Source organism: Nitratireductor kimnyeongensis, from assembly GCF_019891395.1.
Lineage (GTDB): Bacteria > Pseudomonadota > Alphaproteobacteria > Rhizobiales > Rhizobiaceae > Nitratireductor > Nitratireductor kimnyeongensis.
The window spans coordinates 916,954-974,624 of record NZ_CP078143.1; the positions used below are offsets into that span (position 1 = coordinate 916,954).

A 57,671-nucleotide genomic window follows, 5' to 3' on the forward strand; every position below is an offset into this window, starting at 1 on the left:
CTGCTGCGCAAACTCGACCATCGCTTCCGGATTCCCTTCAAACCGCTTCATGACAGCGCGGCTGAGCGGGGTGTGCTCTCGCACCCCATCATGCGCAAGAAGCGCCTGCTGCAACAGGGCCCTGCCAATGACCGCCCCACTCGCCTGATCGCCGATCGCAAAACCCCAGCCACCGATGCTCCGCGACACGCCCCCGGCACGTGATAGATAAACGGAACCGGTGCCCAGGATCGCAATCACGCCGTCCTCGTCGCCCAGAGCGCCCTGCAGCGCAATGACGCCATCGTGAACGAACTTCGTATCCGCGAAGGGAAGAGCCTTGGCCAATTCGCGCTGGCGCTCACCGACATTGATGCCGGCCAGGCCCAGAAAGGCCGGGATCGACTTAAGCGGCAGACCTTCAAGGCCCGCATCGCAGACAGCTTCACGCGCGGCAGCGGCGATGTTCTCGCCGATCGTATCAGACGTGGTGAAGATATTGGCGGACCCGCGTTTGCCGCGTCCCAAAACCCGCCCCTCGGCGTCAGCCAGGGCCGCGCGGCAACTGGTTCCCCCACCATCGATCGCTATGACATGTCCACTCATATCCTCTCCTCGCGGACATAATACCAAAAAGATACCTCTAGGAAACAACAAAAATCCCGCGCCCTCGAAATCTTGATAAACCATTATAAATATGGAAAAAAACAGTTCTTTACTCAAATCAGCCGCTCAATCTTCCGATTTCACTCTGGACAAATGGTATCTTTTTGGCCTTTAATTTCTTCATTGGAGGATACAGAGGGGTCCGGGAGCAGCGCGTATAAGGGGCACAGAAGAAAAATCCCGTACACGCACAGACTTTCCGGAAGCGCTGACAAGGCTTTGTGGGGTCCGCGACCCCGCCGGGGTTACCTCCATCAGACGAGTTCAGCAGCGCCATGAGCGCGCTCCATGTTTGCACACCGAGCCATGGAGATGCCTCTTGAGCAAAACAGGGAGACTACAATGATGAAATCCACCAAACTGGCATTGCTTGCCGCAACCATGCTGGGTACGACCGGCACGGCCATGGCACAGGATGCCGAACTCACCATCGAAAGCTGGCGCAACGACGACCTGACAATCTGGCAGGAAAAACTGATCCCGGCCTTTGAGGCCAAGCATCCCGGCATCAAGGTGACCTTTGCTCCGAGCGCGCCGACCGAATACAATGCCGTTCTCAATTCCAAGCTTGACGCCGGAACGGCGGGCGACCTCGTCACATGCCGCCCGTTCGATGCCTCGCTCAGCCTTTATGAAAAAGGCCACCTGACAGATCTCAAGGACCTTGAGAACATGTCGAACTTCTCCGACGTGGCCAAGGCCGCATGGAGCACGGACGATGGCTCGGCCACCTTCTGCGTGCCAATGGCTTCCGTGATCCACGGCTTCATCTACAATGCCGACGCCTTTGAAGAGCTTGGCATCGAAGCGCCGAAAACCAACGAGGAATTCTACGCGGTTCTCGAGAAGATCAAGGAAGACGGCACCTATATTCCGATGGCCATGGGCGCCAAGGATCAATGGGAGGCCGCGACGATGGGCTACACCAATATTGGTCCGAACTACTGGAAGGGCGAGGAAGGCCGTCTCGCGCTGATCGCAGGTGAGCAGAAGCTCACCGATGAACAGTGGGTCACACCGCTCGCCGAGATCGCCAAATGGGCGCCATATCTCGGTGACGGCTATGAGGCGCAGGCCTATCCCGACAGCCAGAACCTCTTCACGCTTGGACGTGCGGCCATCTTTCCGGCCGGTTCCTGGGAAATCGCCATCTTCAACGAGCAGGCCGATTTCAAACTGGGCGCATTCCCGCCACCGGTGCAGAATGCAGGCGACGAGTGCTACATTTCCGACCACACGGATATCGGCATCGGCATGAATGCCAAGACCGCAAATACTGAAGCCGCGCGCACCTTCCTCAACTGGGTCGGCTCGGCTGAGTTCGCGTCGCTCTATGCCAACTCTCTGCCGGGCTTCTTCTCGCTCTCCAACGAAACCGTGGAGATGGAAGACCCGCTTGCCAAGGAATTCGTCTCCTGGCGTGAAAACTGCAAATCGACCATCCGCCCCGCACACCAGATCCTCTCGCGCGGCACGCCGAACCTTTGGAACGAGATGTGGAACGTCTCAGCCAATGTCCTGCGTGGCGCACAATCGCCAGAAGATGGTGCGAAGCAGCTGCAGGACGGCCTGGCCGGCTGGTACGAGCCTCAGCAGTAAATCCTGATCCCTGAACAGGAAGCCGGGTCCGCCACACGTGCGGGCCCGGCGCCTTAGAGAGACGTTCCATGGCCCAAGCGACCAAGAAGTCCCGACGCTGGCACATTGCCGTGTTTCTGGCCCCAGCCGTTTTGATCTACACGGCGATCATGATCATCCCGCTGTTCAGTACGCTTCAACTGGCCATGTACAGCGATGTGGAGAACAGTCAGGTCTTTGTCGGCCTTCAGAATTTCCGGGCGTTGTTCGGGGATCCGCAATGGTCGGACCAGTTCTGGAATGCGCTCAAGAACAACACCTGGTTTTTCATCGTTCATATGATCGTGCAGAACCCGATCGGCATTCTTCTGGCGGCCCTTTTGTCGAGTCCCCGGTTGAGAATGCGGTCTTTCTATCGCACGGCCATCTTCATTCCCACGATCCTTTCCTTCGTGATTGCGGGGTTTGCCTGGAAGCTCATCCTGAGCCCACTTTGGGGCGTCGCGCCGAACCTGCTGGATTTCGTTGGCTTGAAAAGCCTGTTCCAGCCATGGCTGGGCAAAGAAGCCTATGCGCTGACAACCCTGGCGCTGATCTCGGTCTGGCAGTTCGTCGGCATCCCGATGATGCTCATTTATGCCGCACTTCTTTCTATTCCCGACGAGCTTCTGGAAGCCGCCGAGTGCGACGGCATCACCGGCATGTCGCAATTCTGGAAGGTGAAGCTGCCACTGATATTGCCGGCAATCGGCATCATCTCGATCCTGACGTTTGTCGGCAACTTCAACGCGTTCGACCTGATCTACGCGACACAGGGCGCGCTGGCGGGGCCAGATTTCTCGACTGATATTCTTGGCACGTTCATGTTCCGCACCTTCTTCGGCTTCCAGCTTCAGCTTGGCGACCCGAATCTTGGCGCGGCGATTGCGACCGCCATGTTCGCCATCATTCTCATCGGCGTGTCGATCTATCTGTTCGGCATCCAGACGCGGCTGCGCCGCTACCAGTTCTGAGCGGGAGAGACCGATGAGCACAGCCAGACACTCCCCCGTCCGCTCCATCGCCGCCCATGCGGTGCTGGCGGCATACACGATCATCGCGCTCTTCCCGGTGTTCGTGATCGTCATCAACGCCTTCAAGTCGCGCAAGGCGATCTTCCGCACCCCCCTGGAACTGCCCAATGCGGAAACCTTCAGCCTGATCGGTTTCGAAACGGTTCTGAAACAGGGTGATTTCCTGCTCTATTTCCAGAACAGCTTCGTGGTCACCGTCGTGTCACTCTTCATGGTGCTCCTGTTCGGTGCGATGGCCGCTTTCGCGCTTGCCGAATACCGCTTCAAGGGCAATTCGTTGATGGGCCTTTATCTGGCGCTTGGCATCATGATCCCGATCCGGCTGGGCACCGTCGCGATCCTGCAGATGATGGCGGCGTCCGGCCTCGTCAATACGCTGACTTCGCTCATTCTGGTCTACACGGCGCAGGGCCTGCCTCTCGCCATCTTCATCCTGTCGGAGTTCATGCGGCAGGTTTCTGATGACCTGAAAAACGCCGGTCGGATCGACGGGCTCAGCGAGTACCGCATCTTCTTCCGCCTCGTCCTGCCGCTCGTGCGGCCCGCCATGGCGACGGTCGCGGTCTTCACCATGATCCCCATCTGGAACGATCTCTGGTTCCCGCTGATCCTGGCACCGGCCGAAGCAACGAAAACCATCACGCTCGGCGCGCAGGTCTTCATCGGCCAGTTCGTGACCAACTGGAACGCGGTTCTGGCGGCACTTTCGCTCGCCATCCTGCCGGTGCTGATCCTCTATCTGATCTTCTCGCGCCAGCTCATCCGCGGCATCACATCGGGAGCAGTCAAATGAGTGCGCAGACAAAGCCCGTGCGGGTGCTGGTCGCAGGACTTGGCAATATGGGCATGAGCCATGCGCTCGCCTATCATGCCAATCCCGGTTTCGAGGTTGTGGGGCTTGTGAGCCGCTCAAAACCGGACTTGCCGGATGCGCTGAAAGGCTACCCGCATTCGACGGACTTCGAGGAGGCGCTGGCCAAGACAAAACCGGACCTGGCCTCGATCAACACCTATTCGGACAGCCATGCCCCCTATGCCATCGCGGCGATGGAGGCTGGCGCACATGTCTTCGTTGAGAAGCCGCTGGCAACGAATGTCGCCGATGCGCGGCGCGTGGTGGAAGTGGCAAAGGCGCACAAGCGCAAGCTCGTGGTGGGCTATATTCTTCGCCATCACCCCTCTTGGGTAAAACTGATCGAAGAGGCGCGAGGGCTTGGCGGTCCTTACGTGTTCCGGCTCAACCTCAACCAGCAATCCTCCGGTCCGACCTGGATGACGCACAAACAGCTCATGCAAACGACACCACCCATCGTCGACTGCGGCGTGCACTATGTGGACGTGATGTGCCAGATCACCGATGCGAAGCCGGTCAAGGTGCGCGGGATGGGGGTTCGGCTTTCCGAAGAGATCGCCCCGGACATGTACAATTACGGACACTTCCAGGTGATGTTCGACGATGGCTCGGTGGGCTGGTACGAGGCCGGCTGGGGGCCGATGATGTCGGAAACCGCCTTCTTCGTGAAAGACATCGTATCCCCCAATGGCTGCGTCTCCATCGTCATGGACGAAGGCGCGAAGTCGGATGACATCGACGCGCACACACAGACATCGCGCATCCGCGTTCACAGGGCAGAGACCGACGCCAGCGGCCGTTTCGCCCGAGAAGATACGCTTCTGTCAATGGACGGCGAGCCGGGGCATCAGGAACTGTGCGACCGCGAGCAGGCCTTCATGCTGAAAGCCATCCGCGAAGACATCGACCTTTCACGGCACATGAACGACGCCGTGCAATCCCTCAACATCTGCCTCGCCGCCGACGAAAGCGTGCGAAGCGGCAAGGAAATCGAACTTTAGGACGGAACCGTGGGCTCACTCGCACTCAAGAACATCACCAAGTCGTTCGGCCAGGTCGACGTCATCAAGGGCGTGGACCTCGAAGTTCAGGACGGCGAATTCGTCATCTTTGTCGGCCCGTCCGGCTGTGGCAAATCCACCCTTCTACGCATCATCGCCGGGCTTGAAGATGCCAGTGGCGGGAGCGTGGAAATCGACGGTTCGGAGGTAAGCTCGACGCCACCATCGAAGCGCGGCATCGCCATGGTGTTCCAGACCTACGCGCTCTATCCGCACCTGACCGTGCGCGACAATATGAGCCTCGGCCTCAAACAGGCAAAGCATCCGGCCGCACACATTGCCGAACGTGTGGACTTTGCTTCGAAGATGCTGTCGCTCGAACCCTATCTCGACCGGCGCCCGGCGGAGCTTTCCGGCGGGCAGCGCCAGCGCGTCGCCATCGGCCGCGCCGTGGTTCGCAAGCCCAAGCTCTTCCTTTTCGACGAGCCGCTTTCCAATCTCGATGCAGCACTGCGCGTCAACACGCGGCTGGAAATCGCACGCCTTCACCGGGAACTGGGCGCCACGATGGTCTATGTGACTCATGATCAGACCGAGGCCATGACGCTGGCAGACCGCATCGTCGTTCTGAATGGCGGGAAGATCGAGCAGGTGGGCACGCCCATGGAGCTCTACAATGACCCGGCCAATCTTTTCGTCGCCGGTTTCATCGGTTCACCTCAGATGAATTTCATCGAGGCCAGCCACCTCTCCCGCGAAGATGCCAAGACGATCGGCATCCGCCCCGAGCACATTTCCATCGTGCCCTCAGGAGGAGACATTTCCGGCCGCGTCTCCCACATCGAGCATCTGGGAGCGGATACCAATGTCTATCTCGATTGCGGTACTGCAGGACTGGTCTGTGCGCGGCTCTTCGGCGAACAGAATTTTGACATCGACAGCACGGTGCATGCCAAGTTCGACGACAACCGCGTCTTCCGTTTCGACGACAAGGGTCAGGCCATTCGCTAAGAGCAGGAGCCCCATCCGTCAAGGTGTTGGCAGGCAATCGAGGCGCTTCTGGCGCAATTCAGGACACAAGGCTTGTGGCATAATTTCCTGCCCTTGAGGAGCAGGAGCACTGACGTGAGCCAGATTGATCGAGCACGCACCTTCCACGCCCTTCACGTGAAGGGCGATCCGCTCATCCTGTACAATATCTGGGACGCCGGTTCGGCTGCCGCCGTCGCTGAAGCGGGGGCGCGGTCCGTGGCTACGGGGAGCTGGTCGGTTGCCGCCGCCCATGGCTATGGCGATGGCGAGAAAATCCCCGTCGAGCTTCTGGCTAAGGTGACCAGACGCATCTCGGAGACGGTGGAGCTGCCGCTTTCCGTCGACTTCGAGGGAGCCTATGCCACCGATCCAACGGATGCGGCCGAAAATGTGTCCCACATTCTCGACGCAGGTGCAGTGGGCATCAATTTCGAGGATCAGATCGTCGGCGGCGATGGTCTTCACTCATTGGCCGATCAGGCAAAACGCATCGGTGCCATCCGCGCAATGGCGGAGACGCGTGGCGTGCCGCTCTTCATCAACGCGCGAACCGATCTCTTCCTTAAGGAAAGTGACCGCAACCGTCACGCCGCGCTCCTGGCCGAGGCGAAAGAGCGGGCCAAGGCTTTCGCGGATGCTGGCGCCAGCGGTTTCTTCGCTCCTGCGCTGGTCGATCAGGCGTTGATTGAAGAGCTTTGTGAGGCCTCCCCGCTGCCGGTCAACATCATGGCCATGAAGACGGCTCCGGATGCCACGACACTTGGCCGGCTGGGGGTCGCCCGTATAAGCCACGGGCCCGGCCCCTATCGCGCCGCGATGGCGTGGCTCAGGGAAGCCGCGACGGCAGTGTACAGATAGGCCTGTCGGTTCACTCCCCAGCGGGAGGCTTGTTCCAGTGAATATGCTCCAGTGCCTGGATGCGCTCGCGCGCCGTATCCCAATCCCGATGGGAGACACGGTCGATGATTGCCTCGACCAGCGCCATAAGAACGACACCGGAATCCCAGGTGCGTCCTGAATCGATTGCACAGGGAAGAACGACCTTCGCATAGCGCGAAATCGGCGACAGCCAACTGTCCGTGACCAACACGATGCGTGCCTTGCGCTCGCATAGAAGCTCACTCAGATGCACCAGATCACGCTGGTAGCGACGAATATCGAAGAGAACCACGACATCGCCCGCCTTCACATCCAGCAATTGATCATCCCAGGTGGAGGTCTGGTCCTGAAAGCGGCGCACATTGGGTCGAACAATGCGCAGATGCGATGCCATATACCGGGCAATGGCATCGCTGAAACGCCCACCGAGCGTGTAACAGGCTGCCTTCGGGTCAGATAGCAGGGCACAGGCTGCTTCAAATTCGCTCTCGGGAATTGCTTCAAGAGTGGCTTGAATATTGGCCGTGGCCCGCGAGAAATAGGAACCGAGAGCCGACCCATCGAGATTGCGCGCTGCGGAGCTGTCTCCCTTTTCAAGCGGAGACAGCAATTCCGCCTGAATTTCGGTCCGCAGGGCACGCTGAAATTCCGGATAGCCGGAAAAGCCGAGCCGCGACACGAAGCGCAGAACCGTCGGCGCACTGGTGCCGGCGAGACCCGCAAATTCAGCGACCGTGGAAAGGCCGCTGCTGGGATAGTGGGCAAGAAAGGCGTGAGCCACCTTGCGCTCGGCGTCGGTCATCTGACCGAGTGCCTCATGAACCTGTTCTTTCAAGCCCAAACGCGTCTCTCCAAAAGATGCTGGAATCTCTTCCGTAATAGAAATTACATAATTGACAAAATCCTCGCAATGCTAATCAATATTACAATGCGACCAAGAGAGCACAGGTGCCTGGAGGTTTGATGACCGGCGCGCTGCTTGCCCCATCGGAGGGTGAACCATTTCAGATCGAGCGCGCGGACGGGCGTTCGCCCGTCATACTCGTCTGCGAGCACGCCTCATGCACAATTCCCGCGTCGCTCTCGACGCTCGGCGTGAAGCCGGACACTCTGACAAGTCATGCCGCTTGGGACATCGGAGCGCTGGCGACGGCACGGAAGCTGTCAGCCCTGCTCGATGCCCCACTTATCCACCAGCGGTTCTCGCGGCTTGTCTATGATTGCAATCGCCCCCCGGACGCAGCCGACAGCATTCCTGAGCGAAGCGAGGTTCATGCAATTCCCGGCAACCGCGACCTTCCAGACGCGGCACGCCAACAACGCGTTGCCGAGATCTATGAACCGTTTCGTCAAGCGCTGGCCGATCTGATCGCGGCGCGAACGGCCCCCGCCAGGCAAACTGTGATCGTCACCATCCATTCATATACACGCGTATATTTCGGTGTGGAACGGCATCGCGCGATCGGATTGCTGCATGACCGCGACCGCCGTTTGGCAGACGCGATGCTGGCACTGGCCGAAGAAAACGGCATCTCCAACACAATGCGCAACTATCCCTATGGACCGGACGACGGCGTGACGCACACCTTGCGTCTGCATGCAGTCCAGCATGGCCTGCTCAACGTGATGATCGAATATTGCAGCGATCTGATCGACACCGACCAAGGGCAGGACGAATGGGCAAAGCGCACGGCAAGGCTGCTTGAGACAGCACTGCAGCGATTTCACATCGACCTTTACGAAGCCGGACCACAACAAGCCTGACAAGAACAGGCCGGCATCACAACAGAGCGGGAACAACAGGAGCAAAAATGGGAGACCGGAGCCGATGCCGAACGCCATAAGGCGCTATGTGCGCCTGATCGACCGGACGAACCACTATGTCGGTCTCGTGGTCATGTACATGATCTTCCTGATGATCGGCATTCTGCTTTATTCATCGATCATGAAGACAGTGGCCATACCGCCTTTGTGGACACTGGAAATGGCCCAGTTCGCCATGGTTGCCTACTACATGGTCGGCGGCGGCTGGGCGCTGCAGAATGACGCGCATGTGCGGATGGACCTGATCTATGCACGCTGGTCGCCGCGCACGAAGGCGATTGTCGATTCCATCACCGTCTTGTTTCTGATTTTCTATCTCTCCCTGCTTCTTTATGGCGGGTTCTCCTCCACTGCCTATGCGCTGAAATACGGTGAAACCAGCTATTCGGCCTGGTCGCCCTATATGGCGCCCATCAAGATCATCATGTGCATCGGCATCGCGCTGACGCTGCTTCAGGCCATGGCGCAACTCTTCAGGGATATTGCGCGGGTGCGCGGGGAGGAACTGTCATGAGCTATGAACTGACAGCGATCCTCATGTTCACCGGCATGATGGGTCTGCTTTTGACGGGGCAGCGCGTCTTTGGCGCCATTGGCTTCATTGCCGTTGCCTTCGCGCTGCTGCTATGGGGGACGGGTGGTTCCGAGATCGCGTTTTCCGCTGCCATGAAGCTGATGAAATGGTATGCGCTGCTGACGCTGCCGCTCTTCATCTATATGGGTTACATGCTGTCGGAATCGGGCATTGCCGACGATCTCTACAAGATGTTCCATGTCTGGTTCGGCCCGGTGCGCGGCGGGCTTGCCATCGGAACGATTGCGCTCATGGTGGTCATCTCGGCCATGAACGGCCTGTCGGTTGCCGGCATGGCCATCGGCGCAACCATCGCGCTGCCGGAACTGCTTAGACGCGGCTACGACAAGATCATGGTGACCGGCGTTATCCAGGCAGGCTCATCGCTCGGCATTCTCGTGCCGCCCAGCGTGGTGCTCGTGCTTTATGCAATGATCGCGCGCCAGCCGGTCGGCCAGCTCTGGCTGGCAGGCGTGTTTCCCGGCCTGCTCATGGCGGGGCTTTTCATTCTCTACATCGCGATCCGGTGCTGGCTGCAGCCCAATCTCGGGCCTGTGCTTCCTGCCGAAGAGCGCCGCATCCCAATGTCCGAAAAGCTCAAGCTCCTGTCTGCCGGCATTCTGCCCTTCATGATCTTCTTCCTGATGACCGGGCTTTTCGTCATGGGCGTCACCAGCCTTGTCGAGAGCTCCGCCATCGGTGCGGTCTCGGCAACCGCTGCCGCGGCGATCCGCGGGCGCCTCACTTTGAAGGTGATCCACGACACGGTGCGCAAGACGCTTTCGGTCTCGTGCATGTTCATGTGGATCATTCTTGCTGCTCTGTGCTTCGGAGCCGTCTTCGACGGACTGGGCGCGGTACGGGCTATCGAGGGGTTTTTCTTGGATCAGCTTGGTCTCTCGCCATGGGAGGTACTGATCCTGATGCAGCTTTCCTATCTCATAATGGGCATGTTTCTGGACGATACGGCGATGCTCGTCATCGTCGCGCCGCTCTATGTGCCCCTGGTCAAGCTGCTCGGCTTCGACCTCATCTGGTACGGCGTGCTCTACACGATCACCTGCCAGATCGCCTACATGACCCCGCCCTTCGGCTACAATCTCTTCCTCATGCGGGCCATGGCGCCGCCAGAGATCGGGCTTGGAGACATCTACCGATCCATTATCCCGTTCGTGGCGGTGATGGTGTTCGCGCTCATCATTGTCATGGTCTTTCCGCAGATCGCGCTCTGGCTTCCGGAGCATGTCTATGCGCGCTGAAACCGCACAACCAAGGAGGTGACGACCAGAACAAGCCTGCGGCAATGCCCGGCGATAACGACCGGGAAAACAACCAGAGGAGTGAACGAAGATGCAAAACAGACGCGACTTTCTGAAGAAAGCGGGCATGGCATCGGCGGCTGCAGCCGGCACGACGGCTCTTGCAACGCCCTATGTTCATGCGCAAAGCCCAATCCGCTGGCGGCTGCAGACCTATGCCGGCGCCGCCCTTGCCGAGCATGTCGTCAAACCGGCCATCGACGCCTTCAACAAGGCAGCCAATGGCGAGATGGAAATCGAGCTGTACTATGCCGACCAACTGGTGCCGACGGGCGAACTGTTCCGCGCCATGCAGAATGGCACGATCGACGCCGTGCAGTCGGATGACGATTCCATGGCAGCGCCGGTCGATGTATCGGTTTTCGGCGGCTATTTCCCCTTTGCCACGCGCTATTCGCTCGATGTGCAGGCGCTGTTCTACAAGCACGGCCTGGCCGAGATCTGGGAAGAGGCCTATGGCGAAGTGGAAGGCGTGACGTGGCTTTCGGCTGGCTCATGGGACCCGTGCCATTTCAACACCAAGGAGCCCATCAAGAGCCTCGAGGATCTGAAGGGCAAGCGTGTCTTTACCTTCCCGACAGCCGGCAAGTTCCTTTCCCGCTTCGGCGTCGTGCCCGTCACGCTTCCATGGGAAGACGTGGAGGTGGCCGTGCAGACGGGCGAGCTCGACGGCATCGCCTGGTCGGGCATCACCGAGGACTACACGGTGGGCTGGGCCGAAGTGACGCCCTATCTGCTCACCAACAATATCTGCGGTGCCTGGGTAGGCTCCTTCTTCGCCAATTCGGACCGCTGGAACGAGGTGCCGGATCATCTCAAGCAGCTCTTCCGGCTGGCGATGGATTCTTCCCACTATTACCGCCTGCACTGGTACTGGGCCGGCGAAGCGGATCTGCGCGTCAATGGCGGCAAGATGGAACTCACCACCATCCCCGACGCGGAATGGGCGACCGTGGAAGCCGAGGCAGAGAAATTCTGGGATGAGATCGCTGCCGAAGGCGGGCGCAAGGAGCGTGTGGTTCAGATCCTGCGCAACTATCGTACCCTCATGCAGAAGGCCGGTCCGCCCTATCGCTACGGCTGATCCGAAACAGACACATGGCCCCGGACACGCTGCCGGGGCCATTCCCATCACCACCGACAGGACGAATTGAATGGCGGGCAAACTGACTTTGGAAAGCCTCAAGGCCGCGGCGGAAGCCGGCGAAATCGACACGGTGCTCGTGGCGTTGGTCGACATGCAGGGACGCCTGATGGGCAAGCGGTTCCATGTGGATTTCTTCCTCGAAAGCGCGTTCGAGGAGACCCATAGCTGCAACTATCTGCTCGCCACCGACATGGAAATGTTCACTGTCGAAGGCTATCGCGCGACAAGCTGGTCGGCAGGTTATGGCGACTACACGATGAAGCCGGACCTCTCGACGATGCGCCGCATTCCCTGGCTGGAGGGCACGGCACTGGTCCTATGCGACGTGCTCGACCACCACACGCATGACGATGTGCCCCATTCGCCGCGCGCCATCCTAAAAAAGCAGGTCGCGCGGCTGGAAGCCATGGGCATGAAGGCGATGATGGCCTCGGAGCTGGAGTTCTTCCTGTTCCGCGACACCTTCGAGGAAGCAGCCGCGAAGGGCTATCGCGGGCTGGAGCGCATCAGCGCTTACAACGAGGATTACCACATCTTCCAGACCACCAAGGAGGAGGACGTGATGCGGGCGATCCGCAACGGCCTCAACGGCGCGGATGTGCCGGTGGAGAACTCCAAGGGCGAGGCCGATGCCGGACAGGAAGAAATCAACGTCCGCTACACCGATGCACTCACCATGGCCGACCGCCACGCCATCGTGAAAAACGGCTGCAAGGAAATCGCCTGGAAGGCCGGCCGCGCCATCAGCTTCATGGCCAAATGGGACGACAATGCCGCCGGCAATTCCTCGCATGTGCACCAGTCGCTCTGGACGTTGGATGGCAAGCCGCTCTTTTTCGACCCCTCGGGCGAGCACGGCATGTCGGACATGATGAAACATTATATGGCGGGCCTGCTCGCCCATGCCGGCGAGATCACCTGTTTCCTCGCGCCCTATATCAATTCCTACAAGCGCTTTGCCGCCGGCACATTCGCCCCCACCAAGGCGATCTGGTCGTTCGACAACCGCACGGCGGGCTATCGAGTCTGCGGTGAGGACACGAAGGCGGTGCGCGTGGAATGCCGGGTCGGCGGCGCCGACCTGAACCCCTATCTTGCCTTCGCGGCCCTTATCGCGGCAGGCATTGATGGCATCGAAAACAAGAGAGAGCTGGAGCCGGCCTTTGTCGGTGATGCGTATGAGGGCAAAGGGATCCGAGAGATCCCCAAAACCCTGCGCGATGCCGCCACCGCGCTCGATGGCTCAAAAATGCTGCGTGCAGCCTTTGGTGATGACGTTGTCGATCACTATGTCCATGCAGCCCGCTGGGAACAATCCGAATATGATCGCCGCGTCACCGACTGGGAGGTCAGGCGCGGTTTTGAGAGAGCATGACATGACGAAAACCCTTCAATGCATTTCCCCCATCGACGGTTCGGTCTATGCCGAACGCCCCGTCATGGATCCCGACAAGGCGGCCAAGCTTCTCGCCAGCGCGTGCCAGGCACAGAAGGCCTGGGCGGCGCGGCCGCTCGATGAGCGTATCAAGCTGGTGAATGCCGGCGTTGCCCGCCTCAACGAGATGAAAGACGAGGTGGTGCCGGAGCTTGCCCACATGATGGGCCGCCCGGTGCGCTATGGCGGCGAGTTCGGCGGCATGAACGAGCGCTCCGCCTATATGGCGGAGATTGCCGAGCGTGCCCTCGCACCCATCGTTCTGGAGGATTCGGAAAGCTTCGCACGCCGCATCGAACGCGTTCCCCACGGGTTGGTCGGCGTCATCGCGCCGTGGAATTACCCTTACATGACAGCGATGAACACCATCGTTCCGGCCCTGATCGCCGGCAATGCTGTCGCCGTCAAGCACGCCACGCAGACGCTGCTCGTGGGTGAGCGCATCGTGCGCGCCTTCCATGAAGCGGGCATACCCGAAGAGCTGTTCGTCAACCTTTTCCTCGACCATGCCGGCACGGAAAAGCTGATTGGGGAGCGCTCTTTCGACTTCATCAATTTCACCGGCTCCGTCGGCGGTGGACGCGCCATCGAGCGGGCGGCTGCCGGCACCTTCACCGGGCTCGGGCTGGAACTCGGCGGCAAGGACCCCGCCTATGTGATGGACGATGCGGATATCGACTGGGCCGTCGATGTGCTGATGGACGGCGCAATGTTCAATGCCGGCCAGTGCTGCTGCGGCATCGAACGCATCTATGTCGCGGAGAAGCATTTCGACAGTTTTGTCGAGAAATCCGTCGAGTGGGTGGGCAAGCTGAAACTCGGCAATCCGCTGGACGCCGAAACCACCATCGGCCCCATGGCCAACAAGCGGTTTGCGGCCGAAGTGCGCAGCCAGACCGAAGACGCGCTGGCGCAGGGCGCAAAGGCGCTGGTCGATCCGAAAGCCTTCCCCGAGGATGATGGCGGCACCTATCTCATGCCGCAGATCCTGATCGACGTGAACCACCAGATGCGCGTGATGCGCGAGGAAAGCTTTGGCCCTGTCGTGGGCATCATGCCGGTGAAGAACGATGCCGAGGCACTCGATCTCATGAACGATTGTGAGTTCGGCCTGACCGCCTCGCTGTGGACATCCGATCCCGAGCGCGCGGCGGCTATCGGTGCAGACATCGAAACGGGCACTGTGTTCATGAACCGTGCCGACTATCTCGACCCGGCCCTTTGCTGGACCGGCTGTAAGAACACCGGGCGCGGCGGCGCGCTTTCCGAAATCGGCTACCACAATCTGACCCGCCCGAAATCCTACCACATGAGAAAGAAACAGGCATGAAGCTCGAAGGAAACTGGTCCTATCCCACCGCTGTACGGTTTGGCGCGGGGCGCATCAGGGAACTCGCCGAGGCCTGCAAGGCAGCCGGCATTTCAAAGCCGCTTCTGGTGACCGACCGCGGCCTTGCCGGCATGGACATCACGAAGAATGCGCTCGACATTCTGGAGGCTGCGGGCCTTGGGCGCGCCATGTTCTCGGAAGTCGATCCCAACCCGAATGACAAGAACCTCGAAGCCGGTGTGAAGGTTTTCAAGGACGGCGGTCATGACGGCGTTGTTGCCTTTGGCGGTGGCTCCGGCCTCGATCTCGGCAAGCTGATCGCCTTCATGGCCGGTCAGACACGACCGGTCTGGGATTTCGAAGACATTGGCGACTGGTGGACCCGCGCGGATGCTTCGAAAATCGCACCGAACGTGGCCGTTCCCACGACAGCCGGCACCGGCTCGGAAGTGGGGCGCGCCGGCGTTGTCACGAACTCCAAAACCCATGTCAAAAAAATCATCTTCCATCCGAAGGTGCTCCCCTCTGTGGTGATATGCGATCCGGAACTGACCGTGGGCATGCCCAAGGCAATCACCGCGGGCACGGGGATGGACGCCTTTGCGCATTGTCTGGAGGCCTATTCCTCGGCCTTCTACCACCCGATGAGCCAGGGCATCGCACTTGAAGGGCTTCGGCTCGTGAAAGAGTACCTTCCCCGTGCCTACCATGATGGAGCAGACCTCGAGGCTCGCGCGCACATGATGAGCGCCGCCGCCATGGGCGCTGTGGCGTTCCAGAAAGGCCTGGGCGCGATTCACGCGCTCTCGCACCCGGTCGGAGCGCTCTATAACACCCATCATGGCACGACCAATGCGGTGGTGATGCCGGCTGTGCTTAAGCTGAACCGGCCGGAGATCGAGCCGCGCATCGCGTCCGCTGCAGCCTATCTTGGCATATCGGGCGGGTTCGATGGTTTCTTCGATTTCGTCATGAACCTGCGTGCGGAGCTTGGCATTCCCGACCGGCTCGGCGACATGGGCGTCGGATCAGACCGCATCGACGAGATGGTGGAGATGGCGCTTGTAGACCCGAGTGGTGGGGGCAATCCGGTCAAGCTGACCGCAGCCAACACAAAGGCATTGTTTGAGTCCTGCATCTGAGGTTTGTCGCAGGCCCCTTACCCCGCCCTCGCCCTTCGCCTCTCTGCAAGCTCAAGAAGCTCAGAATTGTCGATGGGCGAGGAAACGGGCGCACACTACGATCTCCGCAGCAACACGCTTAAAGCTCCAGGACCATCGTCATCACCCCCGCCTCGCCGCTGTCCTTTACGACGAAGCCGAAATCGCGGCACATGGCGAGCATTTTGGTGTTGTCGCTCAGAACGATGCCCTCAATGGCGCCAATGCCCTCTTCCCGGCCATAATCGATGAGCTGTTTCAAAAGCGCGAACCCAAGCCCGTGGCCCTGAAGATCGGTGCGCACAAGCAGGCCATACTCGGCAATCTCCTTGTCGGGATCAGCGGAAAGACGGCCAATGCCCGCCATCTCGCCATCCTCTTCGCGTAGCGCGATGAAGGCCATGTCGCGCTCGTAGTCGAGCTGGGTCAGCCGCTCCAGCATTTCATCAGGAAAGTGCTTTCGCGGGGCGAGGAAGCGGAACCGAATATCCTCCGACGAAACCCTCGCCAGAAAATCCGGAAACAGCGCCACATCCGCCGGCTTGATCGGGCGCAGGTGGTAGCGGTGCCCCTCGAGGTTCACATCCTTTTCCCACCCGGAGGGATAAGGCCGGATCGCCAGGTCCGGATTCGGACCCTTGCGCTCGATCTCCGAGGGCTCGATCTCGATGCGCGCATCGAGCGCCACCACACCGTCGGCATCGGCCAGCAGCGGGTTGATGTCCATTCCCTTGATGCAGGGGAAGTCGACGATCATCTGCGACACAGCGTTGAGGGCACCGGCAATCGCATCCCTGTCGGCGGGCGCCCGATCGCGGTATCCGGCCAGCAGTTTGCCTATGCGGGTCGACGCCATCAGGTCACCGGCCAGCACATCGTCGAGCGGCGGCAGCGCAATGGCCGTATCCTCCATCACCTCTACCGCCGTGCCGCCTGCTCCAAAAAGGACCACAGGACCGAAAATCGGATCCTGACTGACACCGAGGATAAGCTCATGGGCATGTTTGCGCACCACCATGGGCTGAACGGCAAAGCCTTCAAGCCCGTCGAGCATGCCCGCATCGTCCAGCCGCTTCATGATGTTCTCGGCGGCCTTCTGCGCCGCTTCCGGAGTCTTTAGGCCGAGCACCACGCCGCCCACATCCGACTTGTGCGTGATGGTTCTGGAAAGAAGTTTAACGACAACCTTTTCTGAACTTTCTAGCAAGCGTGCAGTGGCCTCACTCACCGCTTCTGGTGTCTCGACAATCACAGTTTCAGGCACGGGAAGCCCATAAGCGGCAATAGCGGCCTTGGCTTCTGGCTCCGTCAGCATGCGGCGCCCTTCGGCCGCGACCGTTTTCAGAATGGCGCGCAGGCCGTCACGATCGCCCTGCACATCCTCGCTGCGGCTGGAAGGTACACGGGTCAACGCCTTCTGAGCCCGCGACCATTCACCAAGATAGGAAAGGGCCGCAGTGGCGCTGGAAGGAGTGCTGAAATTGGCAATGCCCGCTTCCTGCAGGATGCGACGGCCTTCACGCGCGGTCTCCTCGCCCAGCCAGCAGGTGATGAGCGGTTTGCCGTTCACCTTGCCCTTGTCGGCATGGGCTGCAACCGCGCGGGCTGCATCGGAGGGAGAGGCAAGCCCGGTGGGGCAATTGAATACGAGAACCGCATCGGTGTCCGGGTCATCGGCCACCGCCAGAAGCGCCTCGCTGTAGCGCTCCGGCGGAGCATCGCCGATAATGTCGGCGGGATTTGAATGCGACCAGTTGGGCGGCAACGCCCGGTCCAGGCGTGCTATGGTTTTGGATGAAAACTCTGCCATCGTGCCGCCAAGATCGTTGAGTCGGTCAACCGCCAGAACACCGGCCCCACCTCCATTGCTGACGATGCCCACATGAGCACGCTCTAAGGGGCGGAAACGGGCTAGCACTTCGGCTGCGTCGAACAATTCGCCGAGATCGAGAACGCGCAAAATGCCGGCGCGGCGAAGCGCGGCCTCGACCACGCGGTCTGCGCCCGAAAGAGCCCCTGTGTGCGTCGCGGCCGCCTGTGCGGCCTGCGCGTGACGCCCTGCCTTGATGGCGATCACCGGCTTCAGCCGGGCGGCGGCCCGCGCAGCGGTCATAAATTTGCGCGGATTGGGGATCGTTTCGAGATACATGAGAATGCCGCGCGTCCGCCCGTCGCCAGCCAGCATCTCCAAATAGTCGCCCACATCCACGTCGGCCATATCGCCCAGCGAAACGATGTGCGAAAAGCCGACGCCCTCAGCCGCCGCCCAGTCCACGAGCGAAGTGGCAATCGCACCTGACTGCGAAAGCAGAGCAAGCCCGCCGGGCCTGGCCTGCATATGCGCGAAGCTGGCGTTGAAATTCATCGGCGGCACGATCAGTCCGACCGTGTTCGGGCCTATGATGCGGAAAAGATAGGGCTTTGCCGCGTCGAGCACGGCCTGGCGCAACCCGTTTTCCCGTGTCAGCCCGGCGGTAATGACGACAGCGGTGCGCGTTCCCTTCTCGCCAAGCTCGGAGATGATGCCCGGCACCGTTTTGGGAGGCGTGACGATGACGGCGATGTCGGGGATCCCCGGAATATCGGCGGCGCGCTTATAACAGCGCCGGCCCGCCACTTCCCTGTATTTCGGATTGACTGGCCAGATCTCGCCGTCAAACCCACCGTCCTGCAGATTCTGCATGACGATATGGCCAACGGCTCCCGGTCTGCTCGATGCACCAATGACGGCAACGGACCGTGGGCGGGCGGCGTATTCAAGATTGCGAATCGTCATGGGCGATGACTCCGGGTTCGCGCGGCTCTTGCGTCTCGTCGTCACTATAGCGGTATCGTGCAAAGACTGCGCAACCCGAGATGTGCGATTGCCTTCAACCTATGAAGGGAGGCGGAGCGCCAACCTCGGCACCGCTGCCACAAGCGCCCTGCCCGCCGACGATTGCGGGTTGTCGATGATCTGCGGCGTTGGTCCCGTCTCTACAATACGCCCACTCTCCATGATCGCAACCCGATGGGAGACAAGACGCACGACCGCGAGATCATGCGCGATGAAGAGATAGGTGAGGCCTTCGCTTTTCTGCAATTCGGTGATGAGTCTCAGTATCTCGCTACGTATCGACTGGTCGAGCGCGGAGACCGGCTCATCGAAAACAATCAGTGAAGGGCGAGCGGCAAGCGCACGGGCGATGGCGACACGCTGGCGTTCGCCACCCGACACTTCGTGAATGCTGCGCGCGGCGTAGCTTGCGGGAAGCCCGACCTGCTCCAGAAGTGCACCCACCTGCATGGGACGTGCCGCACGGTCCGCAAGCGCGTGGATGCGCAGCGGATCCGCCAACACACCGCCGATGGTCGCGCGCGGATTGAAGGCCGCGAGCGGATCCTGAAACACCATCTGGATCGCCCGGCGGCGGGTGCGCAACGCCCGCCCGCGAAGCTGAAACCAGTCCTCGCCCAGAAGCCGCACGGCTCCCGCATCGGCCGGCAAAAGCCTGAGCAACACCCGCGCGAGCGTCGACTTGCCGCTGCCGGACGCGCCCACCAGCCCCAGCGTCTCACCCGGAGCAAGCGTCAGGCTCACATCATCAAGCGCGGTCACCCTGCGCCCCCGGCTGGTGAAGGTCTTGCAGAGGTTCTGCGCAACGAGAAGCGGCTCAGGCATCGGCCACCCCGTCGATCAGGCGCGATGTCGAAAAATCGATCTGCGCGGCAAGAAGATGCTTCGTATAGGCATGCGCGGGCTTGGTCAGAACCGCCTGCGCCGCGCCTTTCTCCACCAGCTGCGCCCGCTGAAAAACGGCAATGTCGTCAGCCAATCCGGAGGCGAGCGCAATGTCGTGGGTGATGAACACCAGTGTCATGCCCGCCTCGCGCACCAGATCGTCGAGCAGCGCCACGATCTCGGCCTGCACCACCATGTCGAGAGCGCTTGTGGGCTCGTCGGCGATCAGCAGACCCGGCTTTGCCGCAATGGCTGCAGCGATGGCGATGCGCTGGCGCTGCCCGCCGGAAAACTGATGCGGAAAGGCGCGAAGTGCGGCCTGGGGATCTGGAATGCGCACCCGCTCAAGCAGGGCCAGCGCATGCGACCGCGCCGCGCGCCAATCGAGCCCCAGATGACGAACCGCGCCTTCCGCCACCTGTTCGCCAATGGTCAGAACGGGGTTGAGGCTGCCACCGGGATCCTGAAACACCATGCCGATGTCGCGCCCCGCCACGGGCGGATGCGCAAGGCCCAGCCAGCCGATTTTCCCCTCGATCCGCGCCTGCGGCGCGAGCAAGCCGGCGAGCGCCAGCGCCAGCGTGCTCTTGCCCGACCCGCTCTCGCCGATCACCGCCAGCCGGCGGCCTTTCGCAATGTCGAGATCGACGTGCTGAAGCGCAAAGTTTCGCGCATCGTCACGCCCATAAGAAACCGAGAGCCCCCGGATTTCGGCCAGCGGCGCGCTCATGCGCGCCCCTTGCGGCCCGCCATCGCGTCGGCCAGCCCCTCGCCCAGAAGATAGACGCCAAGCACCGTGGCCACCAGCCCCAGCCCCGGCACGATGGAAAGATGCGGCGCGGTGCGCAGCACATTGCGCCCCTCGGCGATCATCGAGCCCCAGGTCACCACATTGGGATCGCCAAGCCCGAGAAAAGACAGCGCCGCCTCCACCAGAACCGCCGTGGCGACAATCACCGCTGTCAGCGCCAGAACCGGCGGCAGCGCATTGGGCAGCACCTCACGCAACGCGATCTCGGCCGGGTGCATGCCGATCACCCGCGCCGCCGCCACATAGTCGCGCTCGCGGATCGACAGGACTTCCGCCCGCACCAGTCGCGCCGGCCCGGTCCACGCGCCAAGGGCAATGGCGAGAATGATCACCGGAAGCGATGCCCCGGTGACGCTGACAAAAGCCAGCGCCAGAAGAAAGCCCGGCACGATCTGAAACGCGTCGACCACACGCATCAGCGCCTCGTCCACCAGCCCTCCGGCAAGCCCGGCAACCGTGCCGACGAGCGCCCCGGCAGTGAGCGCGACCAGCGCCGTGGCGAGCCCGACCAGAAGCGATGTCTGCGCGCCGTGCATCAGGCCCGCAGCCACATCCCGGCCCAACCGGTCCGTGCCAAGCGGAAGCGCCGGATCGGTGAAGGGTGCGGTCATCGGTCGCCCGACAATCGCCAGCGGATCGCCCGGGAAGAGAAGCGGCGCTGCAAGCGCCATGGCAGCAAGCAGCACCAGAAGACAGAGCCCCGCCACCCCTTCCGGCGAGCGCAAGAGACGGCCCGCAACGCGGTTCACGACGACGCCTCCCCGCTGCCCACGCGCGGGTCGAGAGCCGCGTAGGCAATGTCCACCAGAAGATTGACGACGATCACGAGCACGGCGCTGACGATGATGATGCCGGTCAGAAGCGGCGCATCACGGCCGGAAACCGCTTCATGCGCAAGCCGCCCGAACCCCGGAATGGCGAACACGCTCTCCACCACCACACTGCCGCCCAGCATGGCCGCCGCCTGCAGGCCAAGCATGGTGACCAGCGGCAGAAGCGCATTGCGCGCCACATGGCTCAGCACGATGCGCCGCCGCGCCAGCCCCCTGGCGCGCGCAAAAAGCACGAAATCCTGCCGCCAGGCTTCCGCCATGCCGGTCCGCATCATGCGCAGGAAAAGAGCGAGGTAAATGAAGCCGAGCGCGGAAACCGGCAGCACCAGGTGCCAGGCAATGTCGGCCACGCGCGCCAGCCCGGTCTTGCCCGAAGCTATGGTTTCGATGCCGGCGGTGGGAAACCAGCGCAGATCGACCGCGAACACCAGAACCAGAACTAGGCCAAGCCAGAAGCTCGGAACCGCATAGAGCGCCAGCGATCCGATGGAAAGCGCCCGGTCCGTCAGGCTGCCGGGCCGTGCGCCCGCAACAATGCCCAGAAGCGAACCAAGCGAGAAGGCAAGCGCCGTCGCCGCCCCCATCAGCCAGAGCGTGTTGGGCAATCGCTCCGCGATCAGGTCGAGAACCGGCCGGTCGAACGCCACCGACCAGCCGAGATCGAACCGCAGCAGCGCGCCCACATAAAGCGTCAGCCGCTTCACAAGCGACTGGTCGAGCCCGTAGCTCTGGCGAAGCTCCGCCACGAGGCCCGCATCGCCGCCGCCCAGGGATAAGAGATAGGCGTCCACCGCATCGCCAGGCGCCGCTTCCAGAAGCAGAAACGTGCCCACAATGACGATCAGCAGCACCGGAATGCTGCTGACGACACGCCGCCGCGTCAAAGTCAGGGCCCGGTTCATGCCAGTGCGTGTCCTTCTGTTCTCAGGAAGCGAGTGCAGTATCAGCCCAGCTCGAAACGGGCCAGCGCGGATTGTTGCCCACATTGAGAACCGCGTCACTGGCAACCGTGGTAAAGCCCCACTCGGCCACATTGATCAGCGGCAAATCTTCCACCACGATGCGCTGGAAATCGTTGTAGAGCGCGGTGCGCGCTTCCGTATCGATGGTCTCGGCCGCCTGATCGATGATCGTGTCGAGTTCGGCATTGGCATAGCCGCCCTGATTGGAAAACGGCACCCCATCCGGGATGCCCGATTGTACGAGGATCGTGGTCGAGATGGCCGGATCACCGCGAAACACGGGCGAGCCGACTGCAAGGTCGAAATCATGATCTGTGTAGACCGCCTTCAAATGCGCCGGCGTGTCGTTGTTCACCAGCGTCACGTCGATGCCCACCTTGCCAAGCGCCTGCCGCAGATAATCGCCGAACTGGCGCGTTTCGCTGAAGAAGGGTGCCGGCAGAAGGCGCAGCGAGAAGCGTTTGCCATCCTCGCCGCGCGGATAGCCCGCCTCGTCGAGAAGCGCGTTGGCCCGCTCGATGTCGAAGGAATAGGGTTTCACATCGGGATTGTAGAATTGCGGCGCGTTCTGCGGCACCGGGCCGGTGGCCGCCTGCGCATGACCGAGAAACACCGTATCGACCACGAAATCCCGGTCTATCGCGTGCGAGATGGCTTGCCGTACACTCTGGTCGGCGAGGATCTCGTTGCGATGATTGATCTCCACCACAAGCTGATAGGTGAGCGCCTCATAGCCTTCCGTCACCACTTTCAGCCCCGGCACCTTGGCAATGCGCTCCAGATCGACCAGCGGCACCTGCGAGAAGGCCGCGACCTGGATTTCGCCTGCCTCCAGCGCGGACGCCGCCGCCGCCCGGTCGGGCAAAACGCGGAAGATGATCTCGTCCAGCTTCGGCAAGCCCTCGCCCCAATAGGCGTCATTACGGACAAGTCGGAAATATTCACCGGGCTTGTGCTCGGCGAATTTGAACGGTCCCGTTCCCATCGGCGCGTTGTTGGCCGGGTTTGCGGCGATGTCCGTGCCCTCGTAGAGATGCTTTGGCAAAACGCTCGTCACCACCGGAAGCGCATTGCGAATGAGCTGGATGGGCGTGGGCGCAGAAAAGCGGAAAATGGCGGTGTGCGCATCTGGTGTTTCGACAGTGTCCAGATTGGCAAACACGACGCGGCCGAGATTTTGCAGCGGCTTCCAGACCTCCATTGCGGAGAAGGCCACATCTTCCGAGGTGAACGGCGCACCATCGTGCCAGGTCACGCCCTCGCGCAGTTTGAAGGTGACGGAAAGCCCGTCTTCGGCCCCTTCCCAGCTTGTGGCCAGGCGTGGCGCAAGCCCACCCTCGCCATCCATCATGGCTTCAGCCAGCGGCTCGATCACCTTGCTGGCGATGAAAAACACGCCATTCGACGCGACAATTGCCGGGTTCAGCGTGCGCGGCTCGGAATCGGCGGCCACCACCAACCGCCCGCCGCGCGGCAAATCGTCGGCCCATGTCATGCGCATCAGCAGGCCGGAAGTCGCCAGCACACCGCCCGCGCCAAGAAGAAGATTGCGTCTCGAAATCAAAAGACCGGCCATCGGAAACCCTCGCTCTTAAAAGCCAACAGAATTCTAGGAACCGTTGTCGGCAGGAACAGGGCCATGAATGCGTTGCGTTGGTCCAGCCTGTTGAAGACGGGTCATCAAAGATAAGGCGGCGTGCAGGCGGAAACGACGATGGTGCGCCCGTCGGAGAGATTCTGGAAACGGTGCGGCTGCCGGCTGTCGAACAAATAGGCTTCACCGGCCTTCAGAATGCGCATTTCATCCCCCACGGTGAGCGCCAGTTCACCCTCCACCACATAGCCGCCCTCGCTTGAGGCATGTTGCAGCATGGTTTCTCCGGTGTCCGCACCCGGCTCATAGACCTCGTGCAGGATCTGCAGATTGTGCAGGCGTGCATCGCCGATCTGGCGCAGAACCAGAAGCCCGCTCTCGGGAGCATTCGTATTAATCGCTACGCGCGAGGTGAGATCGATCAAATCATCCCGGCCAAAAAAGGGACCGGGGTTCTGCTCCCGTTCAGGCTCGAAGAAATCCGCCATGCTGACCCCCATCCCACCAAGCACCTTGCGCAATGTCGAAATGGAGGGGCTGATCTTGTTTTTTTCGATATTGGAAATCTGCGCATGCGGAACACCGGCCTGTTCGGCAAGCTGTCGCTGCGAAAGATCGCCCGCCAAACGCATCGCCTTGAGGCGCGATCCGATGTCGAAATCGTCCATGATCCTGTGCCCACCCCCATTGCTTGTCTGGCTTCCGCGCATTCGTCCCTTGGAGGGAAATCCGCATCTGCTCAAAATATTATCATACCAAATCCGATAGCAATGGCATTTAGCGCCAAAATCCGATCTCAATATCAAAAAACTGGGCCTACACGCTCAAAATATTATCCACAAATTGCCTGGCCGCCGAAGGAATGCTACCAATCTCGAAAGAGAAACACACCCAGCAACTCTAAATTCACTCAGCCGCAGGATACATTGATGACTGACAAGCCAAATTCCCCAGAAGCGCGCGATATCGCCTATCACCTGCACCCCTACACGAATGCGAAGAAGCATCTTGAAGCCGGGCCGCTGATCATCGATCGCGGCGAAGGCGTCCATGTCTACGACAACAATGGCATGCAATATATCGAGGCGATGGCCGGCCTTTGGAGCGTCGGCGTCGGCTTTAACGAAAAGCGCCTCGTGAAGGCCGCAACGGAGCAGATGGAGAAGCTGCCCTACTACCACACCTTCACGCACAAATCGCACGGGCCGGTAATCGAGCTTTCCGAAAAGCTGATCGGCATGGCACCGGTGCCGATGAGCAAGGCGTTCTTCACCAATTCCGGCTCCGAAGCCATCGACACGGCGCTGAAGCTGATCTGGTATCGCTCCAACGCGCTTGGAAAGCCGGAAAAGAAGAAGATCATCGTCCGCAACCGCGCCTATCACGGCGTGACCATCGCCGGCGCTTGCCTCACCAGCCTGCCGGCAAACCACAAATCCTTCGACCTGATCGTGCCGAACGTGCTGCGCATGACCGCGCCGCACTATTGGCGCGAAGCGATGCCGGGCGAGAGCGAGGAAGAGTTCGCAACCCGCCTCGCCAAGGAACTGGAAGATACGATCCTGGCAGAAGGCCCGGAAACGATTGCCGCCTTCTTCGGCGAGCCGGTGCAGGGCGCCGGCGGTGTCATTGTTCCGCCTACGACCTATTGGGAAAAGGTGCAGGCCGTTCTGAACAAATACGATATTCTGCTGGTCGCCGACGAAGTGATCTGCGGCTTCGGCCGCACCGGCACCATGTTCGGCTCCACCACCTACGATATCAAGCCGGACATCATGGTCATGTCCAAGCAGCTTTCGTCGTCCTACCTGCCGGCCTCGGCCTTGATGATCAACGACCGGGTGTTCGAGCCGATCATGGAAGAAAGCGGCCGCATCGGCACCCTCGGTCATGGCTATACGGCAAGCGGCCATCCGGTTGTCGCAGCAGTCGCGCTTGAAAACCTCAAGATCATCGAGGAGCGCGATCTGGTGGGCAATGCCGCACGCATGGGCGAACGCCTGCGCGACGGGCTTGCCGAACTTACCGACCATCCGTTGGTTGGCGAAGTTCGTGGTGTCGGCCTGATCGCGGCCGTGGAACTCGTCACCGACAAGACGAACAAGACGGCGCTCGAGACGCCCGGCGCGCTTGGAGCGCTGGTCAATGCGCATCTCCAGGAGGCTGGCCTCATCAGCCGCGCCATGGTCGATGCGATGGCATTCTGCCCGCCGCTTGTTATCTCCGAAGCCGAAGTCGACGATCTTCTCGCCCGTTTCAAGGCGGGGCTCGACAGAGCCCTTGCGGAGGTGCCCAGGAAGGCGCTATCGGCGTAAGCGACGGATCTCTCTGGGAAACCCCCGGCCCGGCGCTCGCCGGGCGACACATAAAAGCATCGTATCGACCACCGGATACGATGCTTCTTAGCGTTCTCAAAATCAGTTATGTCATTTCGTTATAATTGAGTCTGATATTGCGATAGGACAGCGCTTTTCTTGCGTTATAGGGTCGCGAAAAGCGTTCCCTATTGAGGCTCCACAGTGACAGAACAAACTCAGGAGACGCGGGAGGGTACGGATGTATCGCTTTCCGCATCTCAAGGAAGTACTGAAAAATCAAGCTATATCAAATTCTTGATATGGGGCATCGTGGTGGCAATGATTGTTGCCGTCTTTTTGCCGGCTCCGTTCTTTGCCAACAATCTGTCATTCCTGTTTTATATGATGCTCTGGCTGACCATGGCGACGTCGTTTAACTTCGTCGCAGGCATGGCCGGATATATGCCTTTTGGTTATGTAGCATTCTATGGCGTTGGTGCCTACGCCACCGGCGTTCTCTACAAAACCTTCGGCCTGCCCATACCCGTAGCCCTTGCAGGTGCTGCCGTTGCCGGCATTGTCATCGGTCTTCTGGTCGCGCCAACACTGCGGCTCAAGGGTGTCTATTTCGGCATTGTCAGCCTTGCACTGGCGATGGCGATGAAACTTGTGATCTCGCTCATGCCAAGCGAGATTACAGGTGGCAGCCTCGGTCTCATTCTCTCCGCGGCAAACGATCCGGTGGCGGCCTACTATGCCATGTTCATCGTGTTGATGGGCGCGCTCGCAGCCGGCACCTGGCTCACCATGTCGCGCCTCGGCACGGCACTTCGCGCCATCCGCGATGATAGCGAGGCAGCGGAAGTGGTCGGCGTCAATGTGGTGGCGACCCGGCTGAAAGCCTGGATCATGGCCACCATGTTCCCTGCTCTCGTGGGCGGCGTGGAAGCCTGGTACACCAACGCCATCGACCTCGATTCCTCCTTCAACCTTCTCGTCACTGCCAAGAGCATCGTCTATGCGATGGCCGGCGGCCTCGGTTTTCTGGTCGGCCCGATCATCGGTGCTTCGGCGCTTTACGGCATCGATCAGCTGATCTGGCGCCATTTCCCAACCCTCAACTTGCTCATCCTCGGCGTGGTCATCATCGCCCTGATGCTGCTTCTGCCGCGCGGTATTGTTGGGGCCTTCGCGCAGCGCTTCTCGCGCTTCCGGCGCTTCATTCCGTAAGACGCACAGGATTGAAACAAAGATGAACGAACTTCTGCTTCAAGGCCTCGTCAACGGCATCGTCGTCGGGCTGATCTACGCGCTGATCGGCGTCAGCCTCAACGTGATCTTCGGCGTCCTGCGCGTCGTCAATTTCGCTCATGGCGAATTCATCGTACTGGGGGCCTATGGCGCCTATTTCGCGCAGGCCTGGCTTGGCCTTTCGCCCCTGCTCGCAATGCCGCTGATCTTCATCGTCTTCGGTCTGATGGGCTATGGCCTCTATTTCGTGCTGGTGAAGCGTCTTGCGCGTTCCAACGATCCCGAGCACGCCTCGCTTCTGGTCATGTTCGGCTTGTCGCTCGTGCTGGGAGCGCTGATGCTGCTCGCCTTTGAGGCGGATGCACGCTCGCTCAACTTCACGCTCGACCCGCCCTTCCTGATGTTCGGCAACATCATCCTGCCCACCACCAAGCTGCTTGGCCTTGCGGTTGCGGTCGTGGTCACCGGAGCGCTGGCGTTCTTCCTCTACCGCACGCTACCGGGCAAGGCGCTGCGCGCCATTATCATGAACCGCGATGCGATCCAAATCGTCGGCGTGGACTTGAACCACCTTTCAGCCCTGACCTTCGGTCTCGGCCTTGGCCTGGCGGGCATCACCGGCATCCTCGTGTCGATGATCTTCCCCTCCTTCTCCCCCTTCATCGGCCAGGATTACACGCTGATCGGCTTCATCGTGATCGTTCTGGGCGGTCTCGGCCATCCCATCGGCGCAGTCGCCGGCGGCATCCTGTTTGGCTTGGCCGAGCAGACCGCCATGGTGTTCTTCAGCGGAACCGTGGCGATGCTCCTCGGCTTCGTCCTGCTGATCGCCGTCATTCTCATTCGTCCCGCCGGTCTCTTCGGCGTGCAGAACTCCCGGTGACGCCATGTTGAAAGTCGAAAACCTCGTCAAGAAATTCGGTGGCGTCACGGCACTCGACGGCATCAGCCTCACCCTGCCCGACCGGTCGATCCTCGGCGTTCTGGGCATGAACGGCTCCGGCAAGACGACGATGCTCAACTGCATCAATGGGCTTTACGACGCGACGTCCGGCAAGATCACGCTCGACGGCGTCAACCTGATCGGCAAGGCCCCGCATGCGGTGTTCTCCGAAGGCGTGGGGCGCACCTTCCAGGTGCCGCGCATCTTCCCGCAGATGTCGCTCCTAGAAAACCTCTCGGTCGCGCTCCTCAACAAGGGGATGAGCAACGCCGAGATCGCCGAAGTCAGCGCCTACTGGCTCAAAAAGGTGGAGCTCTACCGGCTGCGCCACAATTATGCGGAAGAGCTTTCCGGGGGCCAGCAGAAGCTTCTGGAACTCGCCCGCATCATGGTGGCCAATCCGAAGCTGGTGCTGCTCGACGAACCCTTCGCCGGCGTCAATCCGAGCCTCGCGTTGCTCCTCATCAACATTATCCGCGAAATGCCGCAGGAGGTGGGCTGCTCGGTGCTGCTCGTCAGCCACGATCTCACCTCCGTCTACGAACTGTCTGACAACATTCTGGTCATGCACGAAGGCCATGTCCTAGCCGAGGGCAATGCCGAAGCGATCCAGAAGAACCCGGACGTCATTGAAGCCTATCTGGGAGCCTGACCATGCATGGCGTTGAACTGAGCATGGAGAACATCTCCGTCGCCTATAACGGAGACATCACGGTTCTCAAGGATGTGGCGCTGCGCGCCAAACCCGGCGAGGTGACGGGCATTATCGGACCGAACGGGGCCGGCAAGTCGACCGTGCTGAAGACGATTTTCGGTCTTTTGTCCACCAAATCCGGAACGATCAGCATGGGCAGCCGCGACATCACCAGTCTCAAGGCGTTCCAGCGTGCGCTGGAAGGCGTGTCCTTCGTACCGCAGAACCGCAGCGCCTTTGCCGGTCTGTCGGTCTACGACAACCTGCTTCTGGGCTGCTGGCCCTTCCGCAAGGACAAGGCCCGCATCGACCGCGCTATCGAGGGCATTTTCGAGCGTTTCCCCATCCTCAAGGAAAAGCGCTCCAGCCTGGCCGGCTCCATGAGCGGCGGCCAGCAACGCTTTCTGGAAATCGCGCGTGCGCTCGTCACCGAGCCCAAGGTGATCCTGCTCGATGAGCCCACCGCGATGATCGCGCCGAAGATCTCAAAGGATATCTACGCGCTGACCCGCGATCTCGCAGACCAGGGGGCAACCATCATTCTGGTCGATCAGAACGTGCGTCAGTGCGCCACCATTTCGGACAGGCTCTACATTCTGGAGCTTGGCCGAAACAAGGCGGAGGGGAGCCGGGAGGATTTTGCCACCGACGGACAGCTCAAGGAGATGGTCGCCGAGTGGATGAACTACAAGATCGACGTGTGAGGCGTCGTCTTTCCAATAGCAACAAAAGGGGAATGCCCATGTGGACTATGACCAAACGCACCTTCATGGCGGGCACACTGCTTGCCAGCCTTGCGCTGCCTGTGGCCGGCCAGGCGCAGGAAAAGATCAAGATCGGTATGACCATATCGTCATCCGGCAACTTCGCGCTCGCATCGCAATCGGGCGTGCGCGGCGTGGAAATCTGGGTCGATGAAGTCAACGCCAATGGCGGCCTGGACGTCAATGGCGAGAAGCGCCTCGTCGAACTCGTGAAGCGCGATGACCGCTCCGACAAGCAGATGGTTGCACGCGTCTATGAAGATCTGATTGCCAATGAGGATGTCGATCTTCTCATGGCGCCTTTCGGCTCCACCCTGACGGCAGCCGCGGCCACCGTGACCGAGCGTCTCGACAAGTTCATGGTCATCTGGTCCGCCGCCTCCGATGCGCTTTACAGCCAGGGATTCAAGAACATCGTCTCGGCAACGCAGATGCCGGTCTCGCGCATGCCGTCCGCCGGACTCGAGGCCGCCGCAGCGCTGGGTGGCAAGAAGGTTGCCATCGTCAATGTGGATGAGCCCTTTCCCGCCGGCCTTGCCGACGGTGCCGAAGCGATTGCCGAACAGCACGGGATGGAAGTCGTGCTGAAAGAGGATTATCCGAAGGGCACGAAGGACTTCAGCCTGCTTCTGCAGAAAGCGCGCGCCGCTGGAGCAGACGTGTTCTTCCCCACCAGCTATGAGGGCGACCTGATCTCCATGGTGCGGCAGATGCGCCAGATGAACGTGAACTTCCCGTTCTCGTTCATGGTCTATGCCTCGACACCGCAGTTCATCGAGATCGGCGATGACGCGCAATACATCTACAGCCACACCAACTTCCACCCCACCATCAACTGGGAAGTGGATGCAGGGCTCGATCGCGAAGGTTTCCTCGCCGCATACGAAAAGCTCTTCCCGGACGTTTCCTATGAGCCCGATTTCCAAACCGTTCTCGCCTATGGCGCCGGCGTGATTGCCGGAGAGATCATCGAGAATGCAGAAAGCCTGGACGCTGCCGACCTCAAGAAGGCGGCCATGGAACTCAGCGACAAATTGACGGTTCTCGCCGGTCCCTACGCGATCGACGAAACCGGAAAGCAGCTGAAAATGCCTTTCCCGGTGGTGCAGTTGCAGCCGGGCAAGGGGCTCGTAACCGTGTGGCCAAAAGAAGTCGCCGTCGCAGAGCCCATCTACCCGATCCCTGGTTGGGATCAACGCGACTAGATCGCCGTGCGTCCGTCCGGACGCAAAACGGACGATCTGGCTTAACTATGGAGCATCGGAATGCCCGAAAGCGGAATTCCACTTTTCGGTTCGATGCTCTAGCCACTTGGCGCCCGGCTTCCGAAACGTCTCCCTCGGGGTCGGGCGCATTTTCCAAGAAAAGAACATCATGGATCCGTCATTCGCGTCCCTTGTGGACCTCTCGAAAGCGCTGAGCGAAGGCTCGCTCACCTCCACCACCATCACCAGTCATTATCTGGAGCGCATAGCCCGGCATGACACGGCTCTCGGCGCCTTTGTCCATGTGGACGCAGAGAAAGCAATGGCCATGGCGGAGGGGCTCGACAGGCTGCGCGCGTCTGGTGTGGTCTACGGCCCCCTTCATGGCATACCCATCGCCGTGAAAGATCTCATCGACTGGCAGGATGAAATCTGTACGGTAGGCAGCAAGGCCTGGAAAGACCGGCGCTCCACCGGCGACGCCATCGTCATGCGCAGGCTGCTTGCCGCCGGCATGATCCCCATCGGGCGCACGGCCATGGTGGAATTCGCCTTCGGCGGCTGGGGCACCAATCCGCTTTGCGGCACGCCACGCAACCCGTGGGACATGAAGACACACCGTATTCCCGGCGGTTCCTCCAGCGGCTCCGGTGTGGCGGTGGCGGCCGGTCTCGCGCCCGCCGCCCTTGGCAGCGATACGGGCGGGTCCGTGCGCATTCCCTCTGCCCTCAATGGCCTTGTCGGCCTGAAGCCGACCTTTGGGCGCATCAGCCTCAGGGGTTGTTTCCCGCTATCCGCTACGCTGGATTCCGTCGGACCGATGACGCGCACAGTCGAGGATGCGGCTCTCCTGTTCGAAGCACTTTCCGGGGCCGAACCCGAGGATCCCGCTACCCGGCTTGCACCACCGCTCACCTCCGGTGCATGGCAGGAAATGCGCGCTCAAGGCATGCAGGTTGCCGTCATGCGCGAGGAGGATTTTCCGCTTGCGCTCGATGCCGAAAGCCAGGCCGCCTATGACCGCGCAAAGGAAGCGCTCGCCGGGCTCAGCGTCAAGCTCGTGCCGGCGGATCTGCCCTTCTCCTTCAATGACATGACCGAACGCAACGGGCGCATTATCGCGGCGGAATCCTATGCGGTTCACCGCGAATATATCCATGACGAAAACATCCCCATCGGACCTTATGTCCGACAGCGTGTGCTTGCGGGAGCGGCCATCAGCGCCAATGACTACATCGAAACGCTCGCAGATCATCGTCGCATGAAAGCGGCCTATGCCGAGTTCATGAAACCCTTCGACGCTCTGCTAACGCCGTCGCTTCCCTTCCCTGCCATCCCGGTAGCGGAAGTGGACGAGGCCACGGTGCCGCTTGCGGCCTATGGCCGGCCGGCAAACTACGTGGGTGCTTGCGGGCTCGCTCTTCCCGCGGGTTTCACCACAGGTGGTCTCCCGCTTTCGGTACAGATTATGGGACGCGCCTTCGGTGAGGAAAGATTGCTCGCGATGGGGGCAGCTCTCGAAAAGAGCATCTCAACCACGAACCGGCATCCCGACCTTTCGGCCGCCTAAGCAACAACAATCGGCAAGGAGTTTCCGATGACGCAATCCACATGCGACACGCTTTTGAAAAACGCCTTGCTGTTCGATGGCCTGGGGGGGCCACCGACCCGCGGCGGTGTGGCACTCTGCAATGGCCGCATCGCCGCGGTCGGTGACGTTTCCGGCTGGAGTGGCAGCCAAACCATTGACCTTGACGGTCTCAGCCTTGCCCCCGGGTTCATCGACGTTCACACGCATGACGATCTTGCAGTTCTGAACGACAGCGCTATGGAGCCCAAGATCACACAAGGCGTGACCAGCGTGATCGTCGGCAATTGCGGCATCAGCCTCGCACCCTACGAGAAGCCGCAAGAATTGGTGCCGCCGCTCGGCCTTCTCGGCACAGCGGAAGACTACCGTTTCGGCTCCTTCGCCTCCTATCGCAGCGCAGTCGACGCGGCCAATGTCGCGGTCAACGTGGCGGCCCTCGCCGGTCATGGCACGCTGCGCGCCATGACCCTCGAAGACACAAGCAAACCTGCCTCGGAAGGCCAGATCGCCATCATGCGGGTGCTCTTGGAAGAGGCGCTAGAGGCCGGTGTTTTGGGATTGAGCACAGGTCTCGCCTATCCCGTTGCGCGGAACGCGCCGACCGACGAGGTGGTGGCACTCTCGCGAACCGTCGCAGCCTTTCCGGGCGCACTTTACGTCACCCATATGCGGGATGAGCGCGATGGGGTTGAGGAGGCCGTCGGAGAAACCATAGCGATTGGCCACGCCGCCGGCGTTCCGGTGGTCATTTCCCATCACAAATGCATCGGTCGCCAGAACTATGGCCGGTCAGTCAAGACGTTGGCGATGATCGACAAGGCGCTGCAACAGCAAGACATTGCAATGGATGTCTATCCGTATGAAGCCAGTTCCACAGTGCTCTTGCCGGAGATGACACGCCATGCGGAACGCATTCTGGTGATCGATTCCGGGTCCCATCCCGAATGCAACGGAATGGAGCTCTCCAAAGTCGCGGAGAAAATGGGCTGCGATCAGGAAGAGGCTGCCCGCAGGCTGGCACCCGCGCGCGGCATCTATTTCCAGATGTCGCCTGAAGACATCAACCGCATCATGCGGCACCCACGCACGATGATCGGTTCTGACGGCATTCCCGGCCCGCAAGCTCATCCACGCCTTTGGGGCACATTCCCGCGTGTTCTTGGCCGGTATGTGCGCGAGGATGGTATCTTGCCGTTGGAAGAAGCGATCCGCAAAATGACGTCTCTGCCCGCCCAGGTTTTCGGCTTTGCCCGTCGCGGAAGGTTGCAGGAGGGATTTTACGCCGACCTTGTCGCTTTCGACGCCGACACCGTCCTCGATCTTGCAGATTACGAGACGCCTGACCACGCTTCGGCCGGCATAGAGCATGTCTTTGTCAATGGAGTGGCGGTGCTTGCCAATGGCGCAGTGACCGGCGATCGCGGCGGTCGCTTCGTGGCGCGCGGTGAGACCTGAACTGCCCTACCTGTTCAGGTCTCACGATGAAGTTCCTGACAGGCCAGCTTCAGAATCTTGATGAACATCTCTTCTGCATTGGACACGGCACGATTTTCCGAGGTCAGCGCGGTGATGGTGAACTTCAGATCTGGCTCGAGCGCCCGCAGGCGCACACCTTTGGTAAAGCGTGCGGAAAACTCATCCACGATAGCACAGCCCACACCTTCACTCACACAAGCTGCTGCAACGGAATAGGTGTGGACGGATATGCGCGGTTCGTAGGGAACACCTTCCGCATCGAATGCAGACTTGAGAAAGGTGCCGACAGGGGATTCCTTCTCGAGCCCCACAAAATTCTGCATGTCAATTTCCCCAAGAGTAATGGGAGTTGACGTTGCCGGAACCGAAGAATCGTCAGTCTCCAGATAGGTGAGGCTCATCGTTCCCACGGGTATGGAATTGATGCCCGGCGTCTCCATGATGTTGAAGGCCACGGCCAGATCGAGATCGAGCGCTCGCAGACGTCTGACCAAGACATCATAATGGTGTGTGAAGAGCTCGACCTTGAAACCCTCCCAATGCTTGGGCAGATGCGAAACGACCCGGGGGGCAAGCCCAACGCCCAGACTGGGCAGAAACCCGACGCGCAACACATCGTCGGGATTGCGTCCCAGATTGCGCGCGAGGGTGCGAAACCGCTCCAGTGCACCATGCACGTCCACGGCTTCGGAAAATAGCAATTCTGCCTCTCGGGTCGGTACGAGGCGCTGCTTCACCCGGTCGAACAATTTGAAGCCGAGGAGCGATTCGGCATGTTTTAAAGTGCGGCTCAATGCCGGCTGCGAAACGTTGAGGCGCTCTGCTGCCGCGTTGATGGATCCGGCCAGACGAATGGCGTGAAAAACTTCTATATGTCGAAGATTCATTAAGCCCGGTAATGCTGTTCGTGTTCCCGTTTGCAGTCTTCTGGCTGCCTTGCCTGGGATGATACACGCTCAATGCATCGCATTGCACAAAAACTTTCTGTCACAAAAGACTTCGTAAACAACTTTAGGTCACAGACTGTGTCCCAACTGCAAATTGTTCAACCGGGGCGCGAAGTGCCGTGTTTTTTCCATGAGTGATATTCGCCCATTGGAACAGGACGACATTCCTGCGGTGGCTGAGATGCTTCAGCGGATATTGCGCAAGAGGCGCGCCCCCGCTCCGCAGGGTATGCGCGACTATCTTCGAGAGCTGTTTCTCGATCCCCCCTGCCGGGAGGACGACATCCGCTCACTGGTTCATCTGCGCGAAGACGGAACGGTCAACGGTTTCATGGGCGTTCTGCCCATGCGGTTCACATTCCGGGGGGAGACACTCAGAAGCGCTATTGGCGGCAGCTTCATGGTCGACCGACACGAAGACGATCCCTACGCCGGTGCACGCCTTCTACGGGCCTTCCAGTCGGGTCCACAGGATCTTTCTCTCACGGAAACCGCCAATGATGTGTCGACCAGCATGTGGCGCAAGCTGCGCGGAACCATCCTGACCGAATACAGTCTGGAATGGCTGCGCATTTTGCGCCCGGCCGGCTTCATGGCCGCCATTGCGGCACACGCATTTGCTCCGGCCGCTCTTGTACAACCATTTGCTCGCCCATTGGACGCCCTGTTGCGTCGCAGAGGCTCTCCACCGCAGTGGACACATGTGGCCGATGGCGAGTTTGCGCAAAAGGCGCTCGTGAGCGAAGACACCGATATCGCGGAGACAATGACGCTGATCCGGTCGTTTGCCTCCACCTTCGCCCTTCATCCCGAGTGGTCCCACACCGAGTTGGAACGGATGGTGGTTGAAGCACAACGCAAAGCCAATTACGGCGCAATGGTGCGCCGCAAGGTTATTGCCCGTGGCGGCAAGACCGTTGGCTTCTTCGTGTATTATGGAAACAGAGGCGGGATAGGGCGCGTCATCCAGATCCTTTCACTGCCGGGCCACGAAGGCTCCGTGCTCGACACGATGCTCGACGATGCCACTGCACGCGGCCTGGTCGCCCTGCGCGGGCGAGGCCAACCTGCTCTCGTAAACGCCATGCTTGGCAAACGCTTCGCGTTTGTTCATGCGTCCTCCAGCATCGTTCATGCAAAGGACAAAGCGCTTCTGGAGCCGTTTACTGCCGGACAAGCCTTTCTCAACGGCTTTGCGGGAGAATCCTGGACCCGGCTCCTTGGGGACCGTTTCGACTAGAGCGGTTCCGGAAAAACGAATACCGGGCGATTGGGCCCGCTGGGATAACAGAACAGATGTGCGGAATCGCAGGATACTACGGTGCGGGCCTTCATCCTCGGGAAGCCGGAACGCTCCTCACGGCCATGTCGGCTGCGATTGCGCATCGCGGCCCCGATGAAGCGGGCATTCATGTCGATGGCGATGTGGGTTTGGCTCATCGTCGACTCGCAATCATCGGGCTGGCCGACGGGCAACAGCCCATGGCGACCGCCGACGGACGATTGTGCATTACCTACAATGGCGAGGTCTTCAATTACCTCGAACTGCGACAGGATTTGGAAAGTCGCGGGCACCGCTTTCGCACCGAAAGCGACACCGAGGTTATTCTTCATCTATATCGCGATCTCGGACCCGATTGCGTGGAAAAGCTGAACGGCGATTTCGCTTTTGCGATACATGACACCCACAATGAGCGGCTTTTTCTCGCGCGCGATCGCATGGGTGTACGTCCGCTGTTTTACACATGGCATCGCGGACGCTTCTACTTCGCGTCAGAAATCAAGGCACTCTTGACCGTTCCCGGTATCGATGCGCGGCTCGACCCCCTCGCGCTCGACCAGATTTTTACACTTTGGGCCCCCATTCCGCCACGCACCGCATTCCAGGGAATTTGCGAACTTCCCCCCGCGCACCGGATGACCGTGGATAATGGCACAGCGCAGATTCAACGCTACTGGGATCTGGATTTCTCCGATATCCATCACGACCATTCCGAAGACCGGATGAAAGAAGAAACACGCGCGCTTTTGGAAGACGCCACGCGCATCCGTTTGCGCGCCGATGTGCAAGTTGGGACATATCTTTCAGGTGGTCTCGATTCATCCATCATCGCCGCGCTCGCCAAACGCATGGCGCCGGCCGGTCTATCAAGCTTCGCCGTGACCTTCGCCGACCCCGCGTTCGATGAGAGTGGTTTCCAGAATGAGATGGTGGATGCCCTTGGCACCATTCACCACACGGTGGACTGCGACGCAGATGAAATCGCCACCGTGTTTCCGCAAGTCATCCGGCACACCGAGTTGCCGATCTTGCGAACCGGCCCCGCACCCCTCTACCAACTCTCCTCGCTTGTGCGATCAAAGGGCATCAAGGCAGTTCTTTCCGGCGAAGGCGCCGACGAGGTCTTTGCTGGATATGACATTTTCAAGGAAGCGTGCATCCGCCGTTTCTGTGCAGGGCAGCCCCGCTCGCAGCTGCGCCCGCATCTGTTTCGCCGCATCTACCCTTATCTCGCCAACCTGAAGCGCCAGACGCCCGACTATCTGGCAGCCTATTTCGGCATCACCACGGATCACCTTGACGATCCACTCTATTCGCATCGGCCACGCCTGCGGAGCACTGCGGGTGCCAAGCTGTTCTTCTCAAAAGCCATAAAGAAGGAGCTGGGCGACTACAGCGCGGCCGATGATCTTGTGTCCTCGCTGCCGGAAGCCTTTCATGGATGGCATCCACTGCATCAGGCGCAATATCTGGAGACCCGCTTCCTGTTGCCCGGCTACATTCTTTCCTCCCAGGGCGACCGCATGGCCATGGCGCATGGGATCGAAACGCGATTTCCCTTTCTCGACCATCGGCTGGTGGAACAGGCCGCCCGCGTCCCCGCGAACACCAAGCTGAGGGGGCTTCGCGAGAAGCACCTCTTGCGCGAGGCAATGCGTGCCTCGTTGCCCGAACGGATCGCCGAGAGGCCGAAACAACCCTACCGTGCCCCGGAGGCCAATGCCTTCACGGCAAACACACACGATTGCGTGGAAGCCGCATTCGGAAAAACGTCACTGGAAGAAACCGGCGTCTTTGACGTTGAAAAATCGGCGAGATTGTATAAAAAAAGCCGGCTAAGTAATTTCACCGGTTTTCGCGATAACGCCGCTTTTGTCGGCATCCTGTCAACGCAGATTTGGTCCCAGCAATTCGCCAGGCAGTTTCGCAGAACGGACGAGACCCTGGCGGTTCGTGTCTGACCGTGAAAGGAAGCACCATGCCCCAGCAGATCAATGCCGAAATACGCGCATTCATCGTTGAGAACTTTCTCTTTGGCGACGAGAGCGAGGCACCTGCCGACGATGCGTCGCTTATCGAGAGCGACATTGTCGATTCCACCGGCATTCTGGAGATGGTGTCCTTTCTGGAAGAGCATTTTTCGGTTGAAGTGGCGGATCCGGAAATCGTGCCAGAGAACTTCGACACGATTGCCCGCTTAACGGCCTTCGTCGCCGGCAAGAACAAGGCAAAAGCAGCCGCAGGCACCTAGGGTGAGGAGACAATCCCATGCGTGTTGAGGCATTCCTGCGGAAACGGGCAGCCATTGCCCCTTCGTCAACAGCCCTGATTGCCGGATCTGAGAGGTTAAGCTTCGCGGACCTTGATCAGCTGTCCGAGCGCATGGCAGGCACCTTAAGCCTCCAGGGAGTAAAATCCGGCGACCGGGTCGTCCTTTTCATGGACAGTGTGGCTGAAATGGCCATCGCCATCTTTGCGGGGTTGAAAGCAGGCGCAGTTGTCGTTCCTGTCAATCCCGGCGTGAGGGCAGAGGGCCTCGCCCACGTTTTAAGGCACTGCCTGCCCAAAGCCCTGGTATACGACGCCAGGCACATCAAGCTCTGTGATGAGGCGACTGTGGCAGCGAGCCACAAACCCCTTTCCATCATAGCGCGGTCAGGCACTCTGGCTCCGCACGACGCCGTTGCGTTCGAGGCTTGCCTCGAGACGAAGGCGCCATTACCCGCCGGTCAAAAAAATGACCGCGATCTCGCCTTTCTGATCTATACCTCCGGCTCATCCGGCATGCCCAAAGGCGTGATGATGAGCCACGGAAATGTCGACGCGGCATCAGCAATGATCGCCAGCTATCTGGGCAATGACGATCATGATGTGGTGCTTTCGGCACTACCGCTTTCTTTCACCTACGGGCTCTATCAACTCCTCGTCGCAATACGCAGTGGCGCAACGCTCGTTCTGGAGAAAAACTTCGCCTATCCTCATGCAATCCTTGAAAAGGCGTGTGACGAGGGTGTCACCGGTTTTCCTCTGGTGCCCACCATGGCGGCTATGCTTGCCACGCTCAAGAACCTGAGCCACGAACGTCTCCCGCCACTGCGTTACATGACCAATGCTGCGGCGCATCTGCCCCCCGCCCATATCGAGGCACTACGCGCTCTCTTCCCCGCTGCGCGTCTTTACTCCATGTACGGGCTCACCGAATGCGCGAGAGCGACGTTCCTTGCCCCGGAGGAGCTAGAACGACGCCCCACATCCGTCGGCAAGGCTCTCCCGGGCACAGAGGCCCTTGTCGTGGATGAAAACGGAAATGAGGCCGCGCCGAACATTCCCGGCGAACTGATCATCCGCGGCCCCCATGTCATGCAGGGTTATTGGGATGACCCAGTGGAAACGGCCCGCGTCCTGCGTTCTGGTCCCGATGGCAGAGGCAAATTCCTTCACACCGGCGATCTGTTCAAACGCGACACGGAGGGGTTCCTCTACTTCATTGGCCGCCGCGACGAAGTGGTGAAAGTCCGTGGTGAAAAAGTCTCACCCAGGCAGGTGGACGCGGTGCTTTCCGCCTGCCCCGGAGTGCACGAGGCCGTCGCCTTCACCACGCCTGACCCGATCGCCGGCAACCGGCTCGACGCTCTCGTGGTACCCGCGTCACCGGAGCTGACTGAGCAAGTGCTCGCCCGCTTCTGCAAGCAACGATTACCGGACCCGATGGTGCCTAAATCATTCATTTTTCGGACGGAATTACCAAAGACGCCGAACGGAAAGATCAGCCGCCGCCTTGCCGCCATGGAGGCCACGAGAATCGTATGACTATCTGCTTCTCCACAAACGATCTGAAAATCGACGTCGTTGCCGAAACGGACCGCATCGTCCGAGCACTGCGTACCCAGCTCCGTACCAGCCTGCGCAAACGCGGGTTAGTGCTCGGAGTGTCGGGTGGCATCGATTCCAGCGTCTGCGCAGCCCTTGCCGCCCGGGCATTGGGGCCGGAACGCGTCTTTTGCCTGTTCATGCCGGAATATGACTCGGATCCCGAAAGCCTGCGGCTTGGTCAGGAGGTTGCGAGCGTTTTTGGGCTTGAAAGCGTCATCGAAGACATCGGTCCAACCCTGGAAGCCATGGGGTGTTATGACCGGCGCGACGCTTTCATCCGCCAGGTGGTGCCGGAATTCGGCCCGGGCTGGTCTATGAAGATCGCCATCGCCAATGCCCTCACCACCAAGGCCTACAACATTTCCTATCTCGTGGTGCGCAGGCCCGACGGGACGGTCGAGAAACACCGTCTTCCACCCGAGGTGTATCTGGGTATCGTCGCTGCCACCAACATGAAGCAACGCACCCGCAAGCAGCTCGAATATTACCATGCTGATCGGCTGAACTATGCGGTGATCGGCACCCCGAACCGACTGGAATACGATCAGGGATTCTTTGTGAAAAATGGCGACGGCGCCGCTGATGTGAAGCCCATCGCCCATCTCTACAAGTCACAGGTCTACCAGCTCGCAAAACATCTGGGCGTGCCTGCGGAAATCCGCCGGCGCATGCCGACAACAGACACCTATTCGCTCGCCCAGTCCCAAGAAGAGTTCTTTTTCGCCCTGCCTTATCGCGAAATGGACCTATGCCTTTACGGGCTCGACCACGATATTCCGGCCAAGAAGGTCGCCTGCGCCACGGGCCTCAGCGAGCGGCAGGTGGGCCTTGTGTGGCGCGACATCGCCGCAAAACGCAAAGTGGCGCACTATCTGCATCTGCCACCGCAGACTGTGGAAGAGGTCTCGACACCGTGATCATCCGGCCTTCCTGGAAGCCAGAAGCGACGAACCGGGGAAACGCAGAAGCATACCGAAAAGGTCGCGCGGCTCATCGGGATCCGCGAGAAGGTCAAGCTCGATGAAGTGACTGGTCTCGCGCACCCGGTCATAGACATAACGCAATGCCGAAAAGTCCTCCGTCGCGAAACCCACGGAATCGAACAGCGTGATTTGTCGCGCATCGCGCCGCCCTTTCACCTTTCCAGCAATCACCTGCCACAATTCTTCTACCGGGTGATCTTCCGCAAGCTGCTGGATTTCGCCCTCAATACGGGTCTGCGGAGGATACTCGACGAAAATGTCGGATCGGGTGAGAATATCGCGATGCAGTTCTGTCTTGCCGGGGCAGTCACCACCCACCGCATTGATGTGCACGCCGGAGCCGACCATATTGTCGGTGAGGATTGTGGCATATTGCTTGTCAGCTGTCGCCGTGGTGATGATGTCCGCTCCTTCGACCGCCTCTTCCGGCGTGCTGCACGCGACCATTTCGAAACCCAACCCTTGCAGATTGCGCAGACATTTTTCTGTTGCATCACCATCGATGTCGTAGAGCCTGAGGCGATCGACACCGAGGGCGGCTTTGAAGGCCATCGCCTGGAACTCGGACTGCGCGCCATTGCCGATAAGCGCCATGGTACGCGACCCTTCCGGCGCCAGATATTTCGCTGCCAGCGCAGAGGTGGCGGCAGTGCGTAACGCTGTGAGGATGGTCATTTCGGTAATCAGAAGGGGATAACCATTGCCCACATCGGCATACACTCCGAATGCGGTCACCGTCTGTCGGCCCTCGCGCGTGTTTTTGGGATGACCGTTCACATATTTGAAGCCGTAGTGCCTGCCATCGCTTGTCGGCATCAGCTCGATCACACCTTCACGGCTGTGGGAGGCCACACGCGGTGTCTTGTCGAAATCCTCCCAGCGGCGGAAATCCTCTTCAATGTAGTCGGTCAATTCCGCCAGGAACCGCTCGACACCAATCTCCAGCACCAACTCCATCATGTGATGCACACTGACGAAAGGAACGAGGTTCAGCTTGTCGCTTGCGGGAGTGTATTTCATTCTTAATGGCTCCTTGTTGGCCGGTCCATGATGCGCCGGCCAAGCAGACTGGCTGTGAGATCGACGAGCAGGGTGGCCGTGCGACCGCGCTCATCGAGAAAGGGATTGAGTTCCACGAGGTCGAGGCTGGTGACGAGGCCACTGTCATGCAGCATTTCCATCGCCAGATGCGCCTCTCGAAAAGTCGCGCCGCCAGGCACGGTAGTGCCAACAGCCGGGGCAATGGCCGGATCGAGAAAGTCGACATCGAGGCTGACATGCAGGCATCCACCTTCGGTCGCCACGCGCTCCAGAAATGTGCGCAGCAGCGGCGCAAGGCCATGTTCGTCGAGCGCCCGCATGTCGTGAACCGTAACGCCTGCGTGATGCAGCGCCTCCCGCTCGGCGGGATCCACGCTGCGCAACCCCATTGCACAAATACGTGTCGGGTCGATCGCGGCTTGAAGCGGAGGAAAATACCCTTCGAAGCCCGGCTGGCCGCTCGCATAGGCGAGTGGGACGCCATGCAGATTGCCGCTGGTGCTGGTTTCAAGCGTGTGAAAGTCTGGATGTGCATCGAGCCAAAGAACGAAGAGTGGCCTGTCGGTCTCGGCCGCGCGGCGCGCTACACCGGAGAGCGTCCCTGCCGCCATGCTGTGATCTCCGCCGAGAAAGATCGGCATACCATCGCCACACGCCTCATAGGCTGCCTCACTGATCGCAGCTGTCCACGCGACGATCTCCGGCAGAGCCCTCAGGGCTGGGTTGCCGTGTAACCTTACGTCCTGCCGCGCTGGAACAACGGTTCCCAAATCGGTGACCTGATGGCCAAGCTCGCCAAGGGCAGCCACGAGACCCGCCGTGCGCAATGCGCTCGGCCCCATCTCGCAGCCCATGCGCCCTGCCCCATCCTGCACCGGAATGCCCAAAATCTTACAATGCATGCTGCCTGCACCCCGTCGAAGACCGCCGGTATAGGAACCCGAATCGCCGGCAGAACGAACAAACCAAATTGCCAAAAATCACAGCGTCACTTATCATATTGATCAATACGAATTGCGTTTTGAGAAATCATGGACGAGCTGGACGAACGTCTGATCACCCTACTGCGTCATGATGCGCGCCGGAGTATTTCGGACCTGGCCATGGATCTGGGCGTTTCACGCGCCACGACCCGTGCACGCATGGAGCGGCTGGAAAAGGCGGGGCACATTGTCGGCTACACGGTCATTCTGAGGGCCGACACGGTGGCAGCGCCAGTACGCGGCATCACCATGGTGGAGATCGAAGGGCGATCCGCGGACAGGGTGATCCATGCGTTGGAAGGATTTCCGGAGGTCTCGGCCATTCACACCACCAATGGCAGGTGGGACATCGTGGTGGAGCTCGGTGCCTCCACCCTCACCGATCTCGACGCTGTGCTGCGCCGCATCCGCCTCGTCCCGGGCATCATGAACAGCGAAACAAGCCTGCTGCTCGCGACCCCGCACAGCACGCGGGCGCGGCTGTGAACACGGTTTATAGGGGCGTTAACCTGATGCTTCTAACCTGAAATCCCCTGCTCCATCCGTAAACTGCGAGCCAACAACGATGCCAGACAAAACCGTGGAGCCTGTTCGCTGGGGCATTGTCGGCACGGGAACCATGGCCGACCAATTTGCCGAGGATCTCAAACTTTCCGACGGCGCCGTGCTTGCAGCGGTTTCTTCACGAAATTCAGACAAAGCGAAGGCTTTCGCTGTTCGCCATGGGAGCCAAATATCGGCGCACGCCTCCTATTCGGGCCTTCTTGCTGATCAGACAGTGGATGCCGTCTATGTGGCGACACCCAATGACACGCATTTCGCGGCAGCAAGCGCAGCGATCGAGAGCGGCAAAGGGGTTCTGGTGGAAAAACCGCTTGTTGCGACAAGCGCAGAAGCCGCCCGTCTGGCTGCGCTTGCTGCGGAGCGAGACGTTTTCCTGATGGAAGCCATGTGGACACGCTTTCTGCCTGCCATCACGAAAGCAAAGACGCTGATCGAGGAAGGCGCCATCGGCAAGGTTTCAAGCCTGCAAGGCATGCTTGCCTTTCACCATCCCTATGATCCCGAAAGCCGCTTTTATTCGAAAGAGCGGGGCGGTGGAGCAATGCTCGATCTGGGCGTTTACGGTGTGTCGCTTTCCCGCCTTCTGATGGGAGACCCTGTCGAACTCAGCGGGGAATGGCAGGCGGCTCCGACCGGTGTGGATCGCGCGGCATCTTTCACACTGCGCTTCAAAAATGACGTCGTCGCCACTCTCTCCTGCGCGTTCGATCATGAGGGCGACAACAGCTTCATCATCGAGGGAAGCAGGGGAGTGCTGGTCCTGCCTGCCCCTTTCATCGCTGCGCGGGACGTTTTGGAATGCTCAACCGGGTTTGCGGCGCGCCTCGCCACGATCCCGGGACGTTCTGCCTCAGCTCTTGCGATCCGCAAACTCGTATCGAGGCTGCCTCTGCCCGGCATTCGCAAACACAGTTTTCCCTATAGTGGTCATGGTCTTCAATTCGAGATCGAAGCGGCATCCAGTGCCATCCGTGCGCGCAAGACGTCCCATCCCGTAATGCACCCGCTCGACAGCGCCCGCACGCTGGAGATCATCGAAACCGTTCTAAGGGAAGAAAACCGGCAGCCCTGATCTCTCAGGATCCGCTCCAGCGCGGGCTGAACTCGAAACCGGTCTTAGGCGTGTAGTCATTCTCCCCGGCATTGAGCGCAAGGACCAGCTCCGTGAGGTGCAATGCCACTTTCCCGGAGAAAAACGGGGTTCGTCCCTCTTCCAGCGCGGCAGCCTGTTCAGCGATGCCGCCCATGAAGTCTATCTGCGAAGGGTATGATGGCAACGTCCGCTTCTTGCCTGCCTTGAGGCCTGTGACGCGCCTACCCGGGGAAACACGAACCGGAAGGGTTCGGCCGATCCTGTGTTCGATGAAATTGAGAGCACGTTCGAGAAACGATCTCTCCCCTCCGGGCGCCGAAAGGTGAATGGGCGAGTTGTCATCCCAGAGATCACGCAGGAACAGGCTGCCTTTGTCCCCTAGAACGGTGAACGAACGGTCGCGCGGTGCAGCCAGACCGCAGGTGAGTCGCGCTCGGACGCCACTTTCGAAGGTCAGGATACCCACTGAAAAATCCGGTGCCAGCGCTTCTTCGTCTCCCACCCCCTTGTCTGGAAAGCAAAGCGCGGAAGACGCCGAGAGATGAGCGACCGGGCCGAAGAGCTCTACCAGCCAGCTCAACGCGTAGCCGGCATGTTCCAGCGTGCAGCCGACCTTGAATTCTTCCGCTCCGGGCCAGGGGGCGCCCGAGCGGCTCCTCCAGTTCCGCCAGTCGGCGCGGAAAACGGGACCATCCTCCATCTCCGCATAGACAAGGCGTGGCCGGCCGATCCGGCCTTCCGAAAGAAGGCGGGCAAACGCGTCATGGGCCGTGCTCAATGCGTTTGCAGGCGCACAGCAAAGGGTAAGGCCGCGTTCGGCTGCAAGCTGCGCCACTGCTTCTGCTTCGTCGAGGCGCATGGCGAGCGGCTTCTCGCAATAGACGTGCTTGCCGGCTTCAAGACACGCCTTGTTGACTGCGTAATGGCTCTCCGGATTGGTCAGATTGACGACGATGCCCACCTCCCCGTCCTCAAGAAGGGCCTGCATGTCGGTATAGGCGCGCACTTTGTGAAAAGCGCAAAACCGGGCGAGCCTTGCTGAATCCCGGTCCCATACACCCGCCAGTTGGAGGCCCGGATGGTTTTCCAGCGTGGTCATGTAGTAGTCAGCGACGAAGCCCGTGCCGACAAAAGCGATTTTCGACATTGCAAGCCTCACTCAGATCCTGAGCTCATTTCTCCAGCGCACGGATCATGCGCAGTACATCGTCCTCTGCAGGATTTCCGCCAAATTCCTCGACAATGCCGAAAGCCCCACCATAACCCCAAATAGACCAAGCAAAGCCGCGCTCCTCCGCCTTTTCGATCATGTCGCGGGTATAGGCAGCGCGCCACGCACCGGGCATCACCGCAGGGTTCTGGTACTCCTGACGGATCATGCCGAACTCACCAAGAAGGATGTTCTTTGGATCGACATTATGGCGCGCTGCCCAGTCCGCCACCGTCTTGAATGGTGCATCCATCTGCGCATCCAGTTCCTCGGGTGTATCGACACCAGCAATCTGCTCATCGAGATAGTCGATCATGCCAGAACGGCGCATGAAGGGCGCCTCGCTGCGGATGCGTTGACGCGCTTGCTCTACCGCATCGTCCAATTCGGACCTGTGCTCATGGGGAGGATAGGGTATGCCCGTGACATAGCGAATGAAATCGCCTGCCCATAGCGCTCCCTGCGTCGTCAGGATGAACGGATCGTAGGAGTGAAAGGCCCAAAGAATATTGTCGTCGGGAATGCTGTTCGGGTTGAGTGCCGAAAGCCCTTCGGCCGAACCCCAGCACGCACCTGACAAGACAAGTGTGGTGCGCGGCGCGGAAGAACGCGCTGCTGCAAACAGCCGACCAAGCTGCTCGTCCCAGGTTGCGCCCTCTACACCTTCGCAGCCCGTCACGGGTTCGTTCATCAGTTCGTAGGCGACCTGCTCTGGATCCTCGCCGGCAAGCGTGCGGCCCACATCCCGCACCAGCTCCAGATAACGTTCAAACAGCGCATCATCGCGAAGCAGCTCTTCAACCCCGGCAAACCGGTCGGCACCGCGCGGAATCGGATGAAGATCGACGATCACCTTCAGCCCGGCCGCATTGACGGATCTCACACCTTCCAGCACCGAACTCAGAAGCCGTTCACGCAGATGCGCGGCCTTCGGAGAGAGAAATGGAATGGGATCGACGGGCATGCGCAGGAAATCGAACCCGGTCTCCTTGAGCTGCGCCAAATCGCTGGAATTCAGTTTTCGACGCCATTCGGGATAAGGCAGAAGCACGCCATCCCGCGACCATTCCGCCTCGTTTGGCCAGGTATCCCAAAGGTCGAGATTGAGGCCGCGCTCAGGCGCGAAGGTGGCTGCCTCAAGCGGCCCGGAAGCCAGCGCCAAAAGGCCGATTACCGCCAATCCGGGCTTCAACCACGCCATTCTGCTCGCCATCCAGTGCCCCCGTTTCCTGATCCGTGCGGCAAACACCACACCTTCCGGATACCAGCCGCGGATTAACGAAACATGGTGATGACCGCCGGCAACCCGTGCTTCAGGGCGCCTTTATAAATTTGGGAAATTCCGGTTTGAAATTCTGAAATTCGCTCTGGAATAACGGAAAACCGGTCAAATTCCGAAATTCGAGCGGCGCGAAGCCGCCCGGAAAATCAGCGCACCATTTAAGCGCGCAGCGCCTCGGCGTGACCGTTCTCGCCCGCCTGCGCATCCGTCTCGCTTGCCAGCCCGGCCGCAACGACGGAGACGCGGAAGACACCTTCCAGCTTGTCGTCGAAGATGGCACCGACGATAATTTCGGCATCATCGCCGACTTCCTCGCGGATGCGGGTGGCAGCTTCGTCCACCTCGAAAAGGGTCATGTCGCGGCCACCGGAAATGGAAACCAGAACGCCGCGCGCGCCCTTCATGTTGGCTTCGTCCAGAAGCGGGTTGGCGATGGCCGCTTCCGCCGCCTTGATTGCGCGTGCATCGCCTGTTGCCTCGCCCGTTCCCATCATGGCGCGGCCCATGTCACGCATCACCGAACGAACATCGGCAAAGTCCAGATTGATCAGTCCTTCCTTGACGATCAGGTCGGTGATGCAGCGAACGCCCGAATACAGCACCTTGTCGGCCAGTTCGAACGCTTCGGCAAAGGTCGTCTTGGCGTCTGCGATGCGGAAAAGATTCTGGTTGGGAATAACGATGACCGTGTCGGCGGCCTGTCGCAGCAGTTCGATACCCCTCTCGGCAATGGCCATGCGGCGATTGCCCTCGAACGTGAAGGGCTTTGTGACAACCGCAACCGTAAGAATGCCGGCATTGCGTGCGGCAGCAGCAATGATGGGAGCAGCACCGGTGCCGGTGCCGCCGCCCATGCCGGCCGTCACGAAGCACATATGCGTGCCGGACAAATGATCCATGATCTCGTCGATGGTCTCTTCGGCGGCGGCCTGACCGATCTCCGGCAGTGACCCGGCTCCGAGCCCCTCGGTCGAGTTCGCTCCAAGCTGAATAAGGCGCTCGGCCTTTGACATGGTGAGTGCCTGCGCATCGGTATTGGCTGCAATGAAGTCCACACCCTGCAGGCTTTGCGCAATCATGTTGTTGACGGCATTACCGCCACCGCCACCGACACCGACGATGGTGATCTTGGGGCGCATTTCAGAGATTTCGGGCTTCTTTCCGTCCGTCATAGGGCCTTGGTCCTTCCTGGGGGCAGGCGGCGAAAACGAATCGCTCCGCCCGCGCGTCCGCATCAGGGAATCAGAGTGCGCACGCTTGTTCAAGTGCGCGCTACACCTCGAATGCCGCCACAATACGGCTCAGCTACAAATCTGATGACGCTTTGTAATCACCGGCCGGCGAAGTCATGACTGGCTGCCGGAATTGTCGGCAATGACGCTTTCACGCAGGAGCCTCAGAACATCCGGGTCAGCCGACTGCACACGGCTCCAATTGGCGATGAAGGGCGTTTCCATCGGGTGCTCCAGAAAGGTGTGTCCCGCCTCGACGATGTTCGCGGCGAAGAGCTCGACAGCCTTCTCTTCCTTGTGGCGGTCCACATGCAGACCATTCATGATGGCGTCGTTGTAGTATCGTTCGATGAGATCCAGAGCGAGCCGGTAGTAAGTGGCCTTGAGCGTGCGGAAATGCTCCTGGCTGAAGACCATGCCGTCGGTGGCAAGCTTGCGGAAGATCGCCTTGGATATGTCAATCGACATGCGCGAAAGCCCGCGCGCGGCATCCTCTGCCGACAGCGGCTGGTGCTTGTGATCGTAGCGGTCGCAGATGTCCACCTGGCAGACGGAGTGGCGACCGAGATTGCGCCAGACCTCGGAGAGAACGCCGATCTCCAGCCCCCAGTCGGAAGGAATGCGGATGTCCGGGAGGATGGACGTACGCATGGCAAATTCGCCCGCCAGCGGATAGCGGAAAGCCTGCAGATAGTCGACATAATCGCTGTGGCCGAAGGTGCGCTGCAACGCCTGCAAAAGCGGCGCAATCAAGAGCCGGCTGACCCGGCCATTCAGTTTTCCATCGGCGATGCGGGGGTAATATCCCTTGCAGAACTGGTAGGGAAAAGACGGATTGGCCAGCGGATAGACAAGCCGCATGAGCATTTCGCGCGAATAGGTGGTGATGTCGCAATCATGCAGAGCCACCACGTCGCTGTCCTGGCAGGCGATCGTATAGCCCATGCAATACCAGACATTCCGCCCCTTGCCCGGCTCTTCGGGCGCAAGGCCAAGCTCGACCAGCCGTTGCTGGACGGCCTTTAACCTTGATCCGTCATTCCACAGGATCGAGTGTTTTTGCGGCAGACGGGAGAAGTAATCCCGGGCGAAACGAAATTGTTGTTCGTCTGCCCGGTCCAGGCCTATGACGATGTGGTTGATGTAATCCACCTGGCAGAGCTCATCGACGATTTTGCCAAGCGCTGGGGCTTCAAGCTCTGAAAAGAGCGACGGCAGAATGAGCGTGATCTTGCGCCGAGTAGAAAAAAGGTTGAGCTGCCGCTCCATCTCTTCAGGTGTGGTGGTGCCCAGATTGTGCAGTGTTGCGACACTGCCGCTCTGCTGGAAATCCGACATGACTTTCCTCCCCGCTATTCAATCTCTTCCAGCACTGCGAGCATTTCCTCGTTCCAGCCTGCCGGCCCCGCGAGACGCGCCTTTCTCAGCACCTGACTTCCACCACGCGCGATCTTGCCGATGCCCGGATGGGCAGGGTTAGGAATTTCAACAGCAATGTCCACGCTTTCCAGCATGTCCCTGTCATTCGGCGCATCGCCAAGTGCCACACTGACAACCGGAACGCGTTTGTCTTCGAGTCGCGCCAAAAGCTCTCTGACCCTCTGCCCCTTCGTTCCGCCGAATGAGAGCGTGGCGAACCGCCCGCCCTTCTGGACATGCACACCCAATCTGTTCAGCGCGTTGCAAAACGCGGTGAACCCCTCTTCCGTTCCGCTCCAGATGCCCGGTTCAGAATATTCACGCTGTTTGGCCAGTTGCGCTGCCTCCAGGCTCAAGCCTGTTCGGGCCGCCACCTCCCGCGCGTCCCAATCCGAGAACCCGGCATAGGATCGCCGCAATTCATCCGGCAGCGCATCAAGATGCCCGATGAGCTCCTCGTAGCGGCTCCTGCTGTCATGTTGGCTGCCCCTCTCGGAAGCAAGGATGCCGGCACCATTTTCCACGATGGCGGGACAGTGAGCGAAATCCAACGCACGACGCAGCGGCGCGATTTCGGCAGCCGTTTTGCTGGAGGCAAGAATGAGCGCGCCAAAGCGGGCGCGAAGCGCCTTTATCGCAGGCAGAGCGGGTGTGAAATCATAGGTCTCGTGATCCAGCAAGGTTCCATCCAGATCGCTGAACACGACGAGACGCGGCCGGATTATCATGCAGAAGCTTGCCTGTTTGAGATCCACCGCGTCTGGTAGGGAGCAAATGCAATCTCGCCGGAAAGCTGTGCCACCGGCTCCCCCGTAAGGAGATCGCACCATGCATCGCCCTCGATCAGATTGAGGGCCATGGGGGGAATGGAGCGCGGCTCTGCCGTGAGATTGGAAACGGCAAAGATGCTTTGCGCGCGGTCAAGGCTCTGACGCCAGAAGCCGAAAAAGGCCTCGCCGAGTTGGAGCGTGAATTGCGTGGCATTGGGATGGAAAGCGGGTTGCACTGATCGCACACGCACCATCTCCTTCAGCCGCGAAAGGGTACGGGCGGAGAGTGTGTCTGGGTCATCAAGCTCCTTGCGCAGCATCGCGTAGTCCAGGCGCTTTCGATTGATCGCCCGATTGTAGCCCAGCTTTTCGACGCCGTCATAGTCGTTGCGCGTTGCAAGGAGGGAATGAATGTAGAACGCAGGAATGCCCTCCAACCCCATGACAATGGCCTGGCTGCACAGAAAGCGTTCCACCTGCAGATCGTCGGTTCCTTCATGGGTTCCTGCAAAGGCATCGAAGAGCGCCACATTCAGTTCATAGGGCCGGTCGCCATCGGGGCGGGCATAATAGGACACACGGCCACCAAAACCCTGCACCGTGTCGATGACCTGCAGCATCTCTTCTTCAGGAATGAGACCTTCGGCGGGTCGCAGGCCAATGCCATCATGAGAGGCGGAGAAATTGAAATAGGCACAGCCGAGCTGCGCCGGCGGCATCGCCATCTGCCAGGCGTTGAGATATTTCGACGTGCCGCCCAACAACGCATGGAGAAGAAGTGGCGGCAGCGCGAAATTGTAGATCATGTGCGCTTCGTTGCGATTGCCGAAATAGCTGAGGTTCTCGACATTTGGGACATTGGTCTCGGTGATGAGAACAATCGGCTCCTCGCGGTAATCGCACAGAAGCCGGATAAGGCGAATGATCTCATGCGTCTGGCGCAGATGGATGCAGCGTGTGCCGATCTCCTTCCAGAGGAAGGCCACCGCGTCGAGGCGAATAGTGCGCACGCCACGCTCTATATGATCGCGGATGATATCGAGAAACTCGAAAAGGACACGCGGATTGGAAAAATCGAAATCCACCTGATCGTGACTGAAAGTGCACCAGACATGCTTGGTGCCGTTCTCGGTTTCAAACGCGCGCAGGAGCGGATGGGTGCGGGGCCGCACCACCGCACTCAGATCATCATCAGGGTTTGCCACCTTGAAGAACCGATCCCAAGGTTCGTGGCCCTGCAGGAAATCCGAGAACATGCGGCTCTGGCTGGAGCAATGGTTCATCACCAGATCGGACATGAGACGGAAATGGCCGGCGATGCGCGAAACATCGGCCCAGTCGCCCAACTGGCTGTTCACCTCACGATAATCGGTGACGGCGAACCCATCATCCGAGGTGAAAGGAAAAAAGGGCAGGATGTGAATGCCGGTGAAAACGCCCGCCAGATAGCGCTCGGAAAAATCGTGCAAGAGATCGAGCGGCTTGTGTTCGCCATCCACCAGCGTGTTGCCATAGGTGATGACGTAGTTGTCCTTTTCGCTCCAAAGGGAGTTCGCCGGCACGCGGCCACGTCTGCGCGGCCTGCCGGCTTGACCGAAAAAAGCCTCCAGCGCCTGTTCGGCGAGCGCATGGCGATCATGCTGTGGATAAATGGAGCCAAGGAGCTGGCCGAGACCGTTCTGCAATCTGGCGGGCGCCATAGCCCGCGCGCTCACTTCTGCTCCCGTGTCTCTCATGTGCTGAACCGGTTATGCTGCATCGCAACATGATGGCGAGGGAAACCGGTGATGGCAAGAGCCGATCAGATTTCCGGCAACCACCCGCCTTCAGGGGTTGGCGTGAGAGCCGGTGTTTGAAACACGCCGACAACCCGCTCGCAAACGCCTTCGCTCCCGGCAGAAAGCGCTTCACGCCAGCGGTTCGTCTGCAACATGGCCGCACCGACGGCGACGGGCTCGATATCGCACAGTTTGAGGAGTTTCAGACCAGCCAGAATGGAGCTGCCGGTGCTGATGACATCATCCACCAGAAGCACGCGGCGACCCTCGATGAGCGGCAGCATGCGGGGGTCCACGTAAAGGCGCTTCTGCTGATCGGGGCTGGTGACGGAGCGAAGCGGAACCGAACGCTCTTCCTCATACCAGAACTTGCGCGACGTGCTGAGCGGCACATAGCGGCTGTGGCCGAGCGCACGAGCGACCTGCGAGGCGAGCGTCAGGCCGAGAGTGGGCAAGCCGACGACAACATCCGGCCTGAAGGCCGACGCCTTTTCGGCCAGCGCCTTTGCCAGCGCATCGGAAACGGCGAAGCTTGCCTGATTGACGATGAGTGAGGCAAGCGCCCGCTCGCCGCCTGAAAGAACGCGGATCGGCAGGCCGAGCTGACGCCCGTCGGGCAGCTCTGCGGGGAAGAACCCCTTATGGCCGCCGCGCGGCGCGCGCTCAAAGGTCCCTGCCGGTTCGAGCTCCTGCCAGAATGCCTGGGGATCGATCTGGAAATCGGAATGCGTCATTGTCTGCCGAAAGGCCCCGCGTTAAGAAAGAGCTGTTTTCACCTTGGATTTCTGTTTCCGGACAGAGCAACGATCTCCACGCCGGCCGCCATGCTGCGGAAGGCACCTTTTATCCGGGCAGACGCATGAATGGAAAGGGCGTATTGATGGCTGTTAACGAGGATGTTCGCGCGGAGCTCGATTTTCTCGTCGCATTGCGGCGCGATCTGCACGCCCATCCCGAACTGGGCTTCGAGGAAGAGCGCACCAGCCAGATCGTCGCCGAACATCTGACAGAGACCGGCATGAAGGTGCATCGTGGCCTTGGCGGCACCGGCGTGGTGGGCACGCTGACGGTGGGCAATGGCCCGCGCACCATCGGCCTGCGCGCCGATATGGACGCGCTCGCTATGCCTGAAACCGCCGACCGCCCCTACAAATCCACCGTACCCGGCAAGATGCATGCCTGCGGGCATGACGGACACACGACGCTGCTTCTGGGCGCGGCGCGCGAACTGGCGCGCACGCGCAATTTCACCGGCACGGTGCATTTCATCTTTCAGCCGGCGGAAGAAGGCCGTGGTGGCGCAAAGCGCATGGTGGAGGATGGTCTTTTCGAGCTTTTCCCCTGCGATGCGGTCTATGGCCTGCACAACATGCCCGGCCTCGACACCGACGAGATGGCCGTGGTGGCCGGCCCGCAGCTTGCCTCTTCCGACAGCTGGCAGGTGCGCTTTCGCGGTGTCGGCACCCATGGCGCAAAACCGCATCTGGGCAAGGACCCGGTGACGGCGGGCGGGCATTTTCTTGCAAGCCTGCAGACGATTGTCGGCCGCGTGGTGGACCCGTTGCAGCCCGCCGTGGTGAGCGCCTGCTCGGTGCAGGCGGGCGACCCCAATGCGCTCAACGTGATCCCCGATTTCATCGACATCGCCGGAACCGCCCGCGCCTACACCCCGCGCGTGCGCGACCAGCTGGAAGAAGAGATCGGCCGGCTGGCCAACGGCGTGGCTGCGATGTTCGGCATCGAGGCGGAATACCGCTTCATCCGCCGCATTCCCCCCGTGGTGAACGATGCGGACGCGACGGCGCGCGCACTGGCGGCGGCGCAGGCCGTGTGTGGCGACAAGGTGCGCACCGACTTTCCGCCTTCGACGGCGGGCGACGATTTTGCGTTTTTCTCGCAAGATGTGCCGGGCGCCTATGTGTGGCTCGGCAATGGCCCGGCGGTGGATGGCGCGCTGCACCACAACACTGCCTATGACTTCAATGACGGGGCGATCAGCACCGGCGTAAAATTCTGGACGACGCTGGTGGAGCAGGAACTGGCGGCCTGATTTTTGATGTGGGGCGCATGCCCCTCATCCGCCTGCCGGCACCTTCTCCCCGCATGCGGGGAGAAGGAAGAAGTGGCACGGTCTATGCACCTTCTCCCCATTTACGGGGAGAAGGTGAGGATGAGGGGCGAGCGCTGACCTGAAAACGCAGGCAATGCCTATCCCAGTACCTCGAGAACCGGCGTTTCCAGAACGGCGGGGCGTGCATTGTCGGCAATGCCGAGATCGGTCTGGTGCGGGCCGGCATTACAGGCGAGCGTCGCGCCGAAACAGGCCTTGAACACCAGATAGGGCGGCTCCCAGTCGACAATGCCGTCCATGGCGGAGCGCAGGGCCGTGAAGCCCGCCGCCACATCGGACAGCGGTTCATCGGAGACGAGACCCGACAGAGGCAGCGCCAGAGAGGCGACGATGCGACCGCCCTGCGCAACGGCCATGCCGCCGCCGGCCTCGATCACCCAGTTGGCCGCTGCCGCTACATCTTCCTCATTGCCGCCGAAAACCGTGACGTTGTGGCTGTCGTGCGAAACCGTGGTGCAGAACGCGCCACGCCAGGAACCCCAGCCGGTGAGATAGCCCACGCGCGGAATGGCCGGCGCGCGGCCATGACGGTGGATGACGCTGATGAGCGTCGCGCCTTCGGGCGGCACGACGAAACCATCGCGCACCGAGGTCTCCGCCTCGCCCCACTCCGTGAAGCGGGGGCGGTGAATGGTGGCGACGCGAACGCGCTCCCCTTCCGCCCGGACGCGAAAATCATCGGGCGTGAAAATGGGGCATTTGATCGAGCCTTTGAGCGGCGCGGTGGAATGTACCTTCACCGGAGCGGTCAAAGCGCCATCGCGCGCGACCACGACGCCATTGGCGATGACGGCGGCGGCGCGGACATTCTCCAGATCGTCGAACAGTGCGATGTCAGCGCGGCGGCCTGCGGCGACAAGGCCGAGATCGGGGCGCGCGAGCCGGTGCGCGGCATTGAGCGTTGCGGCCTGAATGGCCCAGGGGGCCTGCATGCCGTAACGCACCAGACGGCGCGCCACATCGTCAAGCCCGCCTTCGTTGAGAAGTGAATCCGGGAAAACGTCGTCGGTGCAGAGCGTGACCGTGGAAGGCAGATGCCCGAGCGCGTTCAGCGCCTCGACGAATTCCGGCAGAAGATGATCGTGCGAGCCGCGCATCTCGATGGCGAGACCGGCGCGCAGCTTGGCCATCAGATCATCGCCGGAGACGAGTTCGTGATCGGAGCTGACGCCTGAGGCCATGAAGGCGTTGAGGTCTGCGCCTTTGAGGCTGCGGGCATGGCCGAAAACGGGCTTGCCGCTTTCAAGACCGGCCTGCACCACATCGCGCATGGGCGCGGTGCGGTCGATGACGCCGCGCATGTTCATGACTTCGGCAACGCCGCCAATGCCGGGACGCGCCAGCATGTCGGCAAGCTCCGCCCCGCCGAAATCGGCTCCGGACATTTCAAGGCCGGGGGCTGCCGGAACACAGGACGGCGCGAGCACGATCATGCGCAGCGGAAGATCGGCTGCCGCCTCCAGCGCCCAGATGACGCCATCGAGCCCGTGCACATTGGCGAATTCGTGAGGGTCCCACTGAACGGTGGTGACGCCGCGCGGCAGGACGGCCTCTGCATATGCGGCCGGCGTGATCATGGAGCTTTCCACATGCATATGCATGTCAATCAGGCCGGGCGTGACGATGAGCCCTTCCGCCTCGATGATCTCGGCTGCATCGTCGCGCAGGCCTTGATCGTGGACGCTGGCGATGAGCGCGCCGACAATGCCGATATCGGCGGAACGCAGTTCGCCGGTAACCGCATCAAGCAGCGTGCCGCCGCGAATGAGAAGATCGAAAGGCGCATCGCCGCGCGCGGCGGCAACGGCGCGATCGCGCAGGGCTGGATCGTTCAGGTCCTGGGTTTCGGCGGTCATGCGCGCGCGGCCTCCACGAGGGCGTCGAGCACCAGCGCGCGAACGCGCCGGGCATCAGCACGCATGCCCCACAGAGCGTTGGGCTTTGCGCGAGGGCTTTGATCGACAATGGTGCGGCCACGCGTGTGGGTGCCGGCAAGCTCCATCGTGACTTCCGCTTCCTGGAAGGTGAAAGCATCGGGAGCCACGAAGGCAGCGGCAGCGGTGGGATCGTAGAGCGCCATGGCGTTGCGCCCACTATTGAGCGCGATGTCGACATAGGCGCCCAGGAGATCGGCCAGGATCTCGGCCTTCGACGTGCCGACAGCGCGGACGGTGTCCACATCTTCGGGTCCGACGAGCACCTGACGGCAGAGATCGAGATCGGCGACACGCAGCGTCACGCCACTTGCGAGGACAATGGCGACGGCCTCCGGATCGGCGAAAGCGTTGAACTCGGCGGAGGCCGTGTGGTTGCCGCGCGTCGCGCCGCCGCCCATCCAGGTGACGCTGGCGATCTTCGAGATGAGATCGGGCCGTGCGAGCGACAGGATCGCGATGTTGGTGAGCGGCCCGAGCGCCAGGATCTCGCCCGGCGCATCGAGCCCTTCAAGCCATGCGGTCAGGGCCGCAAGCGCATCGGTGCGCGGCAGCGCATCCGCCTCGGGCAGGCTGCGCTCACGGGTGGGAATGCCGGTGGGGCCGAGAACATGAGCGGGTGTTTCCACCCCGCCAAGGATCGCCCGTTCCGCGCCGGTGTGGATCCGGAACCGCCAGCCAAGCAGCGATGCGGCTCCGGCGGCGTTGGCGCGCACCGCATCCATCGGCGCGTTGCCGAACACCAGCGAGACGCCGGCAATCGGCTTCGACGAGGCGGCGACCATCATCACCGCCAGAATGTCGTCGAAGCCCATATCCGTGTCGATCCAGACCAAGGCGGACACTCCTTTTCTACATCCGTTCGAGAACGGCGGCGCGCTCCGGCGGCAGGTCGAAGGCGACCCGGCTGCCCGGCTCGAAAGCGGGTGCTGCGGCGTCCATCTCGGCCTTGATGGGGCCAAGCGGGCTCTTCAAAAGATATTCGCGCGAGCCGCCGGCAAAGGCAGCGCCGAGCACCTCGCCCTCAAAGCGCCCCTCACCGAGGGTCACCATGTTCGGGCGCCATGCGAGCCCCGGCGCGTTGACGGCGGACGCGCCGGCAAGGTCCACCGCGCCGTTTTCCGTGACGATCTTCCCATCCTTGACGACGAAGATGT

General features: G+C 60.6%; 51 protein-coding genes (2 of these 51 only partly in view). 29 read left to right on the forward strand and 22 right to left on the reverse strand.

All coding sequences use genetic code 11. The annotated features are described in order from the left end of the window. Positions 1-585: the 5' portion of a glucosamine kinase nucleotide-binding domain-containing protein gene (locus KW403_RS04315; protein WP_223021521.1), read on the reverse strand. Its footprint begins 306 nt before the window's first position; the window shows 585 of its 891 coding nt (coding positions 1-585); its start codon is at positions 583-585; the stop codon falls past the left edge of the window. Positions 586-987: 402 nt separating this feature from the next. Here KW403_RS04315 and KW403_RS04320 point away from each other — a divergent pair, with 402 nt between their 5' ends. From KW403_RS04320 to KW403_RS04345, 6 genes are all read left to right on the forward strand, one after another. Next, positions 988-2,244 (forward strand): ABC transporter substrate-binding protein, encoded by a 1,257-nt coding sequence (locus KW403_RS04320; protein ID WP_223021522.1) that lies wholly within the window; start codon positions 988-990, stop codon positions 2,242-2,244. A gap of 68 nt (positions 2,245-2,312) precedes the next feature. Next, entirely contained in the window at positions 2,313-3,236 is a 924-nt protein-coding gene (locus KW403_RS04325; RefSeq protein WP_223021523.1) for a carbohydrate ABC transporter permease, read from the forward strand. 13 nt (positions 3,237-3,249) lie between these two features. Beyond that, positions 3,250-4,089: a carbohydrate ABC transporter permease gene (locus KW403_RS04330; protein WP_223021524.1), complete on the forward strand. Its 840-nt coding sequence runs from the start codon at positions 3,250-3,252 to the stop codon at positions 4,087-4,089. After that, positions 4,086-5,150 carry a Gfo/Idh/MocA family protein gene (locus KW403_RS04335; protein WP_223021525.1) on the forward strand — a complete coding sequence of 355 codons (1,065 nt, stop codon included), beginning with the start codon at positions 4,086-4,088 and terminating at the stop codon, positions 5,148-5,150. Before KW403_RS04330 ends, KW403_RS04335 begins: the two co-directional genes overlap by 4 nt. 9 nt (positions 5,151-5,159) lie before the next feature. Next, on the forward strand, positions 5,160-6,161 hold the full coding sequence (locus tag KW403_RS04340) for an ABC transporter ATP-binding protein (RefSeq protein ID WP_223021526.1): 1,002 nt from the start codon (positions 5,160-5,162) through the stop codon (positions 6,159-6,161). A gap of 114 nt (positions 6,162-6,275) precedes the next feature. Next, positions 6,276-7,040: an isocitrate lyase/PEP mutase family protein gene (locus tag KW403_RS04345; protein ID WP_223021527.1), complete on the forward strand. Its 765-nt coding sequence runs from the start codon at positions 6,276-6,278 to the stop codon at positions 7,038-7,040. A 10-nt stretch (positions 7,041-7,050) separates the two neighbouring features. Here the strand turns inward: KW403_RS04345 and KW403_RS04350 are convergent, their stop codons facing one another. Then, positions 7,051-7,896 (reverse strand): MurR/RpiR family transcriptional regulator, encoded by an 846-nt coding sequence (locus KW403_RS04350; protein ID WP_246637890.1) that lies wholly within the window; start codon positions 7,894-7,896, stop codon positions 7,051-7,053. A gap of 128 nt (positions 7,897-8,024) precedes the next feature. Between KW403_RS04350 and KW403_RS04355 the strand changes: the two genes are divergently transcribed. The 7 genes from KW403_RS04355 (at position 8,025) to KW403_RS04385 (ending at position 15,832) form a co-directional block, all read left to right on the forward strand. Continuing rightward, positions 8,025-8,825: an N-formylglutamate amidohydrolase gene (locus KW403_RS04355; RefSeq protein ID WP_223021529.1), complete on the forward strand. Its 801-nt coding sequence runs from the start codon at positions 8,025-8,027 to the stop codon at positions 8,823-8,825. Between the two features lie 64 nt (positions 8,826-8,889). Continuing rightward, on the forward strand, positions 8,890-9,399 hold the full coding sequence (locus KW403_RS04360) for a TRAP transporter small permease subunit (protein WP_223021530.1): 510 nt from the start codon (positions 8,890-8,892) through the stop codon (positions 9,397-9,399). Then, on the forward strand, positions 9,396-10,718 hold the full coding sequence (locus KW403_RS04365; RefSeq protein ID WP_223021531.1) for a TRAP transporter large permease: 1,323 nt from the start codon (positions 9,396-9,398) through the stop codon (positions 10,716-10,718). The genes KW403_RS04360 and KW403_RS04365 overlap by 4 nt, the downstream gene beginning before the upstream one ends. Before the next feature lie 91 nt (positions 10,719-10,809). Beyond that, positions 10,810-11,862: a TRAP transporter substrate-binding protein gene (locus tag KW403_RS04370; RefSeq protein ID WP_223021532.1), complete on the forward strand. Its 1,053-nt coding sequence runs from the start codon at positions 10,810-10,812 to the stop codon at positions 11,860-11,862. A 70-nt stretch (positions 11,863-11,932) separates the two neighbouring features. Beyond that, a complete protein-coding gene (locus tag KW403_RS04375; protein WP_223021533.1) occupies positions 11,933-13,300 on the forward strand; it encodes a glutamine synthetase family protein in 1,368 nt (455 codons plus the stop codon). Between the two features lies 1 nt (position 13,301). Beyond that, positions 13,302-14,690, forward strand: coding sequence for an aldehyde dehydrogenase family protein (locus KW403_RS04380; RefSeq protein WP_223021534.1), 1,389 nt, complete (start codon positions 13,302-13,304; stop codon positions 14,688-14,690). Further along, positions 14,687-15,832, forward strand: coding sequence for an iron-containing alcohol dehydrogenase (locus tag KW403_RS04385; RefSeq protein ID WP_223021535.1), 1,146 nt, complete (start codon positions 14,687-14,689; stop codon positions 15,830-15,832). Before KW403_RS04380 ends, KW403_RS04385 begins: the two co-directional genes overlap by 4 nt. Before the next feature lie 118 nt (positions 15,833-15,950). Here the strand turns inward: KW403_RS04385 and KW403_RS04390 are convergent, their stop codons facing one another. The 7 genes from KW403_RS04390 to KW403_RS04420 all read right to left on the reverse strand — a co-directional run bounded on the left by KW403_RS04390 (position 15,951) and on the right by KW403_RS04420 (position 24,439). Continuing rightward, entirely contained in the window at positions 15,951-18,626 is a 2,676-nt protein-coding gene (locus KW403_RS04390; RefSeq protein WP_223021536.1) for a bifunctional acetate--CoA ligase family protein/GNAT family N-acetyltransferase, read from the reverse strand. Positions 18,627-18,725: 99 nt separating this feature from the next. Continuing rightward, positions 18,726-19,511 (reverse strand): ABC transporter ATP-binding protein, encoded by a 786-nt coding sequence (locus KW403_RS04395; protein WP_223021537.1) that lies wholly within the window; start codon positions 19,509-19,511, stop codon positions 18,726-18,728. Beyond that, positions 19,504-20,301, reverse strand: coding sequence for an ATP-binding cassette domain-containing protein (locus KW403_RS04400; protein ID WP_223021538.1), 798 nt, complete (start codon positions 20,299-20,301; stop codon positions 19,504-19,506). Before KW403_RS04400 ends, KW403_RS04395 begins: the two co-directional genes overlap by 8 nt. Beyond that, positions 20,298-21,131, reverse strand: a complete 834-nt coding sequence (locus KW403_RS04405; RefSeq protein ID WP_223021539.1) for an ABC transporter permease — start codon at positions 21,129-21,131, stop codon at positions 20,298-20,300. The genes KW403_RS04400 and KW403_RS04405 overlap by 4 nt, the downstream gene beginning before the upstream one ends. Further along, a complete protein-coding gene (locus tag KW403_RS04410; protein WP_223021540.1) occupies positions 21,128-22,117 on the reverse strand; it encodes an ABC transporter permease in 990 nt (329 codons plus the stop codon). The genes KW403_RS04405 and KW403_RS04410 overlap by 4 nt, the downstream gene beginning before the upstream one ends. 22 nt (positions 22,118-22,139) lie before the next feature. Next, positions 22,140-23,753, reverse strand: coding sequence for an ABC transporter substrate-binding protein (locus KW403_RS04415; RefSeq protein ID WP_223021541.1), 1,614 nt, complete (start codon positions 23,751-23,753; stop codon positions 22,140-22,142). Positions 23,754-23,857: 104 nt separating this feature from the next. Beyond that, the gene (locus KW403_RS04420; RefSeq protein ID WP_223021542.1) at positions 23,858-24,439 is read right to left on the reverse strand and encodes a cupin domain-containing protein; all 582 of its coding nucleotides are present in this window, start codon (positions 24,437-24,439) and stop codon (positions 23,858-23,860) included. A gap of 261 nt (positions 24,440-24,700) precedes the next feature. Here KW403_RS04420 and KW403_RS04425 point away from each other — a divergent pair, with 261 nt between their 5' ends. From KW403_RS04425 to KW403_RS04460, 8 genes are all read left to right on the forward strand, one after another. Continuing rightward, the gene (locus tag KW403_RS04425; protein WP_223021543.1) at positions 24,701-26,086 is read left to right on the forward strand and encodes an aspartate aminotransferase family protein; all 1,386 of its coding nucleotides are present in this window, start codon (positions 24,701-24,703) and stop codon (positions 26,084-26,086) included. Positions 26,087-26,290: 204 nt separating this feature from the next. After that, the gene (locus KW403_RS04430) at positions 26,291-27,298 is read left to right on the forward strand and encodes a branched-chain amino acid ABC transporter permease (RefSeq protein ID WP_246637891.1); all 1,008 of its coding nucleotides are present in this window, start codon (positions 26,291-26,293) and stop codon (positions 27,296-27,298) included. Between the two features lie 22 nt (positions 27,299-27,320). Continuing rightward, positions 27,321-28,202 (forward strand): branched-chain amino acid ABC transporter permease, encoded by an 882-nt coding sequence (locus KW403_RS04435; protein ID WP_223021544.1) that lies wholly within the window; start codon positions 27,321-27,323, stop codon positions 28,200-28,202. 4 nt (positions 28,203-28,206) lie between these two features. Further along, positions 28,207-28,914 carry an ABC transporter ATP-binding protein gene (locus tag KW403_RS04440; protein ID WP_223021545.1) on the forward strand — a complete coding sequence of 236 codons (708 nt, stop codon included), beginning with the start codon at positions 28,207-28,209 and terminating at the stop codon, positions 28,912-28,914. A 2-nt stretch (positions 28,915-28,916) separates the two neighbouring features. Continuing rightward, positions 28,917-29,660 (forward strand): ABC transporter ATP-binding protein, encoded by a 744-nt coding sequence (locus tag KW403_RS04445; protein ID WP_223021546.1) that lies wholly within the window; start codon positions 28,917-28,919, stop codon positions 29,658-29,660. A gap of 38 nt (positions 29,661-29,698) precedes the next feature. Next, positions 29,699-30,925, forward strand: a complete 1,227-nt coding sequence (locus KW403_RS04450) for an amino acid ABC transporter substrate-binding protein (protein WP_246637892.1) — start codon at positions 29,699-29,701, stop codon at positions 30,923-30,925. 169 nt (positions 30,926-31,094) lie between these two features. Then, a complete protein-coding gene (locus KW403_RS04455; RefSeq protein ID WP_223021548.1) occupies positions 31,095-32,495 on the forward strand; it encodes an amidase in 1,401 nt (466 codons plus the stop codon). 27 nt (positions 32,496-32,522) lie between these two features. Then, positions 32,523-33,971: an N-acyl-D-amino-acid deacylase family protein gene (locus KW403_RS04460; protein ID WP_223021549.1), complete on the forward strand. Its 1,449-nt coding sequence runs from the start codon at positions 32,523-32,525 to the stop codon at positions 33,969-33,971. A 14-nt stretch (positions 33,972-33,985) separates the two neighbouring features. Here the strand turns inward: KW403_RS04460 and KW403_RS04465 are convergent, their stop codons facing one another. After that, positions 33,986-34,879, reverse strand: a complete 894-nt coding sequence (locus KW403_RS04465) for a LysR family transcriptional regulator (protein ID WP_223021550.1) — start codon at positions 34,877-34,879, stop codon at positions 33,986-33,988. Positions 34,880-35,069: 190 nt separating this feature from the next. Here KW403_RS04465 and KW403_RS04470 point away from each other — a divergent pair, with 190 nt between their 5' ends. From KW403_RS04470 to nadE, 5 genes are read left to right on the forward strand one after another with little or no spacing between them, the layout of a single operon-like run. Beyond that, positions 35,070-36,179: a hypothetical protein gene (locus KW403_RS04470; protein ID WP_246637893.1), complete on the forward strand. Its 1,110-nt coding sequence runs from the start codon at positions 35,070-35,072 to the stop codon at positions 36,177-36,179. Positions 36,180-36,235: 56 nt separating this feature from the next. Further along, positions 36,236-38,182 carry an asparagine synthase (glutamine-hydrolyzing) gene (gene asnB / locus KW403_RS04475; protein WP_223021551.1) on the forward strand — a complete coding sequence of 649 codons (1,947 nt, stop codon included), beginning with the start codon at positions 36,236-36,238 and terminating at the stop codon, positions 38,180-38,182. Between the two features lie 17 nt (positions 38,183-38,199). Continuing rightward, positions 38,200-38,472, forward strand: a complete 273-nt coding sequence (locus KW403_RS04480; protein ID WP_223021552.1) for an acyl carrier protein — start codon at positions 38,200-38,202, stop codon at positions 38,470-38,472. Between the two features lie 17 nt (positions 38,473-38,489). Next, entirely contained in the window at positions 38,490-40,031 is a 1,542-nt protein-coding gene (locus tag KW403_RS04485) for a class I adenylate-forming enzyme family protein (RefSeq protein ID WP_223021553.1), read from the forward strand. Then, positions 40,028-41,011, forward strand: coding sequence for an NAD(+) synthase (gene nadE, locus KW403_RS04490; protein WP_223021554.1), 984 nt, complete (start codon positions 40,028-40,030; stop codon positions 41,009-41,011). Before KW403_RS04485 ends, nadE begins: the two co-directional genes overlap by 4 nt. Here the strand turns inward: nadE and KW403_RS04495 are convergent, their stop codons facing one another. After that, a complete protein-coding gene (locus KW403_RS04495) occupies positions 41,012-42,097 on the reverse strand; it encodes an ornithine cyclodeaminase (RefSeq protein ID WP_223021555.1) in 1,086 nt (361 codons plus the stop codon). Positions 42,098-42,099: 2 nt separating this feature from the next. After that, positions 42,100-43,020, reverse strand: a complete 921-nt coding sequence (gene rocF, locus KW403_RS04500) for an arginase (RefSeq protein ID WP_223021556.1) — start codon at positions 43,018-43,020, stop codon at positions 42,100-42,102. 129 nt (positions 43,021-43,149) lie between these two features. Between rocF and KW403_RS04505 the strand changes: the two genes are divergently transcribed. Both KW403_RS04505 and KW403_RS04510 read left to right on the forward strand, forming a co-directional pair. Beyond that, entirely contained in the window at positions 43,150-43,587 is a 438-nt protein-coding gene (locus KW403_RS04505; protein WP_223021557.1) for an Lrp/AsnC family transcriptional regulator, read from the forward strand. Positions 43,588-43,666: 79 nt separating this feature from the next. Beyond that, the gene (locus tag KW403_RS04510; RefSeq protein ID WP_223021558.1) at positions 43,667-44,737 is read left to right on the forward strand and encodes a Gfo/Idh/MocA family protein; all 1,071 of its coding nucleotides are present in this window, start codon (positions 43,667-43,669) and stop codon (positions 44,735-44,737) included. 4 nt (positions 44,738-44,741) lie between these two features. Here KW403_RS04510 and KW403_RS04515 read toward each other — a convergent pair whose 3' ends face one another. The 7 genes from KW403_RS04515 to KW403_RS04545 all read right to left on the reverse strand — a co-directional run bounded on the left by KW403_RS04515 (position 44,742) and on the right by KW403_RS04545 (position 53,183). Next, positions 44,742-45,905, reverse strand: coding sequence for a Gfo/Idh/MocA family protein (locus tag KW403_RS04515; protein WP_223021559.1), 1,164 nt, complete (start codon positions 45,903-45,905; stop codon positions 44,742-44,744). 25 nt (positions 45,906-45,930) lie between these two features. Continuing rightward, a complete protein-coding gene (locus KW403_RS04520) occupies positions 45,931-47,181 on the reverse strand; it encodes a cellulase family glycosylhydrolase (protein WP_223021560.1) in 1,251 nt (416 codons plus the stop codon). Between the two features lie 227 nt (positions 47,182-47,408). Beyond that, the gene (gene ftsZ, locus KW403_RS04525) at positions 47,409-48,422 is read right to left on the reverse strand and encodes a cell division protein FtsZ (RefSeq protein ID WP_223021561.1); all 1,014 of its coding nucleotides are present in this window, start codon (positions 48,420-48,422) and stop codon (positions 47,409-47,411) included. 174 nt (positions 48,423-48,596) lie between these two features. Beyond that, complete coding sequence (locus tag KW403_RS04530) at positions 48,597-49,820, reverse strand: glycosyltransferase family protein (protein ID WP_223021562.1); 1,224 nt, start codon at positions 49,818-49,820, stop codon at positions 48,597-48,599. A 14-nt stretch (positions 49,821-49,834) separates the two neighbouring features. Next, positions 49,835-50,629 (reverse strand): HAD-IIB family hydrolase, encoded by a 795-nt coding sequence (locus KW403_RS04535; RefSeq protein WP_223021563.1) that lies wholly within the window; start codon positions 50,627-50,629, stop codon positions 49,835-49,837. Continuing rightward, positions 50,626-52,386 (reverse strand): sugar phosphorylase, encoded by a 1,761-nt coding sequence (locus tag KW403_RS04540; protein ID WP_246637894.1) that lies wholly within the window; start codon positions 52,384-52,386, stop codon positions 50,626-50,628. The genes KW403_RS04535 and KW403_RS04540 overlap by 4 nt, the downstream gene beginning before the upstream one ends. An 86-nt stretch (positions 52,387-52,472) precedes the next feature. Further along, entirely contained in the window at positions 52,473-53,183 is a 711-nt protein-coding gene (locus KW403_RS04545) for a phosphoribosyltransferase (RefSeq protein ID WP_223021565.1), read from the reverse strand. A 146-nt stretch (positions 53,184-53,329) separates the two neighbouring features. Between KW403_RS04545 and KW403_RS04550 the strand changes: the two genes are divergently transcribed. Beyond that, positions 53,330-54,499 carry a M20 aminoacylase family protein gene (locus KW403_RS04550; protein ID WP_223021566.1) on the forward strand — a complete coding sequence of 390 codons (1,170 nt, stop codon included), beginning with the start codon at positions 53,330-53,332 and terminating at the stop codon, positions 54,497-54,499. 158 nt (positions 54,500-54,657) lie between these two features. Here KW403_RS04550 and KW403_RS04555 read toward each other — a convergent pair whose 3' ends face one another. The 3 genes in view from KW403_RS04555 to KW403_RS04565 are tightly spaced (at most 16 nt apart) and all read right to left on the reverse strand, a layout consistent with a single transcriptional unit that may run on beyond the window. Next, the gene (locus tag KW403_RS04555; protein ID WP_223021567.1) at positions 54,658-56,436 is read right to left on the reverse strand and encodes an adenine deaminase; all 1,779 of its coding nucleotides are present in this window, start codon (positions 56,434-56,436) and stop codon (positions 54,658-54,660) included. Continuing rightward, entirely contained in the window at positions 56,433-57,350 is a 918-nt protein-coding gene (locus KW403_RS04560; protein WP_223021568.1) for a nucleoside hydrolase, read from the reverse strand. Before KW403_RS04560 ends, KW403_RS04555 begins: the two co-directional genes overlap by 4 nt. A 16-nt stretch (positions 57,351-57,366) precedes the next feature. Then, positions 57,367-57,671, reverse strand: partial view of an ABC transporter ATP-binding protein gene (locus KW403_RS04565; RefSeq protein ID WP_223021569.1) — the 3' portion only. Its footprint extends 721 nt past the window's final position; the window shows 305 of its 1,026 coding nt (coding positions 722-1,026); its start codon lies off the right edge, out of view; it ends in the stop codon at positions 57,367-57,369.

What these genes read in the sequence shown, in the direction of transcription:
- KW403_RS04325 (WP_223021523.1), top strand. Translation starts at nt 2,313, where the DNA reads ATGGCCCAAGCGACCAAGAAGTCCCGACGCTGGCACATTGCCGTGTTT.
- KW403_RS04505 (WP_223021557.1), top strand. Translation starts at nt 43,150, where the DNA reads ATGGACGAGCTGGACGAACGTCTGATCACCCTACTGCGTCATGATGCG.
- KW403_RS04510 (WP_223021558.1), top strand. Translation starts at nt 43,667, where the DNA reads ATGCCAGACAAAACCGTGGAGCCTGTTCGCTGGGGCATTGTCGGCACG.
- KW403_RS04480 (WP_223021552.1), top strand. Translation starts at nt 38,200, where the DNA reads ATGCCCCAGCAGATCAATGCCGAAATACGCGCATTCATCGTTGAGAAC.
- KW403_RS04555 (WP_223021567.1), bottom strand. Translation starts at nt 56,436, where the DNA reads ATGACCGCCGAAACCCAGGACCTGAACGATCCAGCCCTGCGCGATCGC.
- KW403_RS04550 (WP_223021566.1), top strand. Translation starts at nt 53,330, where the DNA reads ATGGCTGTTAACGAGGATGTTCGCGCGGAGCTCGATTTTCTCGTCGCA.
- KW403_RS04365 (WP_223021531.1), top strand. Translation starts at nt 9,396, where the DNA reads ATGAGCTATGAACTGACAGCGATCCTCATGTTCACCGGCATGATGGGT.
- KW403_RS04370 (WP_223021532.1), top strand. Translation starts at nt 10,810, where the DNA reads ATGCAAAACAGACGCGACTTTCTGAAGAAAGCGGGCATGGCATCGGCG.
- KW403_RS04395 (WP_223021537.1), bottom strand. Translation starts at nt 19,511, where the DNA reads ATGCCTGAGCCGCTTCTCGTTGCGCAGAACCTCTGCAAGACCTTCACC.
- nadE (WP_223021554.1), top strand. Translation starts at nt 40,028, where the DNA reads ATGACTATCTGCTTCTCCACAAACGATCTGAAAATCGACGTCGTTGCC.
- KW403_RS04440 (WP_223021545.1), top strand. Translation starts at nt 28,207, where the DNA reads ATGTTGAAAGTCGAAAACCTCGTCAAGAAATTCGGTGGCGTCACGGCA.
- KW403_RS04380 (WP_223021534.1), top strand. Translation starts at nt 13,302, where the DNA reads ATGACGAAAACCCTTCAATGCATTTCCCCCATCGACGGTTCGGTCTAT.
- KW403_RS04425 (WP_223021543.1), top strand. Translation starts at nt 24,701, where the DNA reads ATGACTGACAAGCCAAATTCCCCAGAAGCGCGCGATATCGCCTATCAC.
- KW403_RS04320 (WP_223021522.1), top strand. Translation starts at nt 988, where the DNA reads ATGATGAAATCCACCAAACTGGCATTGCTTGCCGCAACCATGCTGGGT.
- asnB (WP_223021551.1), top strand. Translation starts at nt 36,236, where the DNA reads ATGTGCGGAATCGCAGGATACTACGGTGCGGGCCTTCATCCTCGGGAA.
- KW403_RS04465 (WP_223021550.1), bottom strand. Translation starts at nt 34,879, where the DNA reads ATGAATCTTCGACATATAGAAGTTTTTCACGCCATTCGTCTGGCCGGA.
- KW403_RS04515 (WP_223021559.1), bottom strand. Translation starts at nt 45,905, where the DNA reads ATGTCGAAAATCGCTTTTGTCGGCACGGGCTTCGTCGCTGACTACTAC.
- KW403_RS04535 (WP_223021563.1), bottom strand. Translation starts at nt 50,629, where the DNA reads ATGATAATCCGGCCGCGTCTCGTCGTGTTCAGCGATCTGGATGGAACC.
- KW403_RS04415 (WP_223021541.1), bottom strand. Translation starts at nt 23,753, where the DNA reads ATGGCCGGTCTTTTGATTTCGAGACGCAATCTTCTTCTTGGCGCGGGC.
- KW403_RS04385 (WP_223021535.1), top strand. Translation starts at nt 14,687, where the DNA reads ATGAAGCTCGAAGGAAACTGGTCCTATCCCACCGCTGTACGGTTTGGC.
- KW403_RS04400 (WP_223021538.1), bottom strand. Translation starts at nt 20,301, where the DNA reads ATGAGCGCGCCGCTGGCCGAAATCCGGGGGCTCTCGGTTTCTTATGGG.
- KW403_RS04360 (WP_223021530.1), top strand. Translation starts at nt 8,890, where the DNA reads ATGCCGAACGCCATAAGGCGCTATGTGCGCCTGATCGACCGGACGAAC.
- KW403_RS04355 (WP_223021529.1), top strand. Translation starts at nt 8,025, where the DNA reads ATGACCGGCGCGCTGCTTGCCCCATCGGAGGGTGAACCATTTCAGATC.
- KW403_RS04375 (WP_223021533.1), top strand. Translation starts at nt 11,933, where the DNA reads ATGGCGGGCAAACTGACTTTGGAAAGCCTCAAGGCCGCGGCGGAAGCC.
- ftsZ (WP_223021561.1), bottom strand. Translation starts at nt 48,422, where the DNA reads ATGACGGACGGAAAGAAGCCCGAAATCTCTGAAATGCGCCCCAAGATC.
- KW403_RS04545 (WP_223021565.1), bottom strand. Translation starts at nt 53,183, where the DNA reads ATGACGCATTCCGATTTCCAGATCGATCCCCAGGCATTCTGGCAGGAG.
- KW403_RS04335 (WP_223021525.1), top strand. Translation starts at nt 4,086, where the DNA reads ATGAGTGCGCAGACAAAGCCCGTGCGGGTGCTGGTCGCAGGACTTGGC.
- KW403_RS04470 (WP_246637893.1), top strand. Translation starts at nt 35,070, where the DNA reads ATGAGTGATATTCGCCCATTGGAACAGGACGACATTCCTGCGGTGGCT.
- KW403_RS04330 (WP_223021524.1), top strand. Translation starts at nt 3,250, where the DNA reads ATGAGCACAGCCAGACACTCCCCCGTCCGCTCCATCGCCGCCCATGCG.
- KW403_RS04485 (WP_223021553.1), top strand. Translation starts at nt 38,490, where the DNA reads ATGCGTGTTGAGGCATTCCTGCGGAAACGGGCAGCCATTGCCCCTTCG.
- KW403_RS04450 (WP_246637892.1), top strand. Translation starts at nt 29,699, where the DNA reads ATGTGGACTATGACCAAACGCACCTTCATGGCGGGCACACTGCTTGCC.
- KW403_RS04495 (WP_223021555.1), bottom strand. Translation starts at nt 42,097, where the DNA reads ATGAAATACACTCCCGCAAGCGACAAGCTGAACCTCGTTCCTTTCGTC.
- KW403_RS04435 (WP_223021544.1), top strand. Translation starts at nt 27,321, where the DNA reads ATGAACGAACTTCTGCTTCAAGGCCTCGTCAACGGCATCGTCGTCGGG.
- KW403_RS04530 (WP_223021562.1), bottom strand. Translation starts at nt 49,820, where the DNA reads ATGTCGGATTTCCAGCAGAGCGGCAGTGTCGCAACACTGCACAATCTG.
- KW403_RS04520 (WP_223021560.1), bottom strand. Translation starts at nt 47,181, where the DNA reads ATGGCGAGCAGAATGGCGTGGTTGAAGCCCGGATTGGCGGTAATCGGC.
- KW403_RS04410 (WP_223021540.1), bottom strand. Translation starts at nt 22,117, where the DNA reads ATGAACCGGGCCCTGACTTTGACGCGGCGGCGTGTCGTCAGCAGCATT.
- KW403_RS04420 (WP_223021542.1), bottom strand. Translation starts at nt 24,439, where the DNA reads ATGGACGATTTCGACATCGGATCGCGCCTCAAGGCGATGCGTTTGGCG.
- KW403_RS04445 (WP_223021546.1), top strand. Translation starts at nt 28,917, where the DNA reads ATGCATGGCGTTGAACTGAGCATGGAGAACATCTCCGTCGCCTATAAC.
- KW403_RS04460 (WP_223021549.1), top strand. Translation starts at nt 32,523, where the DNA reads ATGACGCAATCCACATGCGACACGCTTTTGAAAAACGCCTTGCTGTTC.
- KW403_RS04390 (WP_223021536.1), bottom strand. Translation starts at nt 18,626, where the DNA reads ATGACGATTCGCAATCTTGAATACGCCGCCCGCCCACGGTCCGTTGCC.
- KW403_RS04455 (WP_223021548.1), top strand. Translation starts at nt 31,095, where the DNA reads ATGGATCCGTCATTCGCGTCCCTTGTGGACCTCTCGAAAGCGCTGAGC.
- rocF (WP_223021556.1), bottom strand. Translation starts at nt 43,020, where the DNA reads ATGCATTGTAAGATTTTGGGCATTCCGGTGCAGGATGGGGCAGGGCGC.